The sequence below is a fragment of the Nocardioides marmoraquaticus genome (assembly GCF_054777915.1).
Map to the genome: position 1 here is coordinate 1 of NZ_BAAHAA010000003.1, position 57,671 is coordinate 57,671.

Sequence of the window (57,671 nt, forward strand, 5' to 3'; positions counted from 1 at the left end):
ACGCTGGGGTCAGTCTCGAGGTGGGTCACACCACCAGCCGTCGACCCGACCCCACACGATCCCGGGGCCGATGCCAAGACTCACAGTCTCGAGGCTCCTCGCTGGCGCTCGTCGCACCTCGACCAGCGGGTGTCCTGGGTGGTCGAGGTGCGAGGAGCCCCTGGGCGACGAGCCTCGAGACCCGGTGACCACCGCCGCGGCCCTGCGAGACGGTCGCTGCGAGAGCGCCTCAGGGAGCAGCGGCGTACGAACGCGCGAGAGCGGGGGTGGGGGCGGTGCGGAGGGCGGCGCGGAGGGGTGGGGCGAGCAGGGACACCAGCTCGTCGATGTCGAGGGAGGCGATGGGCTCGACCTCGAGCACGTAGCGGAGCATCGCGACACCGATCAGCTGGGCGCCGACCACCTCGACCCGCACGGCGGAGGTCCGCACCCGGGAGGTGCGCAGCACCGGGAGCACCACGAGCCGGTTGACCAGGGCGTAGAACCGTCGGCCGGCGCCCGCGTCGGCCACCGAGCCCTGCACGAGACGTACGGCGCGGTCGCGGGTGCGGGGGTTCTCGCACACGAGCAGGAAGCGGCGCACGAGGCGCTCCGCCAGGTCCCCCTCACCCTGCTCCACCTCGGCAGGGTGGCGGCCGGTTCAGGTCGCCGACCTCGCCACGCCGCCGAGCGAGGCGACGAAGTCGAGCTTCTCGAGCACCGGCTGCGGGATGACGAACGGGTAGAGGTCGTGCTGGCCCATGCTGCGGTTGACCATGTTGAGCCCGATCGACAGCGGCACCCAGATGCCGCGCACCACGTCGCTGAAGCGGGAGAACGTCGTGACCGACCCCACCGTGGTCAGGCCGTACGCCGACGCCGTCTCGACGGTGTCGGCGACGTGGAGGTAGTGCGCCCAGGTCTCGGCGAAGTCCTCGAAGGGGTGCATCGTGGCGTACGCCGAGATGTGCGACGCCTCCCAGCCCTCCGGAGGCCCCTGGTCGTAGTGCCGCGACAGCGCGTCGGCGTACGACGCCCGCTCGTCGCCGAAGAGCTCCCGCGACCGGGTCTCGAGCTCGTCGCCGCGCACCAGCTGCCACTGGTAGTAGTGGCCGGACTCGTGGCGCAGGTGGCCGAGCATGGTGCGGTAGGGCTCGTCGAGCTGCTCGCGGAGCCTGGCGCGGTGGGAGTCCTGCGACTCGGCGAGGTCGATGGTGATGACGCCGTCGGCGTGGCCGATGGTCACCTGCTCGGCGACGCTCGAGAGCATGTCGAAGCAGAGTCCCTGGTCGGGGTCCTGGTGCTTGCCGACCACGGGGAAGCCCAGGGTGTCGAGCTCGACGACGAGGTGCCGCTTGGCGCGCTCGGCGTCCCAGAACTGCGCGAGCCCGACGGCGTCGTCGTCGTGGGGTCGGGTGCGCGTCAGGTCGCAGCTGTCGCACTGCCCGCCCTGCTCGGCGACCAGCCAGGTGCAACCCGAGAGCCGCAGGTTGCGGCAGACCCACCAGTCGCGCCCGTCGGCGTCGGTGTGGTGGCCGTCGGCGTCCACCGGCACGATCGCCCGCTCGGTGCGGGAGAAGCCGAGCCGGCTGCCGCAGCTGACGCAGCGGGAGTTCTCGAAGTAGAGCTGCTGGCCGCAGGTGCGGCAGACGTAGGACTGCATCGGCGCTCAGCCTCCCACGAGCTGTCGGTCGCGCAGGAACGAGGCGAAGCCGGCCGGTGCGCGACCCACGAGCCGGGCCGAGGTCCGCACCGGGGCGAGGTCGTCGGCGCCGACGCGGACGCGACGGTCGAGCAGCGACTCGACCAGCCGGACGTCCTCGCCGCTGGTGAGCGGGGCGAAGCCGCCGACCGCGTCGTACGCCGACGCGCGCACGCCGAGGTTGGCGCCGTGGACGTGCCGGTGGCCCTCCCCCAGCCCGTGCAGCGACGACCACACCTGCAGCACCGGCGCGGGCACGGCCGGGCGGACGGTGCCGAGCCAGAGGTCGTCGCCGCGCGCGGCGACAGCTGCGTGGTGGAGCAACCAGTGCTCGGGCACGCACGAGTCGGCGTCGGTGTGGGCGAGCCACGTCTCGGCGTCGGGCGCGGCGGCGTACCGGCGCGCCTGACGTACGCCGTCGGCGCGCACCGCCCCGACGCGACCACGCTCGACCTCGAGGGCACGCAGCCACGGCCGGGTGCGACGGTGCCGCGCGACGACCTCGGCGGAGAGGTCGCGGCAGCCGTCGAGCACCACGGTCACGTCGACGGCCACGCCCGGCAGCAGTCGGGCGCACCGCGCCACCGCCCGCGACATGGCGGCGAGGTGGTCCGGCAGGTGGTCGGCCTCGTCGCGGCAGGGCACCACGACGTGCAGCGCCCGCGGCAGACCGCTCACCGGCTCGCCTCCGGCCAGGTGGCGTCGGCGGCGTGCAGCCGGATCTCGACGTCGCGGTCGACGTACGCCGCCTGCAGCGGCCAGCGGGTGCGGTGCGCGACCCGGCGGTGCACCTCGGGCCCGTCGAGCGGCCACCCCTCGACGGGATGGCGCCAGTGGCACAGCGCGAGCGTGCCGCCGTCGGCGAGCGAGCCCTCGATGCGGTCGACGAGCTCCTCGAGCGCGGCCGGCGACAGGAAGTAGCCGACCTCGGAGACCACCACGAGGTCGAACTCGCCCTCGGGCCACTCGCGCGGCACGTCGAGCAGTCGTACGTCGGCGCCGTCGCCGAGGCGGCGCGCCGCGAGCCGGGTGGCCGTCGCGGAGCTGTCGACGGCGACCAGCGCGTCGACCCGGGGCGCCAGCGACGCCGCGAGCTCACCGACAGAGCAGCCGACCTCGAGGGTGCGGCCGTGCTGCGCCTTGGGCAGGGCCGCGAGCAGCAGGTCGCGCTTGCGCCGCTCGTACCACCTCCGCCGGGTGCCCCACGGGTCGTCGTCGCCGGCGTGGAGCGAGTCGAGGTCGTGGTCGGGGCAGTCGGCGCCCGGGGTGACCACGAAGTGCTCCACCGGGTCGGCGGCGCGCGCGACCATCTCGGGGCCGACGACCGCCTCGTCGCCGGGCTGGTCCGACAGCGGGGCCACCTGGCTGCGGTGGGCCGCCACGGCGGCCGCCTTGGCCACCCGCGCGTCCTCCGGCACCGTCCACGACTGCAGCCGGTGCCACGGCGCGTCGGCGGGCTCGGCCCAGTGCCAGTACCAGACCGGGTACTCCCACAGCGTCGCGTCGGTGCGCCGGCACGCCGCCGCGGCCGCGCGGCCGACGGCCTCGTGGTCGGGGTGGCCGTCCTCCCGCCAGGGCGCAGCGACGACCGTGCGCCGGCCGGCCGTGCCGACCTGCCGCACCACCGCTGCGGTCAGTGCGGTCTGGTGGCGCGCCAGAGCCCCGTCGGGCAGGTGCAGCCGCACCAGGTGGTGCTCGGGCACGCCGAGCTCGAGCAGCCCGGCCCGCGCCTCGGCGCCACGGATCCGGGCCAGCTCGTGCCGCGAGACCGTGGGCGACGAGGGGTGGCTGGCCTCGCCGTCGCTCGCGCACACCACCGAGACCCCGATGCCGTGGGCGGCCGCGACCGCGATGAGGCCGCCGGCCCCGAGCGCCTCGTCGTCGGGGTGCGCCGCCACCACGACGAGGTGCGCGACGCCGTCGAGGTCGATCGGCTCGGACGACGCCCGACCCGGGGCGTCGAGCCACCGAGCCGCCGGGGTGCCGGGCTCGGCGTGGTGGAACGTCGGCGGCCTCACCAGTCCGCCCCCGCCAGCACGTGCTCGCCCTGCCGCACGAGGTCGCGCTCGCCGTGGTGCTGGCGCACGTAGACCTGCAGGTCGGCGACCCGGCGGGCGTGCTCCTCGTCGGTGGTCAGCGGTGCGGGACCCAGGCCCCGACCCACCGCGCCGACGACGTCTTCCACCGCGTCGGCCACGGCCTGCCGGGACCGCAGCGCCAGCAGGGCACCGTCGGTGTCCTCGAGCCCCGCGACGGCGATGGCCCCGTCCAGCACCGCGCGGGCGGCGACCAGACGGCTGTCGACCCGGCCGAGCAGCAGCAGGGCGACCTGGTCGGGCTCACGGCGACCCGCCGCCTCCCGCAACCGGCGCGCGAGGGCGACCGTGGCGCCGTACCAGACCGCGGCGACGCCGATGCCGCCACGCCAGAACCCGGGCCGTCGCAGGTACCAGCCCGGCCCGCCGACCGGCTCCGCGGCCACGTCGCCGAGCCGCAGGCCGGTGCTGTCGACCTGCGCCAGGCCCCGGGCGACCCAGGCGGGTCCGTCGAGGGGGCGCACCCCCGGGTCGTCGAGGCGCACGGCGAAGAGCGCCCGCTCGTCGCCGGCCCACGCCGTCACCAGCGCGCGGTCGACGCGACCGGCCAGTGAGCACCACGGCTTCACGCCGGTCAGCCGCCAGCCGTCGGGCGTCTGCGACGCCTCGAGCCGGTCGGGTCCCTCGGCGGCGTACACGCCCCAGGCGGCGTCGCCCACGAGTCCGGCCTGCTCGGCCTCGTGCAGGATCGCCACGGCGTCGAGGTGGGGCTCGACGGCCCGGGCGACCGTCAGGTCGGCGGCACCCAGGGTGGCGAGCACGCTCCAGCGGGTCGCCAGGCTGCCGGTGTGGTCGGCGCCGAGGCGCCCGCCCAGGTCGTGGGCCAGCCCCAGCGCCGCCTGAAGGTCGACGGTTCCCCCCGTCGCGGCGGCGGCGGCCCGGTCGGCGACGTCCTCCAGCAGCCCCGCGGGCGCGCCCGTGCCGAGACGGACCAGGCTCATGTCGACTCCCGCGCGACAGGCCGACGCACGGCGTCGGCGGAGGGCCGACGCTCGGAGCTGAACGTCGAGGGCGGTACGTCGCAGCGACGCACGGCCTCCCGTACCCCGGGCACGCCGCCCGTCACACCCGGCTCAGCGACCGGCGAGGTGCTCCAGGGCCAGCCGGTAGGAGTCGACGCCGTGACCCGCCACCACCAGGGCGGCGTGCGGGGTGACGTAGGAGGTGTGGCGGAAGGTCTCGGGTCGCTCGAGCGGCTCGCTGAGGTGCACCTCGACCAGCGGCGCCGTCAGCTGGGCGCAGGCGTCGTGGACCGCGATCGAGTAGTGGGTCCAGGCGGCGGCGTTGAGGGCGACCGGCGTGCCGTCGTCGGCCGCGGCGTTGAGCCAGTCGACCATGACGCCCTCGTGGTTGGTCTGGCGCACCTCCACCTCGAGACCCAGCTCGAGACCCCACCCGACGCACAGCTCGACGAGCTCGTCGTGCGTCGTGCGGCCGTAGATCTCGGGCTGCCGGCGGCCGAGCCGGCCGAGGTTGGGTCCGTTGAGCACGAGCACCTTCGAGGCGGTCACGCGCGGCCTCCGATCGCGGCGTACGACGCCCGCAGCAGGTCGTCGTCGGGTCCGGCCAGCACGCGCGGCACCGCCAGCCCGTCGAGCACGACGAAGCGCAGCGTGGCGCCCCGCGACTTCTTGTCGACGCGCATCAGCGCGTGGAGGTCGTCGAACGCCGGCGGCACCTCGACCCGGGTCGGCAGGCCCACCAGGTCGAGCACCGCGGCGTGGCGGGCCGCGGTGGCGTCGTCGAGGTGCCCGGCCCGGCGCGCGAGCTCGGCGACGTAGACCATCCCCAGGGCCACCGCCTCGCCGTGGCGCAGCCGGTAGTCGCTGTGGCGCTCGAGCGCGTGACCCATGGTGTGGCCGTAGTTGAGCACCTCGCGGCCGGGGTGGCCGTCGGCTCCCCCGGTCTCGCGCAGGTCGGCCGCGACGACCTCGGCCTTGACCCGCACGGCCCGCTCGACGAGCTCGCGCAGCACCGGACCGGTCGGGTCGAGCGCGGCGGCCGGGTCGCGCTCGACGAGGGCCACGACCTCGGGGTCGGCGACGAAGCCGCACTTGACGACCTCGGCCATCCCGGCGACGAGCTCGGGCCGCGGCAGCGTGGCGAGCAGGTCGAGGTCGCACAGCACGCCGGCGGGCTCGTGGAAGGCGCCCACGAGGTTCTTGCCGGCCCCGGTGTTCATGCCGGTCTTCCCGCCGACGGCCGCGTCGACCATCGCGAGCAGCGTCGTGGGCACGTGCACGACCTTCACGCCGCGCAGCCAGGTCGCGGCGACGAAGCCGCCCATGTCGGTGGTGGCACCGCCGCCCACGGTGACGACGGCGTCGCTGCGCGTGAAGCCGGCCGCGCCGAGACGCTCCCAGGCCTCGACCGCGACGGCGGCCGTCTTGGCGGCCTCGCCGTCGGGCAGCGGCAGGCGCAGCACCTCGACGTCGGCGGGCAGGGCGGCGATCACGCGGTCGGTGATCGCGGGCAGCTCGGCGGCGTGCGCGACGGCGACGCGGCGTACGCCCTCACCCAGCAGGGCGGGCAGGGCGCCGAGCACGTCGTGGCCGACGACGACGTCGTACGGCGCCGCGCTCGCGACGTGGATCGTGGTCGCCGTGCTCACGATTCGAGCACCTCCGCCACGCGCTGCGCCACGGTCGCGGCGTCGGCACCGTCGGTGTCGACGACGTGGCGGGCCACCTGCTCGTAGACGGGCGCCCGCTCGTCGATGAAGCGCTTCAGGCTGCCGCGCACGTTGCCGAGCAGCAGCGGGCGCGCCACCCCCAGGCCCACCCGGCCCGCGGCGTCGGCGAGGCCGACCCGGAGGAAGACCACCGGGTGGCCGTCGAGCCGGCGTTGCGTCTCGGGGTCGAGCACCGCGCCCCCGCCGAGGGCGAGCACCCCGTCGTGCTCCTCCAGCGCGGTCGCGACGGCGTCGCGCTCCAGCGCGCGGAAGGCGGGCTCGCCCTCGTCGACGAAGATCTCCTGCACGGTGCGGCCCTGCGAGGCCTCGACGTCGGTGTCGGTGTCGCGGAAGCCGACGCCCCACCGCTCGGCCAGCAGCCCACCGACCGTCGACTTGCCGGCGCCCATGACGCCGACGAGCACCACCCGCGGGCTCACCGGTAGCGCAGGGTGTCGAGGTAGGTGCCGACGTTGCGACGCGTCTCCTGCACCGAGTCGCCGCCGAACTTCTCGAGCACCGCGTCGGCCAGCACCAGCGCCACCATCGCCTCGGCCACGATGCCGGCGGCCGGCACGGCGCAGACGTCGGAGCGCTGGTGGTGCGCGACGGTCGCCTCGCCGGTGGAGACGTCGACGGTGCGCAGCGCCCGCGGGACGGTGGCGATCGGCTTCATGGCCGCGCGCACGCGCAGCACCTCGCCGGTCGTCATGCCGCCCTCGGTGCCGCCGGAGCGACCGGTGGCGCGGCGCAGGCTGCCGTCCTCCTCCACGATCTCGTCGTGGGCCAGCGAGCCGGGGGTCGCCGCCAGCGCGAAGCCGTCGCCGACCTCGACGCCCTTGATGGCCTGGATGCCCATCAGCGCGCCCGCGAGGCGGGCGTCGAGGCGTCGGTCCCAGTGCACGTGGGAGCCGAGACCCGGTGGCAGGCCGTGCACGACGACCTCGACGACGCCGCCGAGGGTGTCGCCGTCCTTGTGGGCCTGGTCGACCCGCTCCACCATCCGCTTCGAGGCCTCGGCGTCGAGGCAGCGCACGGGGTCGTCGTCGAGCCGGGCGACGTCGTCGGGACCGGGCACCGAGCCCGCGGGCGCGGGGACGCCGCCCAGCTCGACGACGTGGGAGACGATCCGGGCTCCGGTGGCCTGCTCGAGGAAGGCGCTGGCGACCCGTCCGAGCGCGACGCGGGCCGCGGTCTCGCGCGCCGAGGCCCGCTCCAGCACCGGGCGCGCCTCGTCGAAGCCGTACTTCTGCATGCCCACGAGGTCGGCGTGGCCCGGTCGCGGCCGGGTCAGCGGGGCGTTGCGGGCCGACCCCTCGAGCACCTCGGGCGCCACCGGGTCGGCCGACATCACCTGCTCCCACTTGGGCCACTCGGTGTTGCCGACCTCGATGGCGACGGGGCCGCCCTGGCTCAGGCCATGTCGTACGCCGCCCACGAGGCGGACCTCGTCCTGCTCGAACTTCATCCGCGCACCGCGGCCGTAGCCCAGCCGCCGCCGCGCCAGCGCGTCGGCGAGGTCGTCGGTCGTGACCTGCACGTGGGCGGGCAGGCCCTCGAGGATCGCGGTGAGCAGGGGGCCGTGGGACTCCCCCGCGGTGAGCCATCGCAGCATGCCCCGATCCTCCCACGCCTCCTCCGCCAGCCCGGAGGCCAGTCCACGACCGCCGAGAGGTCACTCCCTGGCACGTGAGAGGTCACTCCCTGACACGCGAGAGGTCAGTCCCTGACACGCGAGGAGTCACTCCCTGACACGCGAGGAGTCACTCCCTGACACGCGAGGAGTCACTCCCTGACACTTCGAATGGCAGGCAGTGACCCCTCGACCGCCAGCGACTGACCCCTCGACCGCCAGGCAGTGACTTCTCGACCGACAGCGACTGACCCCTCGACCGACAGGCAGTGACCCCTCGGCGGGATGGGGGTCAGGAGACGGGGTAACCGGCGGCGCGGGCGAGGGGGGCGGCGAGCGGGACCGCGAGGGCCGCGCCGACGAGCATCGCGGGCCCGAAGGGGAAGCGGCGGCGCAGGTCGCGATCACGGGCGGTGAGCACCACCCCGGCGACGCCCCCGAGCAGGACCATGAGCAGCAGCCCGACCACGACCTCGGACCAGCCCAGGTAGCCGAGCACCGGGCCGAGCACGCGCGCGAGCCTCACGTCGCCGAACCCCCACGCCCCGAGCAGCCACCAGAAGACCCAGAACCAGCCGCCGACCACCAGCCAGCCCAGCGCGGCACGCACCAGCGCGTCGAGGTCGCGGTCGACCAGGGCCGCGAGGGGCAGCAGCACCGCCAGCGCGGCGTACGTCGGGTGGATGACGCGGGTGGGCAGGAGCGTGGTGCGGGCGTCGACCACCAGCAGGACCACGCCCACGGGGACCAGCGGCACGAGCAGCACCAGGGCGCCGGTCCACCCCAGCGCGGCGCCGAAGACGCCGGACACGATCGCGCTCGCGACGGCGACGACCGGTGCGAACCACGGCAGCGCGGCGATGTCGGCGTACGGCTCCTTGGCGGGCGGCGGTCCGAGCGGTCCCGACACCTCGCCCGCGGGAGCGGGCACCGGCTCGGGCACCCGGGCCAGCCACCGCGGCGCGGGCACGGCGAGGACACCACCGATCAGCGCGGCGACGAGCGCGGGCAGCACGGAGTCGAGCACGTCTGGAGGCTAGGCGGTGCCGACGCCGCTCGCGGGCTTCTCCACAGCCCGGCCGCGGCGGTGGAGCTCGCGCAGGGCCGCGGCGCGCAGCAGGTCGGCGGAGACCGCGTGCCCGGTCATGACCTGCACCTGGAGCACGGCCTGGTGCGCGAGCAGGTCGAGGCCGGTGACCACCGTGCGTCCCGCCTCGCCGGCGGCGTGGGTGAGCGGCGTCGGCCACGGGTCGTAGACGACGTCGAAGACCGCCGGCACGTCGGCGACGGCGGCGACCAGCTCGGGCGTCTGCGCGCTCACCGGCACCGTGGACACGAGCAGGTCGGCCGCCACGCCACCGGCGACGGACTCGTCGAGCCGCTGCACCGTGACGTCGGGAGCCCTGCGGTGGGCCTGCACCTGCGCCAGCGTCTCGGCCGCCCGAGCGGGGTCGCGCACCAGCAGCCGGGCGGAGGTGCAGCCGAGCTCGACCGCGGCCAGGAGCGTGGAGGTGGCGGTGGCCCCGCCACCGAGCACCACGACCTCGCGCACGGGGTCGTGCACCCGCTCGAGCAGCGCCGCCATCGCCCCTGGCACGTCGGTGTTGAGCCCCAGCCGGCTGCGCTGCGTCAGCAGCACCGTGTTGGCGACGCCGGACAGCTCGGCCCACTCGTCGGCGTGGTCGACGAGGCCCATCGCGCGCCGCTTGAGCGGCATCGTCAGCGACAGCCCCCGCCACGTGTCGTCGAGCCCCTCGACGAACGCGGCCAGCTCGTCCTCGCCGACCCGGACCGCGTCGTAGGTCCAGCCGTCGAGCCCCGCCGCGTCGTACGCCGCCCGGTGCATCGCGGGCGACAGCGAGTGGGCCACGGGCGAGCCCAGAACCGCGCACCGGGTACGGCCCGCGGGAGGGATCTCAGCAGTCATCACTCTGCCGGCAGTACGCCGCGAGCTTCTCCACCCACTGCTGGTGCTCGGCGTAGGTCTCCGAGAACCGCGTCGTGTCGTCCTCGAAGTCGGGCACGAAGTAGAGCCAGTCGCCGTCGGCGGGCTTGAGCGCCGCCTCGATGGTCTCCTCGCCCGGCGACCCGATGGGCCCGGCCGGGAGCCCCGGGTAGCGGTAGGTGTTGTACGGCGAGTCGATCTCGCGCTCCTCGGCCGTGGTGTAGACGTCGCCGGTGCGCCCGGTGATGTAGGTGACCGTGGAGTCGAACTGCAGCGGCATGTCGTCGGCGAGCCGGTTGTAGATGACGCGCGCGACCTTGGGGTAGTCGGCGGCGCGGTTGGCCTCGTACTCCAGCAGGCTCGCCACGGTGATGACCTCCTCGGCCGTGAGCCCGAGACGCTGGGCGCGGTCGGCGATGTCGAGGTCCTCGGCGACCTGCACGGTCTTGGCGACCATCTGGCCGAGCAGATCCCGCGCCGTGGTGCCGGGGGGCACCGAGTAGGTCGCGGGGTAGAGCCAGCCCTCGGCGTTGCCACGGGCCACGTCGGGCAGGCCGATCCGTCCGGGCGCCTCGAGGGCGCGGGTCACCTGGCGCCGCGGGATCTCGGTCTTGTCGGCGATCTCGTCGACGATCTGCGGGACGCGAGCCCCCTCCCGCACGGTGACGAGCGACTGCACCAGGTTGGCGGGGTCGATCAGCACGGCCAGGGCGTCGGCGGCCGGCATCTTCTCCTGCAGCTCGTAGTAGCCGACCTGGATGTTGACGGAGTCGGCGTCCTCGCGGGCCGCGGCGGTGAAGGCGTCGACGCTGGCGACGACCCCCTCCTCCTTGAGCTCGCGGCCGATCTGCGCCGAGGTGGCGCCCTCGGCGACCTGGAACAGCACCTGCCCCGTGCCGGGACCCTCGTAGTCGGGGGCGTCGGCCAGGCGGGTGCTCAGCTCGTCGTAGGCCCAGTTGCCGCCGAACCACAGGCCCGAGCCCACGACTGCCAGCACGAGCAGCACCGGGAGGCAGCCGCGGAGCCGACGGGTGCGCGGCTCGGACGGCTCCCACGTGCCGTCGGTGCCGAGGAGGGACTCCTCGGGGTGGTGCCGGTCGTCCTGCACGTCGGTGCGGCCGTCGTCGTCCACCGGTGTCATCCGCCTTCGTCAGTGCCGGAGACCCGGACCGGCTCCCCGGCGGCCAGACCGGTCAGCCGCTCACGCTCCAGCGCGCTCTGCAGGATCACCACGGCCGCGGCCTGGTCGACCACGGCGCGTCGCTTCCTGCCCTTGCGGCCCTGGCCCCGCAGCTGCGCTTCCGCGGTCACGGTGCTCAGGCGCTCGTCGGTCAACCGCACCGGGAGGGGGTGCACCCGCCCGGCCAGGTCGGCGACGAACGCTCGAACCCTACCCGCCGAGGGGCCTTCTCCCCCGGACATCGAGCGCGGCAGACCGACGTACAGCAGCACGGCGTCGCGCTCCGCGGCGAGGACGGCGATGCGCTCGACGTCGCCGTCACCGCGCTGGACGGTCTCGACCGGGGTGGCCAGCACCCCGGCCGGGTCGCTGGCCGCGACGCCGATCCGGGCCTCGCCCGGATCAATGCCGAGGCGTACGCCGCGCTCCGGCGCCGGGTCGCCCACGAGGGGGCGGCCGATCAGGCGCGCGCCGCGCGCACGGCGCGGCGGATCGCGTCGAGGGCGTCGTCGGCCCGGGCGGGGTCGGTGCCGCCGCCCTGGGCGACGTCGTCCTTGCCACCGCCCTTGCCGCCGAGCTCGGCCGAGCCGACCGCGACGAGGGCGTTGGCCGTCACACCGGCCTTGCGGGCGGCGTCGTTGACGGCGACGACGAGGGCGGGCCGGCCCTTGCTCTCGCCGATCACCGCCGACACGCCGGGCCGGTCGGAGGCCAGCCGCCCGCGCACGTCGAGGGCGAGCGTGCGCACGTCGCCTCCCGAGGCGCCGGACGCGACGGTGCCGACGAACGACACGCCGTCGAGGTCCTCGGCGGCCGCCACCAGGTCGGCCGCCGAGCCCAGCAGCTGGGCCAGCCGCAGCCGCTCCAGCTCCTTCTCGGTGGCTCGCAGCCGCTCGACCACGTCGCCGACGCGGGTGGCCAGCTGGTCGGGCTGCACCTTGAGCAGCGAGGTGAGCTGGTGGACCAGGTCGCGCTCGCGGGCGAGGTAGGCGTAGCCCTCGAGACCGACGAGCGCCTCGACGCGGCGGTTGCCGGACCCGACGGACGACTCGGAGGTCAGCACCACGGTGCCGACCTGCGACGCGTGGTCGACGTGCGTGCCGCCGCACAGCTCGCGCGACCACGGCCCGCCGATCTCGACGACCCGCACCTGGGTGTTGTCGTAGGTCTCGCCGAAGAGGGCGATCGCGCCCCACTCCTTGGCCTCGTCGAGCGTCATGTACTGCCACGACACCGGGAGGTCCTCGCGCAGCGCGGCGTTGGAGGCCCCCTCGACGGCGCTGAGCTGCTCGGGGGTCAGCGCGGCGTTCCAGCCGTAGTCGAGGCGGAGGTAGCCGGGGCGGTTGAACGAGCCCGACTGCAACGCCGAGGGGCCGAGCACCTCGCGCAGCGCGGCGTGCACGACGTGGGTGCCGGAGTGGGCCTGGCGGGCGCCGAGCCGCCACTGCGGGTCGACCTGGGCGACGACGGGGACGCCCGCGCGCAGCTCGCCCTCGGCGACCCGGACCTGGTGCACGACGAGGCCGCGCACCGGGCGCTGGACGTCGAGCACCTCGAGGGTGCCGCCGTCCCACTCGATGCGACCGGCGTCGGCGGCCTGGCCACCGGACTCGGCGTAGAACGGGGTGCGGTCGAGCACGAGCTCGCCGACCTCGCCAGCGCCGAGCGCGTCGACCGGTGCGCCCTCGCGCAGCACCGCCAGCACCGCCGACTCGGTGCGCAGGGTCTCGTAGGCGAGCCACTCGGTCGGGCCGGAGCCGTCGAGGATGCCGCGGTAGGCGCCGGTGTCGGCGTGCTTGCCGCGCTTGGCGCGCGCGTCGGCCTTGGCCCGCTCGCGCTGCTCGGTCATCAGGCCCCGGAAGCCGGCCTCGTCGACCTCGAGACCCTTCTCGGCCGCCATCTCGAGGGTGAGGTCGATGGGGAAGCCGTAGGTGTCGTGCAGCGTGAAGGCCTGCGCCCCCGACAGCGAGGAGCCCCCACTGCTGCGCACCTCGGCCGCCGCGGTGTCGAAGATGGTGGTGCCGGTCTGGAGGGTCTGGCGGAAGACCTCCTCCTCGGCGTAGGCCACCCGGGCGATCCGCTCCCAGTCGGTGTGCAGCTCGCCGTAGGTCTCGCCCATCTTGTCGCGGCTGACCGGCAGCAGCTCCGGCAGCGCGGGGTCGGCGTACCCGAGCAGCCGCATCGAGCGGACCGCACGCCGCAGCAGCCGTCGCAGCACGTAGCCGCGGCCCTCGTTGCCAGGGGTCACGCCGTCGCCGATGAGCATCATCGACGAGCGGACGTGGTCGGCGACGACGCGGAAGCGCACGTCGTCGCCACGGTCGGCACCGTAGCGGCGACCGGTGAGCGCCTGCGCCCGCTCGATCACCGGGAACATGGTGTCGATCTCGTACATGTTGTCGCGGCCCTGCAGCAGGAACGCGACCCGCTCGAGGCCCATGCCGGTGTCGATGTTCTTGCTCGGCAGCGAGCCGGCGACGTCGAAGTCGGACTTGGAGCGGACGTCGGAGAGCTCGTCCTGCATGAAGACGAGGTTCCAGATCTCGAGGTAGCGGTCCTCGAGCTCGGGCGCCATGTCGGTGCCCATGGCCTCGAAGTCGGCCTCGGGGCCGTGCTCGGGGCCGCGGTCGTAGAGGATCTCCGAGCACGGGCCGCCCGGACCGGGCACGCCCATCGACCAGTAGTTCTCCTTGGGGCCGAGCTTGACGATGCGCTTCTCGGACAGGCCGGTGACCTTGGTCCAGAGCGCGAGGGCCTCGTCGTCGCCGTGCAGCACCGACGGCCACAGCCGGCTCTCCTCCAGGCCCCAGCCGCCGTCGGCGACGGGTTTGGTGACCAGCTCCCACGCCAGCTCGATGGCGCGCTCCTTGAAGTAGTCGCCGAAGCTGAAGTTGCCGCACATCTCGAAGAAGGTGCCGTGGCGCGTCGTCTTGCCGACGTCCTCGATGTCGGGGGTGCGGATGCACTTCTGCACGCTGGTCGCCCGGGGGTACGGCGGCGTCTCCTGGCCCAGGAAGTAGGGCTTGAACGGCACCATGCCGGCGTTGACGAACAGCAGCGTCGGGTCGGGCACCAGCAGGGACGCCGACGGCACCGGGGTGTGGCCGGCCGCCTCGAAGTGGGCGACGAAGCGGCGACGGATCTCGGCGCTGTCCATGCCTAGCTGTCCTCCTGGTGCTGGTGCTGCTCGTGGGGGTGGTGCTGGGAGTGGTGCTGGGAGTGATGGGCGGGCGCGGCGCCGAGCTCGGACCGTGAGGCGACGGGCTGGAGCCGCGAGCGGAGCTCGGTCTCCTTCTCGGCCGCGCCGGCGCGGACCTCGGCGACGAAGAGCTGGGCCCCGACGCCGAGACCGGCCGCCCGGTCGCGCAGGCCGTCGGGGGTGAGGCTCTCGACGGTGCGGCGCGCCCGGAAGGCGCCGTAGACCCCGGTCGCCGCTCCCGCGACGAACCAGACCGCCCGGCTCATGCGGCGTCGGCCGGGCGTGCGGTCGCGGGTGCCGCTGCTGGTTTTGCTGCACGGGCGGCGGCCCGCTCGGCGCGCTTGTGGGCCAGCCACACCTCGCGCATCTCGCGGCGGCGCTCCTTGCGCGAGCGGCGCGTCTCCTGTCGCACGGCGGAGCGGATCCGGGCCCGGCTCTCGGGCGACAGGGCGCGGCGCACGCCGTGCGTGAGCGCCGCGGCGCGCACCAAGGGCTCGCCGAGGGCGGCGTTGAGCACGAAGGTGTCGCGCACCATCGGGCGGGTGTCGGGCGCGACGCTGTCGTCGGCGCGACCTGCGTCGGTGATGACGTACGCCGCCCCGTCGTGCGCGCCCGGGGCGCGGAGGCGGGCGACCTGGTCGCCCAGGGCGCCCAGCTGCTCGGCGAGACGGGCGGTCTCGGCACGCGCGGCGGCTACCTCGGCGAGCGCGGCCCTGCGCTCGCGGCGGGCTCGGCTGCCCAGCAGGGCGAGGGCGACGACGCAGGCGACCACCAGCACGGCCAGGACCGCGACGAGCGCGGTGGCGGTGGGGGTGGTGTCCATGGCGCACGACCCTACCTGCCGCCTACCGACCGCGGAGCAGCCGCTTGATCCGCTCCCAGCGCTCCTTGAGGCCCGCCTCGGCGCCGAGCGCGGTCGGCTCGTAGTAGACGGCGTCGGCGACGACGTCGGGGGAGTACTGCTGCTCGGCCACGCCGAAGGGGTGGTCGTGGGCGTAGCGGTAGCCCTGCCCGTGGCCGAGCTTCTTGGACCCCGAGTAGTGGGCGTCGCGCAGGTGGGACGGCACCGGACCGACCTTGCCGGCGCGCACGTCGGAGGCGGCGGCGTCGATGGCCTTGATGACGGCGTTGGACTTCGGCGCGAGCGCGAGGTGCAGGGTGGCCTGCGCGAGGTTGAGCCGGGCCTCCGGCATGCCGATCAGCTGCACGGCCTGGGCCGCCGCGACGGCGACGCCGAGGGCAGTCGGGTCGGCCAGACCCACGTCCTCGCTGGCCAGCACCACGAGACGACGCGCGATGAAGCGCGGGTCCTCCCCCGCCTCGACCATTCGCGCCAGGTAGTGCATGGCCGCGTCGGCGTCGGAGCCGCGCACCGACTTGATGAAGGCGCTGGTGACGTCGTAGTGCTGGTCGCCCTGCCGGTCGTAGCGCACCGCCGCCCGGTCGACGGCCCGCTCGGCCGTGGCCAGGTCGACGACCGCCACGCCCCCCGAGGCCCCCCCGTCCCCGCTCCCCGAGGAGCGCCCGAGGGACGAGGGGGCGTCACGAGGGGCAGCGGCACCCGCAGCCGCCTCGAGGTAGGTCAGTGCCCGCCGGGCGTCGCCGCCGGCGAGCCGCACCAGGTGGTCGACGGCGTCGTCGTCGAGCACCACGGCGCCGGCCAGTCCGCGCTCGTCGACGGTCGCGCGGCGTACGACGTCACGCACGTCGTCGTCGCCGAGGGGCTCGAGCGTCAGCAGCAGCGAGCGCGACAGCAGCGGGGAGATGACCGAGAAGAAGGGGTTCTCGGTGGTGGCGGCGACGAGCGTGACCCAGCGGTTCTCGACGCCGGGGAGCAGGGCGTCCTGCTGGGCCTTGGTGAAGCGGTGCACCTCGTCGACGAACAGCACCGTCTCCTGGCCGCTGCGCACCAGGCGCTTGCGTGCCCCGTCGATGGCCGCCCGGACCTCCTTGACCCCCGCCGCGACCGCCGAGACCTCGACGAAGTGGCGGTCGGTCTGTCGGCTCAGCACCGAGGCGATGGTCGTCTTGCCGGTGCCCGGCGGCCCCCACAGCAGCAGCGACATCGGCTGGTCGGCCTCGACGAGCCGGCGCAGCGGCGAGCCCGGCTCGAGCAGGTGCTGCTGCCCGACCAGCTCCTCGAGCGTGCGCGGCCGCATCCGCACCGCGAGCGGCGCCGACGCGTGGTCGTTGCCGGCCAGCGTGCCGCCCGACCCGCCTGTGCTGTCCGCGCGCGGGTCGTCGTACTCGAAGAGACCGTCCATCACCGCCCGACCCTACGAGGCGGGCGCAGGTGGGTGCTCGACGCCGGTACGGATCTGTCCGCGAGCCCCTCAGGACGCTCCGGTGCGCGAGAGCAGCGCGTCGCGGGCCTCGCGGCGACGGCGCTGCTCGTCGGGGTCGGGCACGGGCACGGCGGCCACGAGCCGCTGGGTGTACGCGTGCTGCGGCCGGTGCACGACCTGCTCGGTGGGGCCGACCTCGACGAGCTTGCCGTGGTAGAGCACCGCGATCCGGGAGGCGAGCAGCTCGACGACGCCGAGGTCGTGGCTGATGAACAGGCAGGCGAAGCCCTGCTCGCGCTGTAGCTCCTGGAACAGGTCGAGCACCTTGGCCTGCACCGAGACGTCGAGCGCGGACGTCGGCTCGTCGGCCACGAGCAGGTCGGGCTGGAGCGCGAGCGCGCGGGCGATGCCGACGCGCTGGCGCTGACCGCCGGAGAGCTCGTGGGGGTAGCGGTTGCGGAAGCCGCGCTGCAGCTGCACCAGGTCGAGCAGCCGCTCGACCTCCTTGCTGAGCTCGGGGCCCTTCATGCCCCGGTGGAGCAGCAGCGGCTCGCCGATCGACTCGCCGATCGGGAAGCGCGGGTTGAGCGAGGAGCCGGGGTCCTGGAAGACGATGCCGACCTTGTCCCGCAGCGGCCGCAGGTCCTTGCGCTTGGCCCCGGCGAGCTGCACGCCGGCCACGTCGAAGCGGCCGCCGGCGACCGGCAGCAGCCCGACCGCGGCCCGACCGATGGTGGTCTTGCCCGAGCCCGACTCCCCCACCAGGCCGACGACCTCGCCGCGACCGACGGACAGAGAGACGTCGTCGATGGCGCGGAAGACCGGCTGACGGCCACGCTTGGGGTACTCGAGCACGAGGTTCTCGGCGACGAAGATCGGCTCGCGGGTCTCGGTCGGCGTCGTCGCGGCCGGGGCCTGCTCGGTGCTGCGGGTGGTGGCCGCACCGAAGTGCGGCACCGAGCCGAGCAGCTGCTGGGTGTACGGGTGCTCGGCGTGGTTGAAGATGCGGTCGGCGGTGCCCTGCTCGACGATCCGGCCGTGCTGCATCACGATGATGCGGTCGGCCATGTCGGCGACCACGCCCATGTCGTGGGTGATGAGCACGATGCCGGCGTTGACCCGGTGGCGCAGGTCGCGCATCAGCTTGAGGATCTCGGCCTGCACCGTCACGTCGAGCGCGGTGGTGGGCTCGTCGGCCACCAGCAGCTGCGGCTCGCACGCCAGCGCCTGCGCGATCATCGCGCGCTGTCGCTGACCGCCGGAGAGCTGGTGGGGGAAGCTGTCGAACCGGCGCTCCGGCTCCGGGATCTCGACGAGGCGCAGCAGCTCGAGCGCGCGCTCCTTGGCCGCCTTGGGCCCGATGTCGAAGTGCGAGCGCAGCGTCTCGACGATCTGGAAGCCCACCGTGTAGACGGGGTTCATCGCCGTCATGGGCTCCTGGAAGATCACCGCGATCTCACGGCCGCGCACGCGGCGCATCCCGGCGCCGCTCAGGCCCAGCAGCTCCTTGCCGCGCAACCGGGCGCTCCCGCTGGCGCGGCCGTTGGGCGGCAGCAGCCCCAGCAGCGACATCGACGACTGCGTCTTGCCGGAGCCTGACTCGCCGACGATGGCGAGCACCTCGCCCGGGTCGACGTGGTAGCTGAGGTTGCGGGCGGCCGGGATCCACTCGCCGTCGACGTAGAACGCGACGTCGAGGTCCTCGACCTCGAGCAGCCGCTCGGACTCGTCGCCGTAGTCCTCGCTCGCGGCGTCGGCGGAGCCGAGCCGGTCGAGGTCATCGACGGGCTGGTCGGTGCTGTCGGCGTGCGTGCTCATGCGGTGCCACCTCTTCCCTGGGCGTGGCGGGGCTGTGCGGAGGTCCGGGCCGGACCCTCTGGGAGGCTGCTCCCATGGGACCGACCGTGGTGGTGCGCTCGTCGGCCTCGCGGGCGCTCGGTGCGGTCATGGTGGCCATCGCCGGCCTGGTGCTCCTGGCGGTCGCGACCGACGGGGCCGACGCCGTGGTCACGTGGGGGCCGCTCGTGGTGCTCTTCGGCGTGCTGGGCTGGGCAGCGTTCTGGCAGCCGTACGTCGAGGTCTCCGACGGCGGCGTGCGCGTCGTCAACACCCTGCGCACGGTGCTGGTGCCGTGGCCGGCCGTCGACGAGGTCGAGGGCCGCTACGGCCTGACCCTGCGCACGGCGTGGGGCACGGTGCAGGCCTGGGGCGCCCAGGCCCCCTCGGGTCGTGGTCGTGCCGGTGGGCGCGAGGGTGAGGCCGCCCAGGTGGTGCGCGAGCGTTGGGAGCGGCTGCGCGACGCGGGCCACCTCGACGGCGGCCGGCTCGAGCAGCAACGCCTGCCCGTCACCTGGCACCGCGGCACGGTGGCCGCACTGGTGGTGCTGCCGCTGCTCGCCGCGTTGACGCTGGCGCTGGGCTGACCCGACGTCGGGGGTCACCGACCCGCTCCCGTGCCGTCGGCGCCGCCGGCCTCGAGGGCCTTGCGCATCTTGCGCGCCGACGGGATCCGCTTCTGGCGCGGGTCGAACGCGTCCCGCAGGCCGTCGCCGATGAAGTTGACCGACAGCGCGATGACGATGATGAAGAAGCCGGGCCACCAGAACAGGTTGGGCCGGGTCGAGAACGCCGACTGGTAGTCGCTGATCATCGTGCCGAGCGAGACGTCGGGCGAGCGCACGCCGAAGCCGAGGAAGCTGAGTGCGGCCTCCAGCAGCACGGCTGCCGAGGCGAGCAGCGTGGTGTTGACGATGATGACGCCGATGGCGTTCGGGATCATGTGCTTGCGCATGATCCGGACGTCGCTGGCCCCCGCCACGCGCGCGGCGTCGACGAACTCGCGCTCCCGGAGCGACAGGAACTCCCCGCGCACCAGTCGGGCCAGCGTGGGCCAGGTGACGAGGCCCAGCACCACGGCCAGCCAGAAGACGCCGGCGCCGCCGGCGACGTTGCCGAGCACCGCGCCGATCACGATGACCGGGAAGGTCAGGAACAGGTCGGTCAGCCGCATCAGGGCGTTGTCGGTCGCGCCACGGTAGAAGCCGGAGAGCGCACCGACCACCATGCCGATGACCATCGCGATGCCGCTCACGACGAGCATCACCATCAACGAGGTCTGCGCGCCGCGCATCGTCCGCGCGAAGACGTCGCGGCCGATGTCGTCCTGGCCGAAGGGGTGCTCTCCCCACGACAGCCCGCTGCCACCGAGCCACCCCGGCAGGCCCAGCGTGGGCCGCCCGCCGTTGACGATGTCGGTGGTGCGCACCGAGTCGTACTTCCACCAGCCCGGCAGCCCGAGGATCCCGATGGAGCTGCACGCGAGCAGGGCGACCAGGGCCAGAGCGACGATGCCGGCGAGCGCGCCTCGATGGCGGAAGAAGCGGCGCCGGACGATCTGGCCCTGCGAGAGGCCCTCGACCTCGCGCAGCTCGATCGCGTTCTCGTTGGTGTCCCCCACCGGCGTGGGGTCGTTCGCCATGGTCATCGCGACGCTCCTGCCGGTCGGACGGTGGGGGTCGGGCGGGCCGACGTCGGGACGGTGGCGGGGGCGCTCATGCCGCCACCCGGATCCGCGGGTCGAGCACCGCGTAGATGAGGTCGGCCACGATGTTGGCCACGACCGCGAGGATGCCGACGATCAGGATGTACGCCATCACCGGGTACTGCTGGTTGTCGCCGAGGGAGATCACGAACAGGCGTCCCATGCCGAACCAGCCGAAGATGGTCTCGGTGATCACCGCGCCGCCGATGAGCGTGATGATGTCGACGGGCACGATCGAGGCCAGCGGCAGCAACGCGTTGCGGAAGGCGTGACGCATCACCACGGTGCGCTCGGTCAACCCCTTCGACCGAGCCGTGCGGATGTAGTCCTGGTTCATCACCTCGAGCATCGAGGCCCGGGTGTAACGGGTGTAGGTGGCGAACGAGATCAGGATGAGCGTCGCGGTCGGCAGGATCAGGTGGGTGCCGAGGTCGAGCGTCCGGATCCAGAAGTCACCCTCGAGGTTGGGCGTCGTACGACCGACGGTGGCGATGGGACGGCCGCGGATCAGCGGGTTGTCGTTGTAGTCGCCCCAGCTCATCAGGAGCCGGTCGACGAACAGCGTGACCGCGATCGGGACCGATGTCAGCGCGGCGGTGCGGGCCGACGCCCCCCGGTCGGGCCCACCCCAGGCGAGGCCGACACCGATGCTGACGACCACGCCGAGCACGAAGAGACCGACCACGAGTGGCCAGCCGAGGATCCCGGCCTCGCTGGCGTAGTACCAGACGAAGAGCATCGGCCACCACAGCACGATGCCGAGGCCCGCGACCGTCAGCGCGGCGTACAGCGCGCGCCGGTTGCGCAGGCCGGTGGACAGGATCGTCATGACGAACGCCCAGCCCACCGCGCTGACGGCGATGACCACGATGCCGACCGACGGGTTGGCGTACCAGTTGGTGACGTTGAGGTAGACGAGCACGAGAGCGGTGACACCCGTGGCGATGCCGAAGTTGCGCAGCCGCGCGCGGGTCTCCCCCGCGACCGCGGCCGAGACGACCAGACCGACGAACAGCGCGACCACGACGATGGTCACGGGTCCGAGACCCGGGTCCTCCCGGCTCAGGAAGTCGTTGGCGTCGATGGCCAGGAAGACCTTGGCCAGGACCGCCACCCAGAAGACGGGCAGCGAGTAGAGCAGGAAGCTGAGGAACGTGATCGAGTAGTCGAAGCCGCTGTACTGGCGCAGCGCGCTGACGATGCCGACCAGCGCCCCCAGCACGATCGCCAGCAGGGTCGAGACCGTCACCAGCTGGATGGTCGTCGTGACTGCACCCGAGAGCAGCGAGGTCACCTCGCGCCCGGTGATCCAGTTGGTCCCGAGGTCGCACTGGCCGTACAGGCAACCCGTCGCGCCGCGCAACCAGTCGAGGTAGCGCACGAACACCGACTGGTCGAGGTCGAGCTGGGCGATGCGCGCGTCGATCAGCTCCTGCTTGTTGGGGGCCTGGCTCTGCCGCAGGTCGCGCAGCGGGTCGATCGAGATGTCGACCAGCACGTACATGACCAACGTGGAGACGAGCACCACGAGCAGCGACATCAGCAGCCGCTTGACGAAGAACACAACCATGGGGCAGGAACCACCTGATTCGGGTCCGCGAGATGACGGGGCCGTCGTGACGGCATCGAACATCCCACGTGGCGGGCCCTGGCGCGAGGCCGGGGCCCACCACGTGGGGGTGCGCTGGCGCGAGCGGCAGCCCTCAGGCGCCGGTCACCGCCGAGAGGCTCAGCTCTCGGGGGCCTCCCAGTCCCAGAACCCGTAGAACATGGTCGGGTTGAGCGTGCCGGGGTTGACGTTCGTCACCCGGGTCTCGTTGGACACCGTGGTGCCCGGGAACTGGAAGATCGTGATGCCGAAGGCGTCCTCGAACAGCTGCTGCTCGATCTGGATCTGCAGCTCGAGCTGCTCGGCCTCGTCGGTGGTCTCCACGAGCTGGTCGTAGAGGGCGTCGACCTCCTCGTTGCTGTAGCCGGTGAAGTTGTTCTGACCACCGGTCACGAAGTTCTCCGCGCTGGCGCTCACGGCGAGCGTGGTCGACTGCCAGCCGAACAGCGACGCGTCGTACGTGTCGGACTGCGCCAGCAGCTCGCCCCAGTTGGGGTCGGAGCTGTCGATCAGGTTGAAGCCGGCCTCGGCGAGCGCGGGCTTGAGCAGCTCGAACTCGCTCACGCGGCGGGCGTTGGTCGGGTCGAAGAGGAACCGCACGTCGATCGGCGTGTCGACGCCGGCCTGCTGCAGCAGCTGCTGGGCCGCCTGCGGGTCGGGCTCGGCGAACTCCTCGGAGCCGTTCTCGGCAATCATCTCGTCGTAGCCCGCGAGACCCGTGGTGATGTTGAAGGAGTCGCGCACGACGGCGTCGGGGTTGATCGGCTGGATCAGGCGCTCGACGATCTGCTGGCGCGGGATGGCCAGCAGGAACGCCTTGCGGACCTGGTTGGCCTTCTCGGCGTCGCCGCCGTAGGCCTCCGGGGTGAACGGGCCGCCGTTGTTCTGCACCAGGTCGATGTGCTCGTAGGTGCCGTCGTCGCCGGTCTGGATGTCGGCGTTCTCGACCTGCTGGGCCGCCTGGAGCAGGTCGACGGTGGCCTGCGGGGCCATCATGTCGATCTCGCCGTTCTGCAGCGCCTGGACCTGGGCCAGCGGGTCACCTTCCCAGCGCACCGTGATGGTGTCGAAGGAGGCGTCCTTGTCGCCCTCGAAGTCGTCGTTGCGCTCCAGGGTGACGAACTGGTTCTCCTCCATCTCCGTCATGACGTAGGCGCCGTTGGAGAGGGCGAGGTTCTCGTCGTCGGGGAAGGAGGTGTAGTCGAAGCCGGTGTTCCAGAACTTCGCGATCTTGGCCAGGGCGGCGCGGTCGTCGTCCTGGATGGCCGTGATGAGGGCCTGCTTGGCCTCCATCGGGTCGTCGATGCCAAGCGCGTTCATGGCGACCACGTGAGCCGGCACCGGGACCGACATGTCGTACTGCCAGTCGGCGAAGGGCTGGTCGTAGACGAGGGTCAGGCCCTTGCCGTCCTCCGAGATCTCGGGCACCTCGGTGACGCGGGAGAGACCGATGGAGGAACCGGTGAAGGCGACCTTGCCGTTCTCGCCCTCGTCGTTGACGTTGCCGCTCTGCGCGGCCCAGGTGAGCAGCAGGTCGGCCGCGTCGACGGGGGTGCCGTCGGACCAGGTGGTCTCCTCGTTGACGGTGTACTCGACCGTCAGCGGGTCCTCGCTGGTCTGCTCGTAGGTGCCGAAGTCGGTGTCCTCCTGGATGTTGCCCTCCTGGTCGACGTACCAGAAGTTGTTGTTCATGAGGTACTTGATGACCGAGTTGGCCGTCGCGTTGCCGGTCGCGCTGTTCTCGTTGTACGAGTAGAAGGGCTGGTTCCAGCCGAGCGTGATCGAGGTCGGCTGCGAGCTCTCACCGCTGCCTCCGTCGCCGCCCCCGTCACCGGTGCCCGGCGCGGAGCAGGCGGTGCCGATCAGCGTCAGCGACGCGAGCACCCCGGCGGATGCGAACAAGCGCTTCTTTCTCACGTGGTCTCCTTTGGTGTGGCCCCGGTGCGGACACCGCGCCAGCGGTCGTAGGCCCAGCCCGGTGGGACTGATCCGGGGAGACAGTAGGCACACCCCCGTGCCGGGGATAAGGGTTGTGACCTGGTCTCGACCGGATCGTTACCAAGGCGCGATCTACCCCGTGCTGGCCCGGTTGCGCGTCTCGTCACCTGGCCAGCCGTCCCATGGGTCGGACCGGATGACCTGCGTGGACGGACGTCCACCGCCGGACGTCGTGCGTCGTACGCCGCCGAGCACGGGACGCCTGCCCGCGCCAGGAGCCTGGCGCGGACGTGACCGAACCGTGACCCCACGGCTCGAAACCCAGGACGCCATGCGGCCTGGGTGCGCACCGAGGTCAGCGGGGCGTACGCCGCCTGGGGGCAGCGCCCGGGTCGGGCGTACGGCGGCGCGGGGTCCTTTGCTGGCGCCTACCCAGCGCTCTTCTCGGCGCTCTTCTCGGCGCTCTTCTCGGCGTCCTTCTCGGCCGCCTTGGCCGGCGCGTCGACACCGGCCTCCTTGCGCTGCTGGGGGGTGATCGGCGCGGGCGCCTGGGTCAGCGGGTCGAAGCCGCCGCCGCTCTTGGGGAACGCGATGACCTCGCGGATCGAGTCGGTGCCGCTGAGCAGGGCGCAGATGCGGTCCCAGCCGAACGCGATGCCGCCGTGCGGCGGGGCGCCGTACGCGAAGGCGTCGAGCAGGAAGCCGAACTTCTCCTGCGCCGCCTCGGCGTCGAGGCCCATCAGCGCGAAGACCCGCTCCTGCACGTCGCGACGGTGGATACGGATGGACCCGCCACCGATCTCGTTGCCGTTGCAGACGACGTCGTAGGCCCAGGCGAGCGCCTCCCCGGGGTCGGCGTCGAAGCCGTCGGGGTCCTGCGGGCTGGTGAAGGCGTGGTGGACGGCGGTCCACTGCCCGCCACCGACCGCGACGTCACCGGCCGCCACCGCGTCGGAGGCGGGCTCGAACAGCGGCGCGTCGACGACCCAGCAGAACGCCCAGGCGTCCTCGTCGAGCAGGCCGCAGCGGCGTCCCACCTCGAGGCGCGCGGCGCCGAGCAGGGCCCGGCTCGACTTCGGGGCGCCGGCACCGAAGAAGATGCAGTCGCCCGGCTTGGCGCCGACATGAGCGGCGATGCCGGCCTGCTCGGCCTCGCTGACGTTCTTCGCGACCGGGCCGGCGAGCCCGCCGTCGTCCTTGACGAGCAGGTAGGCCAGGCCCCGGGCGCCGCGCTGCTTGGCCCACTCCTGCCAGGCGTCCAGCTGCTTGCGAGGCTGCGAGGCCCCGCCGGGCATGACGACCGCACCGACGTACGGCGCCTGGAAGACGCGGAACGGCGTGTCGGCGAAGAACTCGGTGCAGTCGACCAGCTCGAGGTCGAGGCGCAGGTCGGGCTTGTCGGAGCCGTAGCGGGCCATCGCCTCGGCGTAGGTCAGCCGCGGGAAGCTCGACGGGATCTCGACGTCGATCAGCTTCCACAGCGCCGCGAGGATCTCCTCGGTCAGCGCGATGACGTCGTCCTGCTCGACGAACGACATCTCGATGTCGAGCTGGGTGAACTCGGGCTGGCGGTCGGCGCGGAAGTCCTCGTCGCGGTAGCAGCGCGCGATCTGGAAGTAGCGCTCCATGCCCGCGACCATGAGCAGCTGCTTGAACAGCTGCGGGCTCTGCGGCAGGGCGTACCAGCTGCCGGGCTGGAGACGTGCCGGCACCAGGAAGTCGCGCGCGCCCTCCGGCGTCGAGCGGGTCAGCGTCGGCGTCTCGACCTCGACGAAGTCGTGGCCGTGCAGCACCTCGCGGGCCGCCCGGTTGACCTCGCTGCGCAGCCGCAGCGCAGCCGCCGGGCCGCTGCGGCGCAGGTCGAGGTAGCGGTGGCGCAGTCGCGCCTCCTCCCCCACCTCCACGTGGTCGTCGATGGGGAACGGCAGTGGCGCGGCGGTCGAGAGCACCTCGAGCTCGGTGGTGACGACCTCGACGTCACCGGTCGCGAGGTTGGCGTTGGCAGCGCCCTCCTTGCGGGCGCTCACCTCGCCGACCACCCTGACGCAGAACTCGTTGCGCAGGCTGTGGGCGACCTCCTCGTCGCGCACCACGACCTGCACCACGCCGCTGGCGTCGCGCAGGTCGAGGAAGGCCACCCCGCCGTGGTCGCGGCGGCGGGCCACCCAGCCGGCGAGGGTGACGGTCTGGCCGACGTGCTCGGCGCGCAGGCTGCCGGCGTCGTGGGTGCGGATCACGGGTGGGTCTCCTCGGTGCTGGGGGTGCTGCTGTCGTGGGTCGAGCCGCTCGCTTCGCCCGTCGAGCTGCTCGCTTCGCTGGTCGAACCGCTCGCTTCGCTGGTCGAACTGCTCGCTTCGCTGGTCGAGCCTGTCGAGACCACCTGCGGTCGCAGGTCGTCGCTCGACGGTGTCCAGGTCGCCGGGTCGGCGTCGACCTGGTTCCCGTCGCGGATGTCCTTGACCTGGTGGCCGCTGCCCTCGGTGGCGTCGGCCGGGGGGAACCAGACGAACGGGATGCCGCGCCGGTCGGCGTGGCGGATCTGCTTGCCCAGGCGGGCGGCCGCGGGCGCGACCTCGCAGGGGATGCCGCGGGCGCGCAGCGCGCTGGCGACCGCGTCGCTCGCCGGCCGTGCGTCCTCGTCGGCCACGGCCACCAGCACGGCGCTCGGGACCGACCGGCTGGCGCCCACCGCACCCTGCGCCAGCAGGGGCACGAGGGTGCGGCTGACCCCGAAGGAGATGCCGACGCCGGGGTACGTCGTGCGGCCGTCGGTGGCCAGGGCGTCGTACCGGCCGCCGGAGCAGATGGACCCGAGGCCCTCGTGCCCGCGCAGCCGCGTCTCGAAGACGGTGCCGGTGTAGTAGTCGAGGCCGCGCGCGATGCGCAGGTCGGCGGTGACCGCGACCCGGTCGGTGACCAGCGCGGCGCAGCCCTCGACCACGGCGGAGAGCTCGGCGAGACCCTCGTCGAGGAGCGGGTGCTCGACGCCGAGAGCGCGCACCTGCTCGACGAACGAGGTGTCGGAGGTGCAGATGCGGGCCAGCGCCAGGCACTGCTCGGCCTGCTCGGTGCTGAGCCCCGCCTCGTCGACGAGCGCGACGCGCACCTGCTCCTCGCTCGCCTTGTCGAGCTTGTCGACCTGGCGCATGACGGCGTCGAGGTCGCCCGAGCCGGCGCCGATGCCGAGGCCGGCGTAGAAGCCCTGGATGAGCTTGCGGTTGTTGACCTGCAGCGTGAAGCCGGGCAGGACCTCCAGGCGCCCGAGGGCGTCGGTCATGACGCGGGCGACCTCGACGTCGTGGTGGAAGGCGAGGGTGTCTCGTCCGATGACGTCGATGTCGGCCTGCGTGAACTCGCGGTAGCGGCCCTCCTGGGGCCGCTCGCCGCGCCAGACCTTCTGCACCTGGTAGCGGCGGAACGGGAACTCGAGCCGTCCGGCGTTCTCCAGCACGTAGCGCGCGAACGGCACGGTCAGGTCGAAGTGCAGGCCGAGGCCCTTCTCGCGGTCGAGCCCACCCTCGGCGTCCTGCAGCCGCTTCAGGACGTAGACCTCCTTGGAGGTCTCGCCCTTGCTCAGCAGCTGCTCGAGCGGCTCGACGGCACGGGTCTCGACGTTGGCGAAGCCGTGCAGCTCGAAGGTGGCGGCCAGGGAGGCCAGCACCTGCTGCTCGACGACGCGCTCGGCGGGCAGCAGCTCGGGGAACCCGCTGAGCGGGGTGACGCGGGCCATCTCAGAGTCCTCGGGTGACCGGGCCCGTGCGCCCGGGCTCGTCGTCCTGCAGGTCGCGCAGGAACGGGTTGGTGGCGCGCTCGCGCGCGATGCTGGTCTGCTCGCCGTGCCCGGGCAGCACCACGATGTCGTCGGGGAGGGTGAGCACCTTCTCGCGCAGGCTGCGCAGCATGGTCGGGTGGTCGCCCCCGGGCAGGTCGGTGCGGCCGATCGACCCGGCGAAGAGCAGGTCGCCCGAGAACATCACCTGGGAGACGCCGTCCTGCAGGTACGGCGAGCGGAACGTCACCGAGCCCTCGGTGTGGCCCGGCGTGTGGTCGACGTGGAAGCGGAGCCCCGCCAGCGACAGCGTGCGGCCGTCGCTCAGCTCCTCGACGCGGTCGGGCTCGGCGAACTCGTGCGTGCCGCCGAGCAGGCCGCCGGCGAGCATCTGGCGCGTCTCGCGCGACATGCCCGCCATCGGGTCGCTCAGCAGGTGGCGGTCGGCGGGGTGGATCCACGCGGTGGCGTCGTAGCTGCCGGCCACGGGGGTCACGCACCACATGTGGTCGACGTGCCCGTGGGTCACCAGCACGGCGACGGGCTTGAGCCGCTGCTCGCGCACCACCTCGGCGACGCCCGCGGCGGCGTCCTTGCCGGGGTCGATGACCACGCACTCCTCACCGGGGCCCGTGGCGGCGACGTAGCAGTTGGTGCCCCAGGGGCCGGCGGGGAAGCCTGCGATCAGCACCTGCTCTGCTCCTGCCCGTGGTCGTCCCTCGTCGGGGTGGTCACCCGCGCCGGCGCACGCCCCGGCCGCCCGGCACCCGCGTCAGCCTACTCATCGGGTCGGGGCCGCCACGCCCCCGCCCGCGCGGGGGCCGCGGGCTAGAGTGGCCCGCGTCCGGGCCGGCAGCGGACCGCGACGGCGAGCACACCACGACCAGGCACGACGACCCAGGGCAGGTGCAGAGCAGTGACCTCGCAGGAGACGGCCCTCACTGTCGAGCACGGCCGGGTGACCGGCGACGGCACCGTCTACGTCACCCTCCCCGACGGGGAGCGCGAGGTCGGGCAGTACCCCGAGGGCACGCCCGAGGAGGCGCTGGCGTTCTTCACCCGGCGCTTCGACGCCCTCGCCTTCGAGGTGCAGCTCCTCGAGCAGCGGGTCCGCGGCGGCGCGCTGACCCCCGACGAGGCGTCGTCCTCCATCGACAAGGTGGCCGAGCAGGTCGCCGAGGCCCGAGCCGTGGGCGACCTGGTGTCGCTCACCGCCCGGCTCGACGCGCTGCGTCCGCTCCTGGGGGTCCAGCGCGGCCAGCGCCGTGAGGACAAGGCCCGCAAGCAGGCCGAGGCCAAGGACGGCAAGGAGCGCATCGTCGCCGAGGCCGAGACCATCGCCGAGGGCGACGACTGGCGCAACGGCGTCAACCGGCTGCGCGACCTGCTCGACGAGTGGAAGAAGCTGCCCCGCCTCGACAAGCGCACCGACGACGCGCTGTGGCACCGCTTCTCCGGCGCCCGCACGGCGTACACCCGGCGCCGCAAGGCCCACTTCGCCGAGCTCGACGACCGGCGCCAGGGCGCGCGAGCGGTCAAGGAGCGCCTGGTGCGCGAGGCCGAGTCACTGAGCGGGTCGACCGAGTGGGGCCCCACGTCGGGCCGCTACCGCGACCTCATGCAGCAGTGGAAGGCCGCCGGACCGGCTCCGCGCGACGTCGAGGACGGCCTGTGGCGGCGCTTCCGCGGTGCCCAGGACGCCTTCTTCGGCGCCCGCGACGCCGCCAACGCCGAGGTCGACAAGGAGTTCGCGGCCAACGCGGAGGTCAAGCAGGGCCTGCTGACCGAGGCCGAGGCGCTGCTGCCCGTCACGACCGACAACCTCGACGACGTCAAGCGGCGCTTCCGCGACATCGGTGCGAAGTGGGACGAGGCCGGCAAGGTCCCCCGCGACCAGGTCAAGACCCTCGAGGGCCGCATGCGCAAGGTCGAGCAGGCCATCCGCCAGGTCGAGCAGGACCAGTGGCAGCGCTCCGACCCCGAGAAGTCGGCCCGCGCCGACGACATGCTCGGCCAGCTCGAGCGCGCCGTCGAGTCCCTCGAGGCCGACCTCGACCAGGCCCGCGACGCCGGCGACGCGAAGCGCACCGCCGAGCTCGAGGCATCCCTCGCCTCCCGCCGCCAGTTCCTCGAGATGGCCCGCCGCACCGCCTCCGACTTCTCCGTCTGACCGCCGAGGAGTCAGTCCCTGACAGCCCAGAAGTCAGTCCCTGACAGCCCAGAAGTCAGTCCCTGACCGCCCAGAAGTCGGTCCCTGACAGGGCGGTGACCCCTCGACCGCCAGGCAGTGACCCCTCGACCGCCAGGCAGTGACCCCTCGACCGCCAGGCAGTGACCCCTCGACCGCCAGGCAGTGACCCCTCGACCGCCAGGCAGTGACTCCTCGACCGCCAGGCAGTGACCCCTCGGCGGGGCGGAGGAGGGTGGGTCAGGAGGTGACGCGGTAGGCGTCGAAGACGCCGTCGACCTGGCGGACGGCCTTGAGGACGTGGCCGAGGTGCTTGGGGTCGCCCATCTCGAAGGCGAAGCGGGACTTGGCGACGCGGTCGCGGCTGGTCGTGAGGCTGGCCGAGAGGATGTTCACGTGCTGGTCGGACAGCACCATGGTGATGTCGGAGAGCAGCCGGGCGCGGTCGAGGGCCTCGACCATGATCTGCACCAGGAACGTCGACTGGGTGGTCGGCGCCCACTCGACCTCGACGAGCCGCTCGGGCTGCGCGAGCAGCTGCTTGGCGTTGGTGCAGTCGCGACGGTGCACCGAGATGCCGTCACCACGGGTGACGAAGCCGAGGATCTCGTCGCCCGGCACCGGGGTGCAGCACCGGGCGAGCTTGACCAGGACGTCGGAGACACCCTTGACGACGATGCCCGAGTCGGACGACGCCGAGGAGGTCCGGACCGGCCCGGCGGGGCCGGTGATCGTCACGGCCTCGGCGAGGTCCTCGGCCGCACCGGCCGTGCCTCCGGAGACCTCGATGACCTTCCGCACGACCGTCTGGGCGCCGAGGTTGCCCTCGCCCACGGCGGCGTACAGCGCGGAGACGTCGGCGACGCGGAACTCGCGGGCGACCTCAGTCAGCGACTCGTGGGTCATCACGCGCTTGAGGGGCAGGCCCTCCTTGCGCAGCAGCCGCCCGATCTGGTCCTTGCCCTGCTCGATCGCCTCCTCGCGCCGCTCCTTGGTGAACCAGTGGCGGATCTTGCTGCGGGCCCGCGGCGAGCGGACGAACTGCAGCCAGTCGCGCGAGGGGCCGGCGTTGTCGGCCTTGGAGGTGAACACCTCGACCACGTCGCCGTGCTCGAGCTGCGACTCCAGCGGCACCAGCCGGCCGTTGACCCGCGCGCCGATGGCGCGGTGGCCGACCTCGGTGTGCACGGCATAGGCGAAGTCGATCGGGGTCGACCCGGTGGGCAGGCCCATCACGTCGCCGCGCGGCGTGAAGACGAAGACCTCGGCGCTGTTGATCTCGAAGCGCAGCGAGTCGAGGAACTCCCCCGGGTCCTCGACCTCGTTCTGCCAGTCGAGCAGCTGCCGCAGCCACGGCATCTCGGCGTCGGAGGCGGTGGCGTCGCCGTCGCCGCCGGTGCGCTTGTCCTCCTTGTACTTCCAGTGCGCCGCGACGCCGTACTCGGCGCGGCGGTGCATGGAGACGGTGCGGATCTGCATCTCGACGGGCTTGCCCTGCGGGCCGATGACCGTCGTGTGCAGCGACTGGTACATGTTGAACTTCGGCATCGCGACGTAGTCCTTGAACCGCCCGGTCAGGGGGTTCCAGCGGTTGTGCAGCACGCCGAGGACGCCGTAGCACTCGCGGTCGGAGTCGACCAGGATGCGGATGCCGACGAGGTCGTAGATGTCGGAGAACTCACGGCCCCCGTGGATCATCTTCTGGTAGATCGAGTAGTAGTGCTTGGGCCGGCCGGTCACGCGGGCGTTGATGCGCGCGGTCCTGAGGTCCTGCTCGACCTGGGCGATGACCTGGGTCAGGAACTGGTCGCGCGAGGGGGCCCGCTCGGCGACGAGCCGCACGATCTCGTCGTAGATCTTGGGGTGCATGGTGGCGAACGCGAGGTCCTCGAGCTCCCACTTCAGCGTGTTCATGCCGAGCCGGTGCGCGAGCGGGGCGTAGATCTCGAGGGTCTCGCGGCTCTTGCGCTCCTGCGTCTCGGCCTTGACGTAGCGCAGCGTGCGCATGTTGTGCAGCCGGTCGGCGAGCTTGATGACGAGCACGCGGATGTCGCGACTCATCGCCACGATCATCTTGCGGATGGTCTCGGCCTGCGCCGAGTCGCCGTACTTGACCTTGTCGAGCTTGGTGACGCCGTCGACCAGGAGGGCGACCTCGTCACCGAAGTCCTTGCGCAGCTGGTCGAGGGTGTAGGGCGTGTCCTCGACGGTGTCGTGCAGCAGCGCGGCCACGAGGGTGGGCTCGGTCATGCCGATGTCGGCGAGGATGGTCGTGACGGCGAGCGGGTGGGTGATGTAGGGGTCTCCGCTCTTGCGGACCTGGCCCCGGTGGAACGTCTCGGCCGTGTCGTAGGCGCGCTCGAGCAGCGCCAGGTCGGCCTTGGGGTGGTTGGCGCGCACGGTGCGGAACAACGGCTCGAGCACCGGGTTGCCGACCTGCTTGCTGCTGCTCATCCGGGCGAGCCGGGCGCGTACGCCGCGCCCGGTGAGCACCGGGACCCGCTCGGGCGCCCGGGCCGGGGCGGCGGGACGCTGGACCGACGGGGCCGGCCGGGTCACGGGCGCGCGGACCTCCTCGACGGCGGACTCGTCGTCCGCCGTGGAGGGGGACGCGGTCCGCACCGGGTCCTCGGCCATGGGGCATCCCTTCGCCGGTGGGTGTGGGCCCAGTCTAGGCAGCCGGCCGAGGCGTACGACGACCCGAGGCGGCCGCGGGTCCTCAGACGGTGTGCAGGACGGTGAGCGGCAGGTCGCCAATCGCCTCGCGCCCGGGCAGGAAGCTGAGCTCCATCAGCACGGCCACCCCCGCCACCGTGCCGCCGCCCTGCTCGACGAGCTCGCGTGTGGCCTGGGCCGTGCCCCCCGTGGCGAGCACGTCGTCGACGACGAGCACCCGGTCGCCCGGGGCGAGCGCGTCGACGTGCATCTCGAGGGTCTCCTCGCCGTACTCGAGCGCGTAGGAGACGGCCCGCGTCTCCCAGGGGAGCTTGCCGGGCTTGCGCACGGGCACGAAGCCCACCCCGAGGGCGAGCGCCACCGGCGCGGCCAGGATGAAGCCGCGGGCCTCCATGCCGACGACCCGGTCGACCAGGACCGCCCCGGACTCGTCGCGCCCGGCCGCGGCCAGCGCGGTCACGACGCGGGTGAACGCCTCGTGGTGGTCGAGCACCGGGGTGATGTCCTTGAAGACCACGCCCGGCTTGGGGAAGTCGGGCACGTCGCGCACCAGCGAGCCGACGAGCTCGTCGAGCCCGGGGTCGGTCGCAGTGGTCGTCTGCTCGCTCACCGGCGCCTCACTTCCGCTTCGAGCGCGGCTCGCGCCGCGGCTGGCTGCGCTTGGACGAGCCGCCCTCGCCCATCGGCGCCTTGCTCTCGGGCACGGTGCGACCGGAGCCGAGGCGGTCGGTGCGGGGCTGCGTCGTCATGCTCGAGCGGGGAGACCGATCCCGACCGGGCTCGCCGTCGTCGGCCTCGGGGTCGTACGCCGCCTGCTCGTCGTCGGCGGCCATGCCGTCGTGGAAGACCGGCACGTCGGCGTAGCGGTCGGCGCCGCGGCGGGCCCGGGACCGCGCCCGGTCGTCGGCCCGCGCGATCTCCTTCTCGCCCTGCTTGAGGTGCACCGCGAGCGGGGTGGCGATGAAGACCGAGGAATAGGCACCCGCCGCCATGCCGACGAACAGCGACAGCGCGAGGTCCTGCAGCGACCCGCTGCCACCGAGCGTGGTGATGCTGACCCAGAGGATGACGAAGACGGGCAGGAGCGCGACGATCGAGGTGTTGACCGAGCGGACCAGCGTCTGGTTGACGGCGAGGTTGGCCTGCTGGGCGTAGGTGCGGTTGCCGCGGGCGAGGTTGCGGGTGTTCTCGCGCACCTTGTCGAACACGACGACGGTGTCGTAGAGCGAGAAGCCCAGGATCGTCAGCAGGCCCGTCACCGTCGACGGGGTGACCTCGAAGCCCGACCAGGCGTAGACGCCGACGGTGATGATGACGTCGTGGGCGAGGGCCACCAGCGCCGCGACCGACATCTTCCACTCGCGGAAGTAGGCCCAGATGAACAGCACGACGAGGACGAGGAAGACCACGAGGCCGGTGAGCGCCCGCTCGGCGACCTGCGCGCCCCAGCTGGGCCCGATCTCGGTGGTCGAGATGTCGCCCTCGTCGACGCCGGCCGCCTCCGCGATCGCATCACGCACCTGCTGGGCGTCGCTGTTGGGCATCGCCTCGGTCTGCACCCGCACCGAGGTGCCCCCGCCGCTGCTCGCGGTCGTCACCTGCGGGTTGGAGGCGGCCCCGATGCCGGTGTCGGCCACGGCCTCGCGGATCGCGTCGACGCCGTCGTCGCCGGCGGCTGCGCTGCTGACCTGCGCCTGGTACTCGACGCCGCCCTCGAACTCGATGCCGAAGTTGAGGCCCTTGACGAGCAGCCCGCTGGCCGCGGCGACCACGATGAGCGCCGAGACGGCGTACCAGAGCCACTTGCGCCCCACGAAGTCGACGGAGACGTCGCCCTCGTAGAGCGCGTTGCCGAGCCTGCTCATGCGTCCCATCAGGCACTCCCTCGCGCCAGGCCGGGCTGCGCCGCCCGGGTCGTCGGTGGGCCGTCGACGCCGAGGCTGCCCCGCGACAGCCCGGACAGACGGTGGCCGCCGTTGAAGAACCGGTAGCGCGCCAGCAGCGTCATCAGCGGCTTGGTGAAGAAGAAGAAGATGACGACGTCGATGATGGTGCTCAGGCCGAGCGCGAACGCGAAGCCGCGCACGACGCCGATGGCGAAGATGAAGAGCACCACCGCGGCCAGGAACGACACCGCATCGGCGGCCAGACAGGTCAGCCGGGCGCGCTTCCAGCCCGTCTCGACGGCCACCCGCATCGACTTCCCGTCGCGCATCTCGTCACGGATGCGTTCGAAGTAGACGATGAACGAGTCGGCGGTGATGCCGACACCCACGATCAGGCCGGCGATGCCGGGCAGCGTCAGGGCGAAGTTGGCGGCGACCGCGAGCACCAGCACCGCGGCGTACGTCATCAGCGCGGAGACGACCAGCGAGGCGATCACCACCAGGCCGAGGCCGCGGTAGTAGCCGAGGCAGTAGATCATCACGATCAGCAGGCCGGCGACGCCGGCGTAGATGCCCGCGGAGAGCTGGTTGCCGGCCAGCGAGGGGCCGACCGTCTCGACCGACGGGTCGGCGAACCGGATCGGCAGCGCGCCGAACTTCAGCGAGTTGGACAGCGACTGCGCCTCGGCCTCGGTGAAGTCACCGGTGATCTGGGCGTTGCCGTCGAGGATCGGCGACTGCACGGTCGGTGCCGAGAGCACGGTGCCGTCGAGCACGATCGCGAAGGTGCCGCCGGTGCGCTGCAGGGCGGTCGTCACCTCGCCGAAGGTGTCGCGCGCCGAGGCGCGGAAGCTGAGCTGGACGGCGTACTGGGTGTCGTTCTGCGGGATTCCGAACGAGGCGTCGCGCAGCTCGGTGCCCTCGATGACCGCCTTGGACATGAGGTACTTGTTGCCGTCCTCGTCGCACGCCACCAACGGCTGGTCCGGGTCGTCGGCCTGCGGCTCGGCGGCCTCGCCCTCCTCGGGGCAGGTGAACTCGGTGAACTGCTGCAGGAACTCGGTGCCGGGGTTCTGCGCCCACGCGAGCGGGTCGTCGATCGAGGCTCCCTCGCCGCCGCCAGGTGCCGCGGAGGCCCCGTCGGAGGGCTGCTGCGGGGCGCCGTCGGACGGCTGGGCGGACGGCTGGGCCGAGGGCGACGCGGTCGGTGACTGGTTCTGCACCACGTCGACCGCCGGGGCGGGTCGGGGGCGGGGCGTGGCCTCGTCGTCGGCAGGTGCGGGCCCGCCGTTGCCACCACCGTCGCCGTTGCCGTCACCGCCGGGCTCGACCTGGTCGCCCCCCTCGGACGGCTGGGCCGAAGGGCTGCCGGAGGGGCTGCCGGAGGGGCTCCCGGAGGGGCTCTCGGTCGGGGCCGGCTGCTGCGCCGAGGCCCGGCCCGGGGCGGCACCGGCCACGATGCGGAAGCGCAGCTGGGCGGTGCGGGAGACGGACTCGACGATGTCGTCGCGCGTGGGGCCGGGGATCTCGACGATGACGTTGCGGTCGCCCTGGGTGGTCACCTCGGCCTCGGCGACACCGGTGCCGTTGACGCGCTGGTCGATGATCGACGCGGCCTGGCGGAGGTTCTCGGGGGTCACCGCGCGGTTGTCGAGCGCCGACAGGGTGATCCGGGTGCCGCCCTCGAGGTCGAGGCCGAGCTGGGGCTTCCAGGTCTTGCCGAGGGCAGCGAGCCCGAACAGCAGCACGAGCGACAGTCCGAAGACCACCAGCGTGCGGACGGGCCGCGGGTCGCGGTTCTGGGCCACGGTGCTCGGTCTCCTCAGGCCTGGCCGGGCGCGTCGGTGCCGCCCTCGGTGCGGGGGCGGTCTGCGACGTCGCGACGTGCGTCGTCCCCGGCGTCGTCCCCGGCGTCGGACGCCGCGGGGGCCCGGCTGGCCGCGTTGTCGTCGGCGAGCTCGTCGCTGCGACGCACGATCACCTGGCGGGCCACGGTGACGACGGTGCCGGGGGCGATCTCGACCTCGGCGCGGGCCTCGGTCAGGCCGCGGATGGTGCCGAAGATGCCCGAGGACAGCACGACCTCCTGGCCCGGCTCGAGCGAGGCCTGCACCTGCTGCACCTTGCGCTGCTGGTTGCGGGCAGGGCGCATCACCAGCAGCCAGAAGACCACCAGCGCGAGGAACAGGAACAGCAGCGGCGCTGCGTCAGACAACGGATCCAACTCCCACGGGGAAGACGACGTCGGGGCCCTGACCAGCGGCTGCGCGGGCGGACCGCGAGCCTCGCCGCTGTCGCCGGGGCACGAACGGGGAGTGTAACCGGGCTCGCCGGGTACGCCGGGCACCGCACCGGCAGCCGCGAGCCCCAGGTGCTCGTCGGTGCCTTCGCTCAGCCGGGCGGCATCCCGAACAGCGCCGTCTCGTCGGCACTCCCCGCGGGCGGCTCCAGGCCGAGGTGGGCCCAGGCCGCCGGGGTGGCCACCCGCCCCCGCGGCGTCCGCGCGAGCAGACCGAGGCGCACCAGGAACGGCTCTGCCACCTCCTCGACGGTCTCCCGCTCCTCCCCCACGGCGACCGCGAGCGTGGAGAGACCGACCGGCCCGCCACCGAAGCGGCGACACAGGGCGTCGAGCACCCCGCGGTCGAGCCGGTCGAGGCCCGACTCGTCGACCTCGAACAGGTCGAGGGCGCGGCGCGCGACCTCGCGCCCGACGACGCCGTCGGCGCGTACCTGGGCGTAGTCGCGGACGCGGCGCAGCAGCCGGTTGGCGATGCGCGGCGTGCCGCGGGAGCGGCCGGCGATCTCGGCGGAGCCGTCGGGACGCAGCTCGACGTCGAGCAGGTCGGCCGAGCGGCGCACGATGCGCTCCAGCTCGTCGGGCTCGTAGTACTCCAGGTGGGCCGTGAGACCGAAGCGGTCGCGCAACGGGCTCGGCAGCAGTCCGGCCCGCGTGGTGGCGCCCACCAGCGTGAACGGCGGGATCTCGAGCGGGATGGCGGTGGCCCCGGGACCCTTGCCGATGACGACGTCGACCCGGAAGTCCTCCATCGCCATGTAGAGCAGCTCCTCGGCGGGCCGCGCGGTGCGGTGGATCTCGTCGACGAACAGCACGTCGCCCTCGTTCAGCCCCGACAGCACGGCCGCGAGGTCGCCCGCGTGGGTCAGGGCCGGGCCGGAGGTGAGCCGCAGGGGCGCGCCCATCTCGGCGGCGATGATCATGGCGAGCGTCGTCTTGCCGAGGCCGGGGGGACCGCTGAGCAGCACGTGGTCGGGCACCCGCCCACGCGCCTTCGCCGCGTCGAGCACCAGCCCGAGCTGCTCGCGGACGCGCTCCTGGCCGATGACCGCGTCGAGGCTGCGTGGTCGCAGCGCCGCCTCGACCACCCGCTCGTCGCCGTCGGCCTCCGCGGCGGTGAGCCGGGCGCCCTCCTCCCGCTCGGCGACGTACGCCGCCTCGGCGGCCTCGAGCTGCTGCTCCTCCACGCGCCCCTCAGCTCCGGCTCAGGCTGCGCAGGGCGCTGCGCAGCAGCGTCGCGACGTCGGGCTGAGGGGCCTGCTCGGCCTCGGGGGCGACCGCGGCGACGGCCTTGTCGGCCTCCTTGGGGGTCCAGCCGAGCCCGACCAGGCCGGCGTGCACCTGCCCCTGCCACGCAGACACCGCGCCGGCGGTGGGTGCAGGAGCGGCGGCGCCGCCCGTGGGCACACCGATGCGGTCCTTGAGCTCGAGGATGATGCGCTGCGCACCCTTCTGCCCGATGCCGGGCACCGTCGTCAGGGTGCGGACGTCCTCGCCGGCCACGGCCATGCGCAGCACGTCGGGGCGGAGCACCGCGAGCATGGCCTGCGCGAGCTTGGGCCCGACGCCGCTGGCCGTCTGCACGAGCTCGAAGAGCTGACGCTCGTCGTCGTCGGCGAAGCCGAACAGCGTGAGCGAGTCCTCGCGCACGACCAGGCTCGTGGGCAGCAGCACCTCCTGGCCGTGGCGCAGTCCGGCGAGCGTGTCGGGGGTGCACTGCAGCTCGAGACCCACGCCCCCGACCTCGACGACGGCGTTGGTCAGGCCGAGCTGGAGCACGCGGCCCCGCACGGAGGCGATCACCGGTGCACCGCCGGCCGCTCTTGGGCCTGCGTGCGGGCGTGCTTCTGGGCCTGCTTCTGGACCTGCTTCTGGGCTGCCACCGCCGCGGCGATGCGGCTCTGCGCGGAGCCGCGCCACAGGTGGCAGATCGCGAGCGCGAGCGAGTCGGCGGCGTCGGCCGGCTTCGGCGCCTCCGGGAGCCGCAGCAGCCGGGCGACCATGGCACCGACCTGAGCCTTGTCGGCCCGACCCTCACCCGTCACGGCGGCCTTGACCTCGCTGGGGGTGTGCAGCGCGACCGGCAGCCCGTGCCGGGCGGCGACGAGCAGCGCGATCCCGCTCGCCTGCGCCGTGCCCATCACGGTGCGCAGGTTGTGCTGGGCGAAGACCCGCTCGACCGCGACGGCGTCGGGCGAGGTGCGTCGTACCCACTCCTCGAGCCCCTGCTCCACGGCGTGCAACCGCTGCTCGACGGGCAGGTCGGCGCTGGTGCGCACGACTCCGACGTCGACGAGCGACAACGGCCGTCCGAGCGCGCCCTCGACCACGCCGATCCCGCACCGGGTCAGGCCGGGGTCGACTCCCAGCACGCGCATCCGTCGCTCCCTCGCGCCGTACGAACAGGTGTTCGGAGGCTACCGAGGCCGCCGGGGTGGAGCCGTGAGCAACACGCTCCGGCCCGGCGGGGCTTTTCGAGCGAAACGCACCTCCGGTGCCGGTTTCCGACCGATCCGCACCCCTAAGCACGGCGTGTCGCGAGCGTTTCGTCCGAAAAGCCGGGTCGCCTGCGGCCTCAGGCGTCGACGGTCGCCATGACCTCGTCGGAGACGTCGAAGTTGGCGAAGACGTTCTGCACGTCGTCGAGGTCCTCGAGGGCCTCGATGAGGCGGAAGACCTTGCCGGCGCCGTCGGCGTCGAGCTGGACCTGCATGGTCGGCACGAATGCGGCCTCGGCGGAGTCGTAGTCGAGACCGGCCTCCTTGACGGCGTTGCGCACCGGCACCAGGTCGGTGGCCTCCGAGACGACCTCGAAGGACTCGCCGAGGTCGTTGACGTCCTCGGCGCCGGCGTCGAGCGTGGCCTCGAGCACGTCGTCCTCGGAGACCTGTCGCCCCTCCTGGTCGGTCGGGACGATGACCACGCCCTTGCGGTGGAACATGTAGGCGACCGAGCCCGGGTCGGCGAGCGAGCCGCCGTTGCGGGTCATGGCGGTGCGGACCTCCATGGCGGCACGGTTCTTGTTGTCGGTGAGGCACTCGACGAGGATCGCCACGCCGCTCGGGCCGTAGCCCTCGTACATGATCGTCGAGTAGTCGGCACCGCCCGCCTCGGCGCCCGAGCCGCGCTTGACCGCGCGGTCGATGTTGTCGTTGGGGACCGACGACTTCTTGGCCTTCTGGATCGCGTCGTAGAGCGTGGGGTTGCCCGACGGGTCGCCACCGCCCATGCGGGCCGCGACCTCGATGTTCTTGATGAGCTTGGCGAACATCTTGCCCCGTCGGGCATCGATGACGGCCTTCTTGTGCTTGGTGGTCGCCCACTTGGAGTGGCCGGACATGAGCTCCCCTTCCTCGGCCCGCAGGCACGCTGTCGGCACGCTGTCGGTGGTCCGGGCTCGCGCGCCGGTCGGCGGGAGCCACACGGACGTCGCCAGCCTACCGGCGTACGACGCCCCCGCCCGCGGTGGTGAGCCCCCGACCACCCGCACGGGGCCCTGAACGACGAGAGGGCGCGGCTCCCGCTGAGCGGGAACCGCGCCCTGGCGCTCGACGTGGCGCCTCCCCCGCGGTGGCGTCACGCCGAGCGCCCGTCGGGGTCGGGGCCGGCGTTGACGTCTCCCCCGCGGCGACGCCACCACCGGCCCCGACGGAGCCGGAGGACCCGGGGAGGGCGCCTCCCCCGCGGTGGCGCTCGGTCCGGGTCTTCCAGCTCATCGCTCGGTGCGATGTGCCACCACTGTGCCGCAGTCGAAAACTGGACAAAAGGGCTTCGCGACAACTCGCGGAGCCTGGCCTAGACAGGCTCGGGAGGTTGCGTAACGCCCCGTTCGAGGGGTCGTTACACCCCTTCCGAGGCCACCACCTGGCGCCGCACCATGAGGATGCGCTGCACCACCGTGACGGTGCTCGCCGCCGCCAGCACCCACAGCGTCAGCTCCATGAGGATCGGCAGCCCGAGCAGCGCGGAGAACCCCGTCATCACCAGGATGGACACGAGGCGGTCGGCGCGCTCGGCGATGCCACCGTGGGCGTCGAGGCCGAGCGACTCGGCCTTGGCCCGGGCGTAGGACGTGACGGCTCCGGTGGCGAGGTTCCACAGCGCCAGGCACAGGTAGAGATAGCTGTCGCCGGGGCCGGCGTAGAAGAGCACCAACCCGCCGAAGATCGCCGCGTCACCGATGCGGTCGAGCGTGGAGTCGAGGAACGAGCCGAACCGCGAGCTGCGTCCGAGCTCGCGCGCCATGGCGCCGTCGACGAGGTCGGAGAAGACGAAGGCGGTGATGAACAGGACCCCGGCCAGCAGCATGCCCTGCGGGAAGAACACCAGCGCCCCGACCGCGACACCGAGGGTGCCGACCAGGGTGACGACGTCGGGGCTCACCTGCCAGCGCAGCAGCACGCGGACGACGGGGCCGAGGACGATGTCCTGCCAGAAGTGCCTGAACCGTTCCAACATCTCGCGCCGACCCTAGGGCTCGGAGGTCCAGGCGCTGGCGAGCAGGTCACGCGTGTCGGCGAGGAGCATCGGCAGCGTCTTGGTGCCGCCCACGACGGTGATGAAGTTGGCGTCGCCCGACCACCGCGGCACGACGTGCTGGTGCAGGTGCTGCGACAGCGAGCCGCCGGCGACGCCGCCGAGGTTGAGGCCGACGTTGAACGCGTGCGGCCCGCTCGTGTGCCGCAGCACCCGAAGGGCGTGCTGCGTCAGCCGGGTGACCTCGACCGCCTCGTCGTCGGTGAGGTCCTCGAGGTCCGCGACGTGACGCCGCGGCAGCACCATGAGGTGTCCGGGGTTGTAGGGGTGCAGGTTGAGCACCACGAAGCACCGCTCCCCCGTCGCCACCACGAGGTCGGACTCGTCGCGCCGCTCCGGCACCGGCCCGGCGCCCGGCGGCAGGTCGTCGACCATCGCGCAGAACGGGCACCCGGCGTCGTCCCCCGGCCGCTCGGGGGCGACGTACGCCATCCGGTGCGGCGTCCAGAGCCGGTCGAAGCCCTCGAACCCGTCACGCTCGGTCCCGCCCGGGTCGAGCGCCGGGTGGGTCACACCTGCACCCGGTCGGCGACCGCCTGGGCGACGCGCTCGATGGCCTCGGCCACGGGCACGCCGTTGTCCTGGCGGCCGTCGCGGTAGCGGAAGCTCACCGCGCCGGCCTCGACGTCCTGGTCGCCCGCGATGACCATGAAGGGCACCTTCTGCAGCTGGGCGTTGCGGATCTTCTTCTGCATCCGGTCGTCGGAGTGGTCGACCTCGACCCGCAGGCCCCGCGCCCGCAGCTGCCGGGCGACGTCCTGCAGGTAGTCGCCGTGGCGCTCGGCGATCGGGATGCCCTGCACCTGCACCGGCGCGAGCCAGGGCGGGAAGGCGCCGGCGTAGTGCTCGGTGAGCACGCCCACGAAGCGCTCGATGGAGCCGAACTTCGCGGAGTGGATCATCACCGGCTGCTGACGCGTGCCGTCGGCGGCCTGGTACTGCAGGTCGAAGCCGCGGGGCTGGTTGAAGTCGTACTGGATGGTCGACATCTGCCAGGTACGGCCGATGGCGTCGCGCGCCTGCACCGACACCTTGGGGCCGTAGAACGCGGCACCACCCGGGTCGGGCACGAGCTCGAGACCGGAGGCCGTGCAGACGTCCTCCAGGACCTGGGTCGCGGTCGCCCAGTCCTCGTCGCTGCCGACGAACTTGTCGGGCTTGGAGTCGTCGCGCGTGGAGATCTCGAGGTAGAAGTCGTCGAGCCCGAAATCGCGCAGCAGACCGAGCACGAAGTCGAGCAGGTGCTTGATCTCGCCCGGGGCCTGCTCGCGGGTGACGTAGGAGTGCGAGTCGTCCTGGGCGAAGCCGCGCACGCGCGTCAGCCCGTGGATGACGCCCGACTTCTCGTTGCGGTAGACGTGGCCGAACTCGAAGAAGCGCAGCGGCAGCTCGCGGTAGGACCGCCCGCGCGACCCGAAGATCAGGTTGTGCATCGGGCAGTTCATGGCCTTGAGGTAGTAGTTGGCGCCCTCCATCTCCATGGGCGGGAACATGCCGTCGGCGTAGTACGGCAGGTGCCCCGACAGGTGGAAGGTCTGCTCCTTGGAGATGTGCGGCGTGCCGACGTAGTCGAATCCCTCCTCGACGTGGCGGGTGCGGACGTAGTCCTCCATCACGCGCTTGAGCACGCCGCCCTTGGGGTGGAAGACCGGCAGGCCCGAGCCGATCTCGTCGGGGAAGCTGAACAGGTCGAGGTCGCGGCCCAGCTTGCGGTGGTCGCGCTTCTCGGCCTCCTCGAGCCGGTGCAGGTGGGCGTCGAGTGCCTCCTTGCTCTCCCACGCGGTGCCGTAGACCCGTTGCAGCTGCTTGTTCTTCTCGTCACCGCGCCAGTACGCCGCGGCGGAGCGCATCAGCTTGAAGGCCGGGATCCGCTTGGTCGTCGGCAGGTGCGGACCGCGGCAGAGGTCCTTCCACGCCACCTCGCCGTTGCGGTCGAGGTTGTCGTAGATCGTCAGCTCGCCGGCGCCGACCTCGGCCCCCGCGCCCTCGGCCGCCTCGGCGGCGCCGCCCTTGAGGCCGATGAGCTCGAGCTTGTAGGGCTCGTCGGCGAGCTCGACCCGCGCGTCGTCGTCGGTGGTGACGCGACGCGAGAAGCGCTGGTTGGCCTTGATGATCTTGCGCATCCGCGACTCGATCTTCTCGAGGTCCTCGGGCACGAAGGGGGTCGCGACGTCGAAGTCGTAGTAGAAGCCGTCGGTGACCGGCGGCCCGATGCCCAGCCTGGCGTCGGGGAAGAGCTCCTGCACCGCCTGCGCCATGACGTGGGCGGTCGAGTGCCGCAGGATGTCGTGGCCGTCGGGGCTGTCGATGGCGACGCCCTCGACCACCTCGCCGTCGGCCAGCTCGCGCGCGAGGTCGACCAGCGCGCCGTCGACCCGGGCCGCGATGACGTCGGCGTCGTCGCGGAACAGCTCCCAGGCCTTGGTGCCCGCCGTCGTGGTCAGCTCCTCGCAGCCGTCGGCGCGGACGAGGGTGACCTGGATGTCGGGCACGGTGGGGCTCCTGGCGTGAAGGGGACGTCGAGCGCGTCGATCGTAACGACGCGCCCGACCCGGTTTCCGCACGCCTAGGTCGCGGACACGACCTCGCGCAGCAGGTGCAGGCAGCTCGCCACCGTACGGCGGCGCACCGCGTCGCGCCCGCCGCCCAGCCGCAGCACCCGCGGGTGGTCGCCGTCGGGACCCGACACGCACACGTGCACCAGGCCGACGGGCTTCTCGGGCGTGCCCCCTCCGGGACCCGCGACGCCCGTGACCCCGATCCCGTACGTCGTCGTGAAGCGCTCGCGCGCGCCCCGCGCCAGCGCGACAGCCACCTCCTCGCTGACCGCGCCGACGCGCTCGATGGTCTCGGCGGGGACGCCCACGTGCTCGGTCTTGACGTCGTTCGCGTAGGCGACGACCCCGCCGCGCAAGTAGGCCGACGAGCCGGGCCGGTCGGCGAGCCGGCCGGCGACGAGGCCCGCCGTGCACGACTCGGCCGTGGCGACCGTCGCTCCCCGGGCGACGAGCAGGTCGGCCAGCACCTCGTCGACGGTGCGTCCGTCGGGGCTGTAGACGGCGTCGCCGAACCGCTCCGCCAGGGCCTCCCCCAGGACGTCCGCGGCGGCGCGGCCGTCGGGACCGAAGCGCGAGACCACCTCGAGCTCGCCGTCGCGCAGGCACGTGGTGACCTCGAGCGCGTCGAGCGCGCCCGGGCGGTCGCGCTCCAGGTCGCGGAGCAGACCGGCCAGCTCGGCCTCCGGGGGGCCCCAGATCCGCACCGTGGCCTGCCGCAGCCCCGTCGCGCCGGCCAGCGCCTCGGCGACCACCGGGTGTCGCAGCGCCTCGGGCCACATCGGCCGCAGCTCGCCTGGCGGACCCGGGAGCACCACGACCGGCGGCGAGCCGTCGCGGCCGGGGACGACCAGGCCCGGCGCGGTGCCCACCGGTGCCAGCCAGGCGGCGCCCTCGGGCACGTGCGCCTGCTTGCGGACCCCCTCGTTCATCTCGGCGCGACGGCCCGCGTCGCCGACGTCCCAGCCGCGGAGCGCGGCCAGCCGGTCGACGACATCGCCGACGAGCTCGACGAGCTCGGGCACCAGCCGCATCGGCCGGCCCCGGAGGTCGGCGACCACCTGGGCGGTGAGGTCGTCGGCGGTCGGACCGAGCCCGCCGCTCGTAATGACCAGGTCGTGGTCGTCGAGGGAGCGCACCGCGGCGACGAGGTCGCCGGGCCGGTCGCCCACCACGACGATGCGTCCCACGTCGACGCCCGCACCCAGCAGCTGCTCGGCCAGCCACGGCCCGTTGGCGTCGGCGACGCGCCCGGTCAGCACCTCGGTGCCGGTCACGACGATCCCGGCGCGAGGGGCGGCTGCAGTGTGGTCGACGGGCGGCGAGGGGGTCACGCCCCCGGCGTACCCGCGCCGTGGCCGCGCCACGAGCCCGTCACGGCGATGACCTACGATCCCCGGGTGCCGACGGCGCAGGCGACGATCGCGGGTCCGGCCCGCCGGGCCCCCGGGCTCCGGCACGGGCTGGCCGGGCTGACGTGCGCGGTCGGGGCGATGACGGCGCACCAGACGGCGGGCGGTGACGTGACCGCGCTCGCCGCCCTGCTCACGCTCGTGACCTCGGTCGGCCTGGCTCCGGTGCTGCTCGGCCGCGCCGTCGACCCCGCGCGGATGCTCGCGCTCTCGCTGGTCGCGCAGGTCGTCTGGCACGCCGCCTTCACGGCCGGCGCCGCCCCGGGGGCCATGGCCCACCACGTCGACACCTCCGTGATGGCGGTGCACCACCTGGTTGCCGCCGCGGTCGCCGCCGCGGTGGCCGCGGGGCTCGAACGCACCCTCGCCCGCGCCCTCGACTGGCTGCTCGGGGTGGTCCGTCCCGCTCTCGCGCGCGCGGTCACGCTGCCCGTGGCACCACGCGCCGTACCGGCCCGCGCCGCCCTGGCGCGCGTGCCCGAGGCCACGCCGCACGACCCTGCGCGCCCGCTGCGCGCCCCGCCGAGCGTCCTCGCGCTCGGCTGACCCGTCCGGCCCCTCTCCCGGACGCCGCGGTCGAGCAGACCGTTCGCGCCCGGACGACCTCCCGAGCGCGCCCTGCCGTCGCGAAGGATCTCCCATGACCCTGCTCGAGCACGACACCCCTCCCCCCGCGTCGCCGCCGACGAGACGCCGCTCGCTGCGTCCGCTGCTGCTGCGGCTGCACTTCTACGCCGGCGTCCTGGTGGCGCCGTTCGTCCTGGTCGCCGCGCTCAGCGGCGCGCTGTACGCCGTCTCGCCGCAGCTCGAGGCGTGGGTGCACCACGACGAGCTGACCACCGACTCGCGCGGGCCCGCCCTCAGCATCGACGAGCAGGTCGCCGCCGCCCGGTCGGCACAGCCCGACCTGCCGCTGCTCGCCGTACGGCCCGCGGCGGAGCCGGGCGACACCACGCGCGTCCTCCTCGACGACGGCCGCACGGAGCAGTTCCGCCGGCTGGCCGTCTTCGTCGACCCCGTCGACGGGCAGGTGCAGGGCGAGCTCACGTCGTACGGCGGCTCGGGCGCGCTGCCGGTGCGCACCTGGATCGACGAGCTCCACCGCAACCTGCTGCTCGGTGAGCCGGGGCGGCTCTACTCCGAGCTCGCGGCCTCGTGGCTGGGCGTGGTCGCGCTGGCCGGCCTGGCGCTGTGGTGGACGGGCCGGCGGCGCACCCGGTCGCGCTGGCGGCCCGACGGCACCGCGTCCGGCCGTCGCCGCACGCTGTCGTGGCACGGCGTGCTCGGCACGTGGCTCGTCCTGGGGATGCTGATGCTGTCGGCCACGGGCCTGACGTGGTCGACGTACGCAGGTGCCCACGTCAGCGAGCTGCGCGCGGCCCTCGACTGGACCACCCCGGTCGTCGTCTCCGACACCGCGGCGGGGGACGGCACGCACGAGGGCCACGCCGGTCACGGCGGAGGGACGAGCGAGGCCGACTCCGCGGCCCCGATGCCCGACTCCCCCGGGATCGGATTCCAGCGAGCCGAGGCCGTCGCCAGCGGGCAAGGCCTCTCGGGTCCCCTAGAGATCACGCGGCCGACCAGCCGCAGCGGCACCTACGTGGTCTCCGAGCTCGACACCTCGTGGCCGACGCGGGCCGACGTCGTCTCGGTCGACCAGGCCGGGCGGGTGGTCGACGTGGTGCGCTTCGCCGACTGGCCCGTCGTGGCGAAGCTCGCGAGCTGGGGCATCGACCTGCACATGGGCGTGCTCTTCGGCCTCGCCAACCAGGTGGCGCTGCTCGTGCTGGCGCTCGGCATCGCGGCCATGACGGTGCTCGGCTACCGGATGTGGTGGCAGCGTCGCCCCACCCGCGGCGGCCGGCGGCTCGGGCGCCCGGCCCGTCGGGGTGCCTGGCGCGAAGCGTCGCCCGCGCAGCTGGTGGGCGTGGCCGTCGTCGCGGCCGCGGTCGGCTGGTTCGTCCCGCTGCTCGGGGTGAGCCTGCTGGTGTTCCTGGCGGTCGACGTGGCGCTCGGGCTGCGCGCCCGGCGCGCACGGGCCAGCTGAGCCGGCCAGGGAACGCCGACGGCCCCCGGGCTCCGCGTGCTGCGGAGACCCGGGGGCCGTGGCTGTCGGTGGGCGATACTGGGTTCGAACCAGTTTCCAGTCGATCTGGCGTCACTGGCGCTGACCTGGGATTTTAGGCCGCTGACCTGCGACGCAGCGAAACAGTAGCGCGGCAGTAACGGGAATGCAACGGCATCGAGTGTTAGCCTCCTATGGCACGCAGATGGCACGAGAGGCGAAACTGTTGTCGACCCAGAAGCGCAGCCGTACCGGCTGGGGGAACATCCGCCAACTGCCCTCAGGGCGCTGGCAGGCCCGCTACACCGGCCCCGACGGCCTCCCTCACAAGGCCCACACGACTTTCGACACGAAGGACGATGCGGACGAGTGGCTCGCCACCGTCCGCACGGACATCGTGCGCGAGAAGTGGCTGCCGCCGTCCGCGCAGACCGGCCCCAAGGCTCTGCAGTTCGCCGGCTACACCGACGCCTGGCTCGCCGGTCGCCGCGTCAAGGGCAAGCCACTCGCCGCCCGCACGCGGTCGCACTACCGGTCGCTGCTCGACACCCACATCCTGCCGACCTTCGGCCCGATGCCGATGCGCTACATCACCCCCGAGATGGTCGACGAGTGGCACGCCATCACCGCCGTCGGCCAACCCACCTTGCAGGCACACGCCTACTCGCTGCTGCGGACCATCCTCGGCACCGCGGCCGAACGGAACCTCATCCCTTTCAACCCGGCGAAGATCCGCGGCGCCGGCTCCACCAGCCGAGTCCGCAAGGTCCGCCCCCTCGAGCTCGACGAGCTCGAGACCCTCGTCAAGAACCTCCCCGAGCGCTACCGCCTCGCCGCGCTCCTCTCGTCCTGGTGCGCCCTGCGGTTCGGTGAGCTCGCCGAGCTCCGTCGCAACGACATCGACACCAAGCGCGGCGTCATCCACGTACGCCGCGGCGTCGTGCGTGCCGACGGGGAGACCATCGTGAAGACCCCGAAGTCCGACGCCGGGATTCGCGACGTCGCCATCCCGCCCCACCTGATGCCGCTCGTGCGCGAGCACCAGCTGCAGCACACCCAGCCCGGCAAGGACGGCCTGCTGTTCCCCGCCGCCAGCGGGGGCCACCTCGCTCCCTCCACGCTCTACCGCGCCTTCTACCCGGCACGCGAGGCCGCCGGCCGCCCAGACCTACGCTGGCACGACCTGCGCCACACCGGCGCCGTCATGGCCGCCCAGACCGGCGCCACCCTGGCTGAGCTCATGGGCCGGCTCGGGCACTCCACGCCGGGGGCCGCGATGCGCTACCAGCACGCGGCCGACGAGCGCGACGCAGCGATCGCCCGCAAGCTCTCCGAGATGGCGACGAGGCGTCCGTAGCCTTCCGCTCAGCCGTACCGCTTGCCAGGCCGACCAACCTCTGACACGCTGCAGCCAGCAGACAGTCGGACTCGAATCTGGCGAATGCAACTTTTGCGGCGGATAACTCTGCCATCACCAAGGCCCGCTCGGTACCCACCGACCGGGCCTTTTGCATGCCCTCTCCCGGACCACCAGCGCAGGCCCCGGTGAGGTTCTTGCGTCTCCCCTGAGACGCCTGCTCTCAGCGCTATCCACCCCTGCACCCCCGCGACGCCTGCCGGCTCACGGGGGTCGTCGTCATGCCCAAATGCAGACGACGCCACCGCCCAGGAGGCGCAAGATGAACAACTCCACTCCCAAGACGCACCCTCGTCGCTGGCTCAGCCAGCAGGAGGCCGCCGAGTACCTCGGCGTCACCGACCGCACCATCCGGTCCTACATCGCTCGCGGTGACCTCAAGGGGCACCGCGTCAAGGGCTCGCGGCTCGTGCGGATCGACCGCAACGACCTCGACGCCCTGCTCTCCCCCATTCCCACCGCACGGCGGGGGGCGTGAGCACGATGAGCGACCTCACGCTCGACGACGTCTACCGCGTCCGCTGCAACCAGTGCGGCACCCTCACCTCACCCTGGAGTTGCAGCTGCGGATCCACCCGCGTCACCCGGCTCACCCCACGCGGACAGCAGCAGACCGAACCCACCCCCGTGCGGCAGAGCGTCGCGGAGTTCCTCGTCGACGTACTCCACGACGCCTGGGTCCAGGGTGACCGGGCGTTCTGGCTCAAGCGCGCCGAGCAGTTCGCGGAGGTCGGCACCCCCAGCTGCGACGAGATCGCCCAGGCATGCCGCAACCGTGCCGACCTCACCAGCGCCGCCGACGTCGAGTTCCGCGACACACTGCTCGCGTTCCTGCGCCAGGCGAACACCGACTGATGGGGGTCGCCATCGCCGACGACTGGGGTGACCCCGGTCCGTCGCCGTACGAGGCCGACGACGGCACCTTCCGGCGCTCGTGGAAGACCCGTGACCTCGGGCCCGTCCTCAGCGGCGAGTGGAAGCCGGCCGAACCCACCGTCGGCCGCAGGAGCGACGGAGTCGGCCTGTTCTACCCCGGCAAGCTCCACACCGTCTCGAGCGAGTCCGAGGCCGGCAAGACGTGGTTCATGCTCGCCGTGGTACTCCACGAGATCGCTGCCGGCAACGACGTCGTCTACCTCGACTTCGAGGACGACGAAGGCGGCGTCACCAGCCGACTCCTCGACCTCGGCGGCAGACCGAACAACCTCTACTACCACTTCCACTACATCCGCCCCGAGGACCCGCTGGGCACCGGCATCCACCACGACGACCTCACCAGCCTGCTCCGCGACGTACAGCCGACCCTCGCGGTCGTCGACGGCGTCACCGAAGCGATGACCCTCCACGGCCTCGACGCCAACAGCAACCAGGACGTCGCCAAGTTCGGCCGCATCCTCCCCCGCCGGCTCTCCGAGGCCGGCGCAGCCGGCGTCTGCCTCGACCACGTCACCAAGTCCAGCGAGACCCGCGGCCGCTACAGCATCGGCGGCGTCCACAAGCTCAATGGACTCGACGGCGCCGCCTACCTCCTCGAGAACCGCACCAGCTTCGGCCGCGGCCTCACCGGACGCTCCACCATCAAGATCGCCAAGGACCGCCCAGGACAGCTCCGACGCCACGCCCTCCCCTCATCCGGGGGGTTGCACTGGATGGGCGACCTCGTCCTCGCTTCCCACAAAGAAGGCTTCGCCGAGGTCGAGATCACCGCCCCATCGGCCCGCGACGAGGACTTCCGACCCACTCACCTCATGGGCGAAATCTGCCGCAAGATCAGCGAGCACGGGCCCCTCACGAGCACGAAGCTCGAGGCGCTCGTTCGCGGCAAGGCGACCGCGATCCGCACCGCACGCACCCTGCTGCAGGTCGAGGGCTACCTCAGCGACGGCACTCCGCACGAGCTCCTCAAGCCGTGGGACGGAGACACCGATGACTGACCATCCGTCCCCCGTCCCAAGCCCGTCCCACGCCGTCCCGGACGGGGCTTCCGTAGGCCCGTCCCCCGTCCCCTCCTATAAGGGGGACGGGGACGGGACAGGAAGAGGGCACCTCCACAGCCCCTCAAGCCCGTCCCCCGTCCCACACCACCCGGGGGGTGCACGATGACCACCGCCGTCGACCTCGAGTGGGCAGAACGAGCCCGCAACCCCCGCCTCCCCCTGTGGCTCCGAGTCCACGCCTACGCCGAAGCCTGGTCAGGACCCACCGGCCACTGCCCCCTCACCCCCGGCCAACTGCACCGCGGCCTCGACCCCACCCTCCACCAGTCCCAGATAAGCCGAGCCATCAGCCAAGCCATCGACGCCCGCTACCTCCACAGCAGCAGCAGCTCCCGCTGCCTCGTCCTCACCCGCGCCGTGGTCCCCGACCCCACCTGCCCAGCGAGCCACCGATGAGGGGTACGCAGAACGCGCGTACCCCAGGGGTGTGCAAGATCCGCACCCCCACGGGTGTCGGCAGTACCGACACCCCGATGACCTCAGCACCGCTTAGCCCACGGCAGGTGAGCAACCCAGCTCGCCTGTTGCGTGTGCAACAGGTGGGAACCCGGTTCCCACCTGAACGGGTGCGAGGCGCCTCGCAGGTGATGCGCCTGCATCAGGTGTCCCACATGAGACAGGTGGCTCAGATGAGCCAGGTGTTTGGTGGCTAACAGCTGGTCGGGCAACGCCGTACGCAAGGCCCGAGAACACGTCGCCACCTGGCTCCCCGCACCCTGCGGCCAGTGCAGCATCACCGTCACGACCCGAGACCGGTGGGTCGTCGGCCACATCAAGCCACGCATCACCCACCCCGAGCTCACGTGGGAGATCTCGAACTGGCAGGTCGAGCACCGCGCCTGCTCCGACAAGACCAGCCAGGCCGCCGTCATCGCGAAGGCCAAGCAAGACGCCCTCCGCGAACATGCTGATCGGAACCCGACTGGCATGTCGACGTCCGATTTTTCCCAAGAGAACGACCCCACGCAGCCCCCGAACCTGCCCGTACACACACTGGGGGTCGCTGGTGAGCCTCTGGAGGTCCGCGAAGCTCTCTCCTGGTCCGTCGAGCGCCTCTCTGCGGCTCCGTGGCTCTCCGACGTCCTCACGGTTCCTGGGGATGCTGCTGTGCCGTTGGCGATGACGCCGGTGCATCCGCGGGCGACCGGCTCGTACGGCTGGGACGCGATCGACTGGGTCCGCGAGCACCTCAAGGTCGAGCTGCGCTGGTGGCAGAAGCTCGCGTTCGTCCGCCAGCTCGAGCACGACGCCGACGGGGCGCTGGTGTGGCGGGTCATCGTCGAGTCGTGCCCCCGCCGTGCCGGCAAGAGCGTGCGGCTGCGGGCCATGGCGCTGTGGCGGGTGGCGCACTGGGACCTGTTCGGTGAGCGGCAGCTGGTGATCCACACCGGCAAGGACCGAGAGATCGTCAAGGAGATCCATCGGCAGGCGTGGCAGTGGGCCATCGCCCGCGGCTGGGTCGTACGTCGCGGCGCCGGCCAGGAGGAGATCGCTCACACGACCGAGGAGGCCGAGCATCGGTGGCTGGTGCGGTCGACCGAGCAGGTGTACGGCTACGACACGACGCTGGGCATGGTTGACGAGGCGTGGGCGGTCGAGCCCGGGCCGTTCGACGAGGGCCTTGAGCCGTCCACGATGGAGCGGTTGTCGCCGCAGCTGCTGCTGACGTCGACGGCGCACCGGCGGGCGACGTCGCTGATGCCGCGTCGCGTCGCGAACGCGCTGGCGGCCGAGGACGGCGAGACGCTGCTGCTGCTGTGGGGCGCCAGGCCGCAGGACGACCCGGGCGCCGAGGAGACGTGGCGGGCCGCGTCGCCGCACTGGTCGGAGGATCGCCGCCGCATGATCGCCGCGAAGTACGCCAAGGCGCTCGCTGGCGAGGTCGACCCGACGGCCGACGACCCCGACCCGATGGCCGGCTTCGTGGCGCAGTACACGAACGTGTGGCGGCTGCGGGCAGCCAAGCCCGACAAGGGCGACAGCGTCGTCGCCGAGGACGCCTGGACCGCGCTGGTCGAGCCGCCGCCCCTTGCGCTGCCCGACGCCGTCGCGGTCGAGTCCTGGTTCGCCGACGGCGTCTCCGTCGCGCTCGGCTGGCGCCAGGGCACCCGGGCCGTCGTCTCCGTCAGCGACCACCCCGACCTGACCGCCGCCGTCGCCGCCGTGAAGGAGTCCGGGTACCGCGGCACCGTCACCGTCGGCTCGTCGCTGGCCGACGACCCCGCCCTCAAGGGCATCCGCGTGAAGGCCGGCGAGGGCCGCGTCGCCGCCGCCGTCACCGAGCTCGACCGGCTGCTGACCGAGGACGGGCTCCGCCACGACGCTGGCGACCACCTCACCGGACAGGTCTTGTCCGTCCGCACCCAGCCCGGCCCCGACGGCGCCCGGGTCGTGTCCCGTGGCCGCGCCGACGCCATCAAGGCCGCCGTGTGGGCCGCGGGGAAGTGCCGCGCCACCGGTCGCGGTGAGCTTCGGATCGTGCTGCCCGCCAGTGTGCGTCGACCGGCGGTCTGACGGTATCTGTCAGGTGACTTGACCGTCTGGGTCAAGACCCGACCCGGGCCCGCCGGCCGGTGCGACCTTCGGCAACGTGGGGCGGATCCGTGACCTCGTCTTCGGCCCGGCCGGCTACGCGCCGCCCGGCTCTGCTGAGGCGCCCACCTTCGCCGTCGACGACGTCGCCTTCCCGCCGTCCGTCGTCGGCATGGAGTCCTACGACGCCCTCGGCTCGATCGCCCCGCGCATCGACCGCAAGCGCGCCATGCAGGTCCCCGCCGTCAAGCGGATCCGCGACCTCATCGCCGGCACCCTCGGCACCCTCCCGCTCGAGCTCGTCGGTCCCGACCGACGCCTGGCCCGCTGGCCGCTGTTCGACCAGCCCGAGCGTGACGTGCCGCGGTCGGTCACGATGGCGAAGACCTTCGAGAACATGCTGTTCGAGGGCGTCGCGTGGTGGCGGGTCGTCGAGCGCGAGTACCGCGGCTGGCCCGTGTACGTGAAGCGCCTCGACCCGGCCAAGGTCCAGAAGGGCGAAGACGGTCGGATCTACGTCGACGGCCGCCACGTCCCCGACGCCGACCTCATCCGCTTCGACTCCCCGACCGACGGTCTCCTCCTCGCCGGCGCCCGCGCCATCCGCACCTGTCTGATGCTCGACCAGGCCGCTGCCCGCATCGCCGACGGCATCCCGCCCGTCGAGTACTTCACCCCCGCCGACAACGTCGACCCGGCCGACGACGACACCATCGCCGCCTTCCTCGACGACTGGCAGGAAGCCCGCCGCAAGCGCACCGCCGCGTACGTCCCTGCCGCGCTGATCTACCACTCCGGCGGCGTCGACCCCGACAAGCTGCAGCTCGCCGAGGCCCGCCAGCACGCCGTCCTCGAGATCTCCCGCCTCGTCGGCGTTGACGCCGAGGACGTCGGAGTCTCCACCACCTCGCGGACCTACCAGAACGGCGTCGAGCGTCGGAAGGCACTCATCGACTACACCCTCGCCCCCTTCATGGTCGCGGTGCAGGACGCCCTCTCGATGGACAACGTCACCCAGCGCGGCTACCGCGCCCAGCTCAACGTCGACCAGCTGCTGCGCGCTGACGCGAAGAGCCGTTACGAGGCGTACAAGGTCGGCCGCGAGGTCGGGGCCATCACCGACGAGCGGATCGCCGAGCTCGAGGGCGTACCGGCCGAGAACGTGCGCGCCCTCCCCGCGGCGCGCCCGACACCCGAGGAGCAGACGGCATGACCAATGGCTGCCTACCCGCCATCACCTTCGACGGCGACGGCCCCGCCCGCCGCCTCGACGCCCCCGGTGCCGAGGTCTTCGAGGTCAACGCCGAGAAGCGCACCATCCGCGGCCTCGCCGTCCCGTATGGCAAGGCCGGCCTGTCCGGTGGCATGGCGTTCCAGTTCGCCAAGGGCACCATCACCTACGCCGACGTCAGCCGCGTGAAGCTCTGGGTCCAGCACGACCCCACCCGCGCCGTCGGCGTCGCCACCCAGCTCGAGGACACCGACCACGGCCTCGTGGCCACCTTCAAGGTCGCCCGCGGCCCCGAAGGCGACCAGGCCCTCTCGCTCGCCGAGGACAAGGTCCTCGACGGCCTCTCGATCGGCCTGCGCCAGGGCGGCAAATGGCAGACCAAGGACGGCGTCCAGCACGCCGTCGAGGCCCCGCTGATGGAGATCAGCCTCACCCCAGCCCCCGCGTTCGATGACGCACGGGTCCACGCAGTCGCGGCCAGCGCCGCGGAGAACGGAGTCACCATGAAGTGCACCAAGTGCGGCGTCGTCCACGCGAGCGGCGTCACCGAGTGCAAGGCCGACGACGTCGCGGCCTTCGAGGCCAGCAACGCCGGCCCCACCTTCGACGCCACCCCGATCGCCGAGGCCATCACCGCCGGCTTCGCCGCCCTCGGCAGCAACGGCGACGGCCCCACCGTCATCAGCCACGGCGGCCTCGAGATCAACGAGCCGTCGCCCTACCGCTTCGACGGCACCGAGGGCGCCGAGTCCTTCTCCGAGGACCTCCGCAGCTACAACAGCGACTCCGACGCCCGCCAGCGGCTCGAGACGTTCATGGAGGACGCCTTCACCTTCGCGGTGACCTCCAGCAACGTCAGCACGCTCAACCCCACCCAGAGCCGGCCCGATCTGTTCGTGCCGAACCTGACGTTCACCCGCCCGCTGTGGGAGATGGTCTCCACCGGCGTCGTCACCGACAAGACGCCCTTCACCATCCCGAAGTTCTCCTCCGCGTCCGGCCTGGTCGGCCCCCACACCGAGGGTGTCGAGCCCACTCCGGGCGCCTTCACCGCCACGTCGCAGACCGTCACGCCGGCCCCGGTCTCCGGCAAGGTCGAGATCGTCCGCGAGGTCTGGGACCAGGGCGGTTCGCCGCAGGCCGACCAGATCATCTGGGGCGAGATGCTCAACGCCTACTTCGAGGCGCTCGAGTCCCGCATCGCCACGCTGCTCAACGGCCTCAGCCTCACCGAGACCAACTTCGCCGGGGCGGTCGACTCGGCCCTCGTCAACCAGGTGACCAACCTCCTCGTCGACCTGCAGTACGTCCGCGGCGGCAACCGCTACACCCGCATGGCGCTCGACGGTCAGCTCTTCAAGGCGCTCGTCAACGCCGCCGACGGCTCCGGCCGCAAGCTGCTGCCCGTCCTGTCCCCGCAGAACGCCCAGGGCACCATCGAGGGCGCCTTCGACCGCGTGCAGCTCGGCACCCTCACCGGCCGCGCCGCCTGGGCCCTCGGCGCGGCGAACAGCTCCAACAGCTACCTCTTCGTGCCCTCCTCGGTGTGGGCGTGGGCGTCGGCCCCGAAGAAGTTCGTCTTCGAGTACCGCGTCGCCGCGATCGACCTCGCCATCTGGGGCTACACCGCGTCGGCCGTCCTGCGCGACAGCGACGTCAAGCGGCTCGACTACACCTCCGCGGACGCCTGATGGGCGCCCCGAGGAAGGCGAGCTCGGGGGCCACCCACACCCCCGAGCTCGCCGGCAACGGCCCGGCTCCCTTCGCGTTCGGCGAGGCGCCGGAGTCCGCCGACTTCACGGTCGCCACCGAGGAGCCCAAGAAGACCGGCCTCGAGACCCACACCGGCACCGACCCCCACGGTCGTGCCATCGGGCCCGCGGAGGACCACACCAAGGCCAAGCGCGACATCGACGGCCTCACCGCCGTCGAGGCCGCCGAGAAGGCCGCCGAAGAGGACGAGGAGCAGCTGTGAGCGGCACCAGCAACGACGAGCCGACCGACGGCCCCGTCACCACCTCAGAGCCCCCAGCGGCCCAGGACGAGGCGCCGGAGCCCACCGAGACCGGCGCGGTCGGCGACGTCGTCCCGGTCAACGATCTCTGCAAGGTCACCCGCCCTGACGGCAGCCACCACACCGTGTCCGGCGACGGCTACGTTCTCGACGTGCCCGGCGTGCACGTGGTCGACGGCGTCGCCATCGAGGTCGGCTGAGCCATGGTGGTCGAGATCGGTGGGGTCGAGGTCGACCTCGGCGCGGTAGCGGACTACTGCAGCGCGTCCTCCGCGGACCTGCGCGGCGTCGACGACGCCCTCACTGCGGAGGCAGCCGCCCAAGCCATGGCATGTCGCACGTCGACGTACAGCCACGACCTTCTCGAGGCGCTGAAGCGGCGCGTGGCCTGCAACCTCGCCCGCCGCAACCTGCCCCTCGGCGTGCAGATGTCCGAGGCCGGCGGCATCCCGGTTTCGCGGCTCGACAGCGAGATCCGCCGGCTCGAGGGGCCCTACCGGAAGCTGCCCGTCGGATGACCACCGTCCGCGACCTCCTCGCCACCGCAGCCACCCAGGCCGGCGGCGTCGGCACCGTGTCGCCCTACTACCGCCAGACCACCAAGCCCGGCGACGGCTTCGTGCGGCTCGAGCGCATCGAGTACCCGAACCCGTTCGGCGGCGTCTGCTACTGGAACGTCGTCCTGCTCCTCCCGCAGAGCCTCGACGACGCCGAGCGGTGGATCGAGCAGTACGTCCCCGACGTGCGCCGGGCGCTGGCCGAGCACATGACCGTCACTCGGGTGCGGCCCGAACGACTCATCTTCCCCGGCGCCGGCGAGGTGCCGTGCGTCTTCATCAACGGCTCTCGAGAAGAGGACTGACCCATGGCCCAGATCGGCACCCGATCCCTGACCATCAGCATCGGCGGCACCGAGGCACGCGCCGAGCTGTCCCAGGCCCGGATCACGAGCGGCGAGTCCGACTCCGACTTCGTGACCTTCGCCGACGCCGCCGCTGGTGGGGCGCGGGAGTACAAGCTCGCGTTCACCGCCGCCCAGGACGCCGTCACCGGCAGCGTGTGGGACCGGGTGTGGTCCAACCCCGGCGCCACCGTGGCCTGCATCCTGCGGCCCTACGGCAACACCACCCCCACGGTCGCGCAGCCGCACTACGGCTTCAACGCGATCATCACCGAGCCCGACGGCGACTTCCTCGGCGGCGAGGCCGACGCCTCCGCCACCGCGAAGTTCACCATCGAGTGCGAGTGGCCGCTGACCGCGAAGCCCAACAAGATCACGGCCTGAGCCGTGGCCGGTCGCGACGGGTTCAAGG

General features: G+C 72.8%; 53 protein-coding genes and 1 pseudogene (1 of these 54 running past the window's edge). 17 read left to right on the forward strand and 37 right to left on the reverse strand.

Features of this window, described 5'->3' with window-relative positions; genetic code table 11:
* Window positions 1-229: 229 nt before the first annotated feature.
* The 18 genes from ACYU8I_RS02850 to ACYU8I_RS02935 form a co-directional block, all read right to left on the reverse strand.
* Window positions 230-619, reverse strand: coding sequence for a TetR/AcrR family transcriptional regulator (locus ACYU8I_RS02850; protein WP_460837239.1), 390 nt, complete (start codon window positions 617-619; stop codon window positions 230-232).
* Window positions 620-640: 21 nt separating this feature from the next.
* Window positions 641-1,642 (reverse strand): zinc-binding metallopeptidase family protein, encoded by a 1,002-nt coding sequence (locus tag ACYU8I_RS02855; RefSeq protein WP_460837241.1) that lies wholly within the window; start codon window positions 1,640-1,642, stop codon window positions 641-643.
* A gap of 6 nt (window positions 1,643-1,648) precedes the next feature.
* Window positions 1,649-2,359 (reverse strand): glycosyltransferase family 2 protein, encoded by a 711-nt coding sequence (locus ACYU8I_RS02860; RefSeq protein ID WP_460837243.1) that lies wholly within the window; start codon window positions 2,357-2,359, stop codon window positions 1,649-1,651.
* Window positions 2,356-3,699, reverse strand: coding sequence for a PIG-L family deacetylase (locus ACYU8I_RS02865; protein WP_460837244.1), 1,344 nt, complete (start codon window positions 3,697-3,699; stop codon window positions 2,356-2,358). Before ACYU8I_RS02865 ends, ACYU8I_RS02860 begins: the two co-directional genes overlap by 4 nt.
* The gene (locus ACYU8I_RS02870) at window positions 3,696-4,718 is read right to left on the reverse strand and encodes an acyl-CoA dehydrogenase (protein WP_460837246.1); all 1,023 of its coding nucleotides are present in this window, start codon (window positions 4,716-4,718) and stop codon (window positions 3,696-3,698) included. The genes ACYU8I_RS02865 and ACYU8I_RS02870 overlap by 4 nt, the downstream gene beginning before the upstream one ends.
* A 132-nt stretch (window positions 4,719-4,850) precedes the next feature.
* Complete coding sequence (locus ACYU8I_RS02875) at window positions 4,851-5,288, reverse strand: type II 3-dehydroquinate dehydratase (protein ID WP_460837248.1); 438 nt, start codon at window positions 5,286-5,288, stop codon at window positions 4,851-4,853.
* Window positions 5,285-6,388: a 3-dehydroquinate synthase gene (gene aroB / locus ACYU8I_RS02880; RefSeq protein ID WP_460837251.1), complete on the reverse strand. Its 1,104-nt coding sequence runs from the start codon at window positions 6,386-6,388 to the stop codon at window positions 5,285-5,287. The genes ACYU8I_RS02875 and aroB overlap by 4 nt, the downstream gene beginning before the upstream one ends.
* Window positions 6,385-6,888 carry a shikimate kinase gene (locus tag ACYU8I_RS02885; RefSeq protein ID WP_460837253.1) on the reverse strand — a complete coding sequence of 168 codons (504 nt, stop codon included), beginning with the start codon at window positions 6,886-6,888 and terminating at the stop codon, window positions 6,385-6,387. The genes aroB and ACYU8I_RS02885 overlap by 4 nt, the downstream gene beginning before the upstream one ends.
* On the reverse strand, window positions 6,885-8,063 hold the full coding sequence (gene aroC / locus ACYU8I_RS02890) for a chorismate synthase (RefSeq protein WP_460837255.1): 1,179 nt from the start codon (window positions 8,061-8,063) through the stop codon (window positions 6,885-6,887). The genes ACYU8I_RS02885 and aroC overlap by 4 nt, the downstream gene beginning before the upstream one ends.
* A 310-nt stretch (window positions 8,064-8,373) precedes the next feature.
* Window positions 8,374-9,108, reverse strand: a complete 735-nt coding sequence (locus ACYU8I_RS02895) for a prepilin peptidase (RefSeq protein WP_460837257.1) — start codon at window positions 9,106-9,108, stop codon at window positions 8,374-8,376.
* 9 nt (window positions 9,109-9,117) lie between these two features.
* Entirely contained in the window at window positions 9,118-10,008 is an 891-nt protein-coding gene (locus tag ACYU8I_RS02900; protein WP_460837259.1) for a shikimate dehydrogenase, read from the reverse strand.
* Window positions 9,998-11,167, reverse strand: coding sequence for an endolytic transglycosylase MltG (mltG, locus tag ACYU8I_RS02905; protein WP_460837261.1), 1,170 nt, complete (start codon window positions 11,165-11,167; stop codon window positions 9,998-10,000). The genes ACYU8I_RS02900 and mltG overlap by 11 nt, the downstream gene beginning before the upstream one ends.
* Window positions 11,164-11,652 (reverse strand): Holliday junction resolvase RuvX, encoded by a 489-nt coding sequence (gene ruvX / locus ACYU8I_RS02910; protein WP_460837263.1) that lies wholly within the window; start codon window positions 11,650-11,652, stop codon window positions 11,164-11,166. Before ruvX ends, mltG begins: the two co-directional genes overlap by 4 nt.
* Before the next feature lie 14 nt (window positions 11,653-11,666).
* Window positions 11,667-14,363 carry an alanine--tRNA ligase gene (gene alaS / locus ACYU8I_RS02915; protein WP_460837266.1) on the reverse strand — a complete coding sequence of 899 codons (2,697 nt, stop codon included), beginning with the start codon at window positions 14,361-14,363 and terminating at the stop codon, window positions 11,667-11,669.
* A 2-nt stretch (window positions 14,364-14,365) separates the two neighbouring features.
* Window positions 14,366-14,671, reverse strand: a complete 306-nt coding sequence (locus ACYU8I_RS02920; RefSeq protein WP_460837268.1) for a DUF6167 family protein — start codon at window positions 14,669-14,671, stop codon at window positions 14,366-14,368.
* A complete protein-coding gene (locus tag ACYU8I_RS02925) occupies window positions 14,668-15,228 on the reverse strand; it encodes a hypothetical protein (RefSeq protein ID WP_460837270.1) in 561 nt (186 codons plus the stop codon). Before ACYU8I_RS02925 ends, ACYU8I_RS02920 begins: the two co-directional genes overlap by 4 nt.
* A 22-nt stretch (window positions 15,229-15,250) precedes the next feature.
* Window positions 15,251-16,669, reverse strand: coding sequence for a replication-associated recombination protein A (locus ACYU8I_RS02930; protein ID WP_460837676.1), 1,419 nt, complete (start codon window positions 16,667-16,669; stop codon window positions 15,251-15,253).
* A gap of 69 nt (window positions 16,670-16,738) precedes the next feature.
* Entirely contained in the window at window positions 16,739-18,508 is a 1,770-nt protein-coding gene (locus tag ACYU8I_RS02935) for an ABC transporter ATP-binding protein (RefSeq protein WP_460837271.1), read from the reverse strand.
* 74 nt (window positions 18,509-18,582) lie between these two features.
* Here ACYU8I_RS02935 and ACYU8I_RS02940 point away from each other — a divergent pair, with 74 nt between their 5' ends.
* Window positions 18,583-19,113: a PH domain-containing protein gene (locus tag ACYU8I_RS02940; RefSeq protein WP_460837273.1), complete on the forward strand. Its 531-nt coding sequence runs from the start codon at window positions 18,583-18,585 to the stop codon at window positions 19,111-19,113.
* Window positions 19,114-19,127: 14 nt separating this feature from the next.
* On the opposite strand, the gene ACYU8I_RS02945 is transcribed toward ACYU8I_RS02940, so the two are convergent.
* The 6 genes and pseudogenes from ACYU8I_RS02945 to ACYU8I_RS02970 all read right to left on the reverse strand — a co-directional run bounded on the left by ACYU8I_RS02945 (window position 19,128) and on the right by ACYU8I_RS02970 (window position 28,238).
* Window positions 19,128-20,174 carry an ABC transporter permease gene (locus tag ACYU8I_RS02945; RefSeq protein ID WP_460837275.1) on the reverse strand — a complete coding sequence of 349 codons (1,047 nt, stop codon included), beginning with the start codon at window positions 20,172-20,174 and terminating at the stop codon, window positions 19,128-19,130.
* Between the two features lie 67 nt (window positions 20,175-20,241).
* Window positions 20,242-21,801 (reverse strand): ABC transporter permease, encoded by a 1,560-nt coding sequence (locus tag ACYU8I_RS02950; RefSeq protein WP_460837277.1) that lies wholly within the window; start codon window positions 21,799-21,801, stop codon window positions 20,242-20,244.
* 159 nt (window positions 21,802-21,960) lie between these two features.
* The gene (locus tag ACYU8I_RS02955; RefSeq protein WP_460837278.1) at window positions 21,961-23,757 is read right to left on the reverse strand and encodes an ABC transporter family substrate-binding protein; all 1,797 of its coding nucleotides are present in this window, start codon (window positions 23,755-23,757) and stop codon (window positions 21,961-21,963) included.
* A 449-nt stretch (window positions 23,758-24,206) separates the two neighbouring features.
* Window positions 24,207-26,015, reverse strand: a complete 1,809-nt coding sequence (gene aspS / locus ACYU8I_RS02960) for an aspartate--tRNA ligase (RefSeq protein WP_460837280.1) — start codon at window positions 26,013-26,015, stop codon at window positions 24,207-24,209.
* Between the two features lie 131 nt (window positions 26,016-26,146).
* Window positions 26,147-27,508: pseudogene (hisS, locus tag ACYU8I_RS02965) on the reverse strand (histidine--tRNA ligase); the annotation flags it as partial.
* Window position 27,509: 1 nt separating this feature from the next.
* Window positions 27,510-28,238: an MBL fold metallo-hydrolase gene (locus ACYU8I_RS02970; RefSeq protein ID WP_460837283.1), complete on the reverse strand. Its 729-nt coding sequence runs from the start codon at window positions 28,236-28,238 to the stop codon at window positions 27,510-27,512.
* Window positions 28,239-28,463: 225 nt separating this feature from the next.
* Here ACYU8I_RS02970 and ACYU8I_RS02975 point away from each other — a divergent pair, with 225 nt between their 5' ends.
* A complete protein-coding gene (locus ACYU8I_RS02975) occupies window positions 28,464-29,717 on the forward strand; it encodes a DUF349 domain-containing protein (protein WP_460837286.1) in 1,254 nt (417 codons plus the stop codon).
* Between the two features lie 258 nt (window positions 29,718-29,975).
* On the opposite strand, the gene ACYU8I_RS02980 is transcribed toward ACYU8I_RS02975, so the two are convergent.
* The 13 genes from ACYU8I_RS02980 to ACYU8I_RS03040 all read right to left on the reverse strand — a co-directional run bounded on the left by ACYU8I_RS02980 (window position 29,976) and on the right by ACYU8I_RS03040 (window position 45,021).
* A complete protein-coding gene (locus ACYU8I_RS02980) occupies window positions 29,976-32,372 on the reverse strand; it encodes a RelA/SpoT family protein (RefSeq protein WP_460837290.1) in 2,397 nt (798 codons plus the stop codon).
* Window positions 32,373-32,454: 82 nt separating this feature from the next.
* Window positions 32,455-33,021 (reverse strand): adenine phosphoribosyltransferase, encoded by a 567-nt coding sequence (locus tag ACYU8I_RS02985; RefSeq protein ID WP_460837291.1) that lies wholly within the window; start codon window positions 33,019-33,021, stop codon window positions 32,455-32,457.
* Window positions 33,022-33,028: 7 nt separating this feature from the next.
* Window positions 33,029-34,285 (reverse strand): protein translocase subunit SecF, encoded by a 1,257-nt coding sequence (gene secF, locus ACYU8I_RS02990; RefSeq protein ID WP_460837293.1) that lies wholly within the window; start codon window positions 34,283-34,285, stop codon window positions 33,029-33,031.
* On the reverse strand, window positions 34,285-36,105 hold the full coding sequence (gene secD / locus ACYU8I_RS02995) for a protein translocase subunit SecD (RefSeq protein ID WP_460837295.1): 1,821 nt from the start codon (window positions 36,103-36,105) through the stop codon (window positions 34,285-34,287). The genes secF and secD overlap by 1 nt, the downstream gene beginning before the upstream one ends.
* A gap of 14 nt (window positions 36,106-36,119) precedes the next feature.
* On the reverse strand, window positions 36,120-36,512 hold the full coding sequence (yajC, locus tag ACYU8I_RS03000; protein WP_460837296.1) for a preprotein translocase subunit YajC: 393 nt from the start codon (window positions 36,510-36,512) through the stop codon (window positions 36,120-36,122).
* A gap of 176 nt (window positions 36,513-36,688) precedes the next feature.
* Window positions 36,689-37,783 carry a Holliday junction branch migration DNA helicase RuvB gene (gene ruvB, locus ACYU8I_RS03005; protein WP_460837298.1) on the reverse strand — a complete coding sequence of 365 codons (1,095 nt, stop codon included), beginning with the start codon at window positions 37,781-37,783 and terminating at the stop codon, window positions 36,689-36,691.
* A gap of 7 nt (window positions 37,784-37,790) precedes the next feature.
* Window positions 37,791-38,399 (reverse strand): Holliday junction branch migration protein RuvA, encoded by a 609-nt coding sequence (ruvA, locus tag ACYU8I_RS03010; protein WP_460837301.1) that lies wholly within the window; start codon window positions 38,397-38,399, stop codon window positions 37,791-37,793.
* Window positions 38,396-38,965, reverse strand: coding sequence for a crossover junction endodeoxyribonuclease RuvC (ruvC, locus tag ACYU8I_RS03015; RefSeq protein ID WP_460837679.1), 570 nt, complete (start codon window positions 38,963-38,965; stop codon window positions 38,396-38,398). The genes ruvA and ruvC overlap by 4 nt, the downstream gene beginning before the upstream one ends.
* A 206-nt stretch (window positions 38,966-39,171) precedes the next feature.
* Complete coding sequence (locus ACYU8I_RS03020; protein WP_460837302.1) at window positions 39,172-39,936, reverse strand: YebC/PmpR family DNA-binding transcriptional regulator; 765 nt, start codon at window positions 39,934-39,936, stop codon at window positions 39,172-39,174.
* A 500-nt stretch (window positions 39,937-40,436) separates the two neighbouring features.
* On the reverse strand, window positions 40,437-41,054 hold the full coding sequence (gene pgsA, locus ACYU8I_RS03025; RefSeq protein WP_460837304.1) for a phosphatidylinositol phosphate synthase: 618 nt from the start codon (window positions 41,052-41,054) through the stop codon (window positions 40,437-40,439).
* Between the two features lie 12 nt (window positions 41,055-41,066).
* Entirely contained in the window at window positions 41,067-41,645 is a 579-nt protein-coding gene (locus ACYU8I_RS03030) for an HIT family protein (protein ID WP_460837306.1), read from the reverse strand.
* Window positions 41,642-43,624, reverse strand: coding sequence for a threonine--tRNA ligase (thrS, locus tag ACYU8I_RS03035; protein ID WP_460837310.1), 1,983 nt, complete (start codon window positions 43,622-43,624; stop codon window positions 41,642-41,644). The genes ACYU8I_RS03030 and thrS overlap by 4 nt, the downstream gene beginning before the upstream one ends.
* Window positions 43,625-43,698: 74 nt before the next feature.
* A complete protein-coding gene (locus tag ACYU8I_RS03040) occupies window positions 43,699-45,021 on the reverse strand; it encodes a competence/damage-inducible protein A (protein ID WP_460837312.1) in 1,323 nt (440 codons plus the stop codon).
* Between the two features lie 66 nt (window positions 45,022-45,087).
* Here ACYU8I_RS03040 and ACYU8I_RS03045 point away from each other — a divergent pair, with 66 nt between their 5' ends.
* The 15 genes from ACYU8I_RS03045 to ACYU8I_RS03115 form a co-directional block, all read left to right on the forward strand.
* A complete protein-coding gene (locus tag ACYU8I_RS03045; protein WP_460837314.1) occupies window positions 45,088-45,645 on the forward strand; it encodes a hypothetical protein in 558 nt (185 codons plus the stop codon).
* 94 nt (window positions 45,646-45,739) lie between these two features.
* Window positions 45,740-47,149, forward strand: a complete 1,410-nt coding sequence (locus ACYU8I_RS03050; protein WP_460837316.1) for a PepSY-associated TM helix domain-containing protein — start codon at window positions 45,740-45,742, stop codon at window positions 47,147-47,149.
* Between the two features lie 244 nt (window positions 47,150-47,393).
* On the forward strand, window positions 47,394-48,524 hold the full coding sequence (locus tag ACYU8I_RS03055) for a tyrosine-type recombinase/integrase (RefSeq protein ID WP_460837318.1): 1,131 nt from the start codon (window positions 47,394-47,396) through the stop codon (window positions 48,522-48,524).
* A 322-nt stretch (window positions 48,525-48,846) separates the two neighbouring features.
* Window positions 48,847-49,062 carry a helix-turn-helix domain-containing protein gene (locus tag ACYU8I_RS03060; protein WP_460837320.1) on the forward strand — a complete coding sequence of 72 codons (216 nt, stop codon included), beginning with the start codon at window positions 48,847-48,849 and terminating at the stop codon, window positions 49,060-49,062.
* On the forward strand, window positions 49,059-49,439 hold the full coding sequence (locus ACYU8I_RS03065; RefSeq protein ID WP_460837322.1) for a hypothetical protein: 381 nt from the start codon (window positions 49,059-49,061) through the stop codon (window positions 49,437-49,439). Before ACYU8I_RS03060 ends, ACYU8I_RS03065 begins: the two co-directional genes overlap by 4 nt.
* Entirely contained in the window at window positions 49,439-50,518 is a 1,080-nt protein-coding gene (locus ACYU8I_RS03070; RefSeq protein ID WP_460837324.1) for an AAA family ATPase, read from the forward strand. The genes ACYU8I_RS03065 and ACYU8I_RS03070 overlap by 1 nt, the downstream gene beginning before the upstream one ends.
* Window positions 50,519-51,688: 1,170 nt before the next feature.
* Window positions 51,689-53,095 carry an HNH endonuclease gene (locus ACYU8I_RS03075; RefSeq protein WP_460837326.1) on the forward strand — a complete coding sequence of 469 codons (1,407 nt, stop codon included), beginning with the start codon at window positions 51,689-51,691 and terminating at the stop codon, window positions 53,093-53,095.
* A 76-nt stretch (window positions 53,096-53,171) separates the two neighbouring features.
* Window positions 53,172-54,326, forward strand: coding sequence for a phage portal protein (locus ACYU8I_RS03080; protein ID WP_460837328.1), 1,155 nt, complete (start codon window positions 53,172-53,174; stop codon window positions 54,324-54,326).
* Entirely contained in the window at window positions 54,323-56,035 is a 1,713-nt protein-coding gene (locus ACYU8I_RS03085) for an HK97 family phage prohead protease (RefSeq protein ID WP_460837330.1), read from the forward strand. The genes ACYU8I_RS03080 and ACYU8I_RS03085 overlap by 4 nt, the downstream gene beginning before the upstream one ends.
* Entirely contained in the window at window positions 56,035-56,319 is a 285-nt protein-coding gene (locus ACYU8I_RS03090; RefSeq protein ID WP_460837332.1) for a hypothetical protein, read from the forward strand. Before ACYU8I_RS03085 ends, ACYU8I_RS03090 begins: the two co-directional genes overlap by 1 nt.
* Window positions 56,316-56,558 carry a hypothetical protein gene (locus tag ACYU8I_RS03095; RefSeq protein ID WP_460837333.1) on the forward strand — a complete coding sequence of 81 codons (243 nt, stop codon included), beginning with the start codon at window positions 56,316-56,318 and terminating at the stop codon, window positions 56,556-56,558. The genes ACYU8I_RS03090 and ACYU8I_RS03095 overlap by 4 nt, the downstream gene beginning before the upstream one ends.
* A gap of 3 nt (window positions 56,559-56,561) precedes the next feature.
* Window positions 56,562-56,876, forward strand: a complete 315-nt coding sequence (locus tag ACYU8I_RS03100) for a hypothetical protein (RefSeq protein ID WP_460837335.1) — start codon at window positions 56,562-56,564, stop codon at window positions 56,874-56,876.
* Window positions 56,873-57,220 carry a hypothetical protein gene (locus tag ACYU8I_RS03105; RefSeq protein WP_460837338.1) on the forward strand — a complete coding sequence of 116 codons (348 nt, stop codon included), beginning with the start codon at window positions 56,873-56,875 and terminating at the stop codon, window positions 57,218-57,220. Before ACYU8I_RS03100 ends, ACYU8I_RS03105 begins: the two co-directional genes overlap by 4 nt.
* A 3-nt stretch (window positions 57,221-57,223) precedes the next feature.
* Window positions 57,224-57,643, forward strand: coding sequence for a hypothetical protein (locus tag ACYU8I_RS03110; RefSeq protein WP_460837340.1), 420 nt, complete (start codon window positions 57,224-57,226; stop codon window positions 57,641-57,643).
* Between the two features lie 3 nt (window positions 57,644-57,646).
* Window positions 57,647-57,671, forward strand: partial view of a hypothetical protein gene (locus ACYU8I_RS03115; RefSeq protein WP_460837342.1) — the start only. The gene runs 359 nt beyond the window's last position; only the first 25 of its 384 coding nucleotides appear in the window; its start codon is at window positions 57,647-57,649; the stop codon falls past the right edge of the window.

Excerpts from the sequence above, each read along its gene's own strand:
- ACYU8I_RS03090 (WP_460837332.1), top strand. The coding sequence starts at position 56,035 with ATGGGCGCCCCGAGGAAGGCGAGCTCGGGGGCCACCCACACCCCCGAG.
- ACYU8I_RS03105 (WP_460837338.1), top strand. The coding sequence starts at position 56,873 with ATGACCACCGTCCGCGACCTCCTCGCCACCGCAGCCACCCAGGCCGGC.
- ACYU8I_RS02950 (WP_460837277.1), bottom strand. The coding sequence starts at position 21,801 with ATGGTTGTGTTCTTCGTCAAGCGGCTGCTGATGTCGCTGCTCGTGGTG.
- ACYU8I_RS03100 (WP_460837335.1), top strand. The coding sequence starts at position 56,562 with ATGGTGGTCGAGATCGGTGGGGTCGAGGTCGACCTCGGCGCGGTAGCG.
- pgsA (WP_460837304.1), bottom strand. The coding sequence starts at position 41,054 with ATGTTGGAACGGTTCAGGCACTTCTGGCAGGACATCGTCCTCGGCCCC.
- ACYU8I_RS03085 (WP_460837330.1), top strand. The coding sequence starts at position 54,323 with ATGACCAATGGCTGCCTACCCGCCATCACCTTCGACGGCGACGGCCCC.
- ACYU8I_RS02920 (WP_460837268.1), bottom strand. The coding sequence starts at position 14,671 with ATGAGCCGGGCGGTCTGGTTCGTCGCGGGAGCGGCGACCGGGGTCTAC.
- ACYU8I_RS03050 (WP_460837316.1), top strand. The coding sequence starts at position 45,740 with ATGACCCTGCTCGAGCACGACACCCCTCCCCCCGCGTCGCCGCCGACG.
- aroC (WP_460837255.1), bottom strand. The coding sequence starts at position 8,063 with ATGCTGCGATGGCTCACCGCGGGGGAGTCCCACGGCCCCCTGCTCACC.
- ACYU8I_RS02900 (WP_460837259.1), bottom strand. The coding sequence starts at position 10,008 with ATGACTGCTGAGATCCCTCCCGCGGGCCGTACCCGGTGCGCGGTTCTG.
- ACYU8I_RS02855 (WP_460837241.1), bottom strand. The coding sequence starts at position 1,642 with ATGCAGTCCTACGTCTGCCGCACCTGCGGCCAGCAGCTCTACTTCGAG.
- alaS (WP_460837266.1), bottom strand. The coding sequence starts at position 14,363 with ATGGACAGCGCCGAGATCCGTCGCCGCTTCGTCGCCCACTTCGAGGCG.
- ACYU8I_RS03070 (WP_460837324.1), top strand. The coding sequence starts at position 49,439 with ATGGGGGTCGCCATCGCCGACGACTGGGGTGACCCCGGTCCGTCGCCG.
- ACYU8I_RS03060 (WP_460837320.1), top strand. The coding sequence starts at position 48,847 with ATGAACAACTCCACTCCCAAGACGCACCCTCGTCGCTGGCTCAGCCAG.
- ACYU8I_RS02925 (WP_460837270.1), bottom strand. The coding sequence starts at position 15,228 with ATGGACACCACCCCCACCGCCACCGCGCTCGTCGCGGTCCTGGCCGTG.
- secF (WP_460837293.1), bottom strand. The coding sequence starts at position 34,285 with ATGGGACGCATGAGCAGGCTCGGCAACGCGCTCTACGAGGGCGACGTC.
- ACYU8I_RS02940 (WP_460837273.1), top strand. The coding sequence starts at position 18,583 with ATGGGACCGACCGTGGTGGTGCGCTCGTCGGCCTCGCGGGCGCTCGGT.
- ACYU8I_RS02870 (WP_460837246.1), bottom strand. The coding sequence starts at position 4,718 with ATGAGCCTGGTCCGTCTCGGCACGGGCGCGCCCGCGGGGCTGCTGGAG.
- ACYU8I_RS02980 (WP_460837290.1), bottom strand. The coding sequence starts at position 32,372 with ATGGCCGAGGACCCGGTGCGGACCGCGTCCCCCTCCACGGCGGACGAC.
- ACYU8I_RS03020 (WP_460837302.1), bottom strand. The coding sequence starts at position 39,936 with ATGTCCGGCCACTCCAAGTGGGCGACCACCAAGCACAAGAAGGCCGTC.
- ACYU8I_RS02935 (WP_460837271.1), bottom strand. The coding sequence starts at position 18,508 with ATGAGCACGCACGCCGACAGCACCGACCAGCCCGTCGATGACCTCGAC.
- mltG (WP_460837261.1), bottom strand. The coding sequence starts at position 11,167 with ATGACACCGGTGGACGACGACGGCCGCACCGACGTGCAGGACGACCGG.
- ACYU8I_RS03110 (WP_460837340.1), top strand. The coding sequence starts at position 57,224 with ATGGCCCAGATCGGCACCCGATCCCTGACCATCAGCATCGGCGGCACC.
- ACYU8I_RS02930 (WP_460837676.1), bottom strand. The coding sequence starts at position 16,669 with ATGGACGGTCTCTTCGAGTACGACGACCCGCGCGCGGACAGCACAGGC.
- ACYU8I_RS02945 (WP_460837275.1), bottom strand. The coding sequence starts at position 20,174 with ATGACCATGGCGAACGACCCCACGCCGGTGGGGGACACCAACGAGAAC.